Annotated in this window: 40 protein-coding genes; 15 read left to right on the forward strand and 25 right to left on the reverse strand. The window is 69.5% G+C overall.

Features of this window, described 5'->3' with window-relative positions; all coding sequences use genetic code 11:
* The 7 genes from EOINJALH_RS18270 to EOINJALH_RS18300 form a co-directional block, all read right to left on the reverse strand.
* Positions 1 to 2,606, reverse strand: a 2,606-nt coding sequence (locus EOINJALH_RS18270) for an MASE3 domain-containing protein (protein WP_144290083.1), incomplete at its 3' end; no start/stop codon positions are given.
* A 105-nt stretch (positions 2,607 to 2,711) separates the two neighbouring features.
* Positions 2,712 to 3,683, reverse strand: coding sequence for a helix-turn-helix domain-containing protein (locus tag EOINJALH_RS18275; RefSeq protein ID WP_158219808.1), 972 nt, complete (start codon positions 3,681 to 3,683; stop codon positions 2,712 to 2,714).
* A 128-nt stretch (positions 3,684 to 3,811) separates the two neighbouring features.
* A complete protein-coding gene (locus tag EOINJALH_RS18280; protein WP_088282679.1) occupies positions 3,812 to 5,512 on the reverse strand; it encodes an AMP-binding protein in 1,701 nt (566 codons plus the stop codon).
* A gap of 16 nt (positions 5,513 to 5,528) precedes the next feature.
* Positions 5,529 to 6,542: a YCF48-related protein gene (locus tag EOINJALH_RS18285; RefSeq protein WP_088282681.1), complete on the reverse strand. Its 1,014-nt coding sequence runs from the start codon at positions 6,540 to 6,542 to the stop codon at positions 5,529 to 5,531.
* Positions 6,543 to 6,549: 7 nt separating this feature from the next.
* A complete protein-coding gene (locus tag EOINJALH_RS18290) occupies positions 6,550 to 8,910 on the reverse strand; it encodes an RND family transporter (RefSeq protein WP_088282683.1) in 2,361 nt (786 codons plus the stop codon).
* 73 nt (positions 8,911 to 8,983) lie between these two features.
* Positions 8,984 to 10,942, reverse strand: coding sequence for a DUF1302 domain-containing protein (locus tag EOINJALH_RS18295; protein WP_088282685.1), 1,959 nt, complete (start codon positions 10,940 to 10,942; stop codon positions 8,984 to 8,986).
* A 26-nt stretch (positions 10,943 to 10,968) separates the two neighbouring features.
* The gene (locus EOINJALH_RS18300; RefSeq protein WP_234413915.1) at positions 10,969 to 12,381 is read right to left on the reverse strand and encodes a DUF1329 domain-containing protein; all 1,413 of its coding nucleotides are present in this window, start codon (positions 12,379 to 12,381) and stop codon (positions 10,969 to 10,971) included.
* 338 nt (positions 12,382 to 12,719) lie between these two features.
* Here EOINJALH_RS18300 and EOINJALH_RS18305 point away from each other — a divergent pair, with 338 nt between their 5' ends.
* Both EOINJALH_RS18305 and EOINJALH_RS18310 read left to right on the forward strand, forming a co-directional pair.
* On the forward strand, positions 12,720 to 13,130 hold the full coding sequence (locus tag EOINJALH_RS18305; RefSeq protein WP_088282687.1) for a hypothetical protein: 411 nt from the start codon (positions 12,720 to 12,722) through the stop codon (positions 13,128 to 13,130).
* Positions 13,131 to 13,285: 155 nt separating this feature from the next.
* Entirely contained in the window at positions 13,286 to 13,480 is a 195-nt protein-coding gene (locus EOINJALH_RS18310) for a hypothetical protein (protein WP_144290084.1), read from the forward strand.
* An 89-nt stretch (positions 13,481 to 13,569) separates the two neighbouring features.
* Here the strand turns inward: EOINJALH_RS18310 and EOINJALH_RS18315 are convergent, their stop codons facing one another.
* The 8 genes from EOINJALH_RS18315 to EOINJALH_RS18350 form a co-directional block, all read right to left on the reverse strand.
* Complete coding sequence (locus EOINJALH_RS18315) at positions 13,570 to 15,156, reverse strand: ABC transporter substrate-binding protein (protein WP_088282691.1); 1,587 nt, start codon at positions 15,154 to 15,156, stop codon at positions 13,570 to 13,572.
* An 88-nt stretch (positions 15,157 to 15,244) separates the two neighbouring features.
* Positions 15,245 to 16,747 carry an amidohydrolase family protein gene (locus tag EOINJALH_RS18320; protein WP_088282748.1) on the reverse strand — a complete coding sequence of 501 codons (1,503 nt, stop codon included), beginning with the start codon at positions 16,745 to 16,747 and terminating at the stop codon, positions 15,245 to 15,247.
* A 65-nt stretch (positions 16,748 to 16,812) separates the two neighbouring features.
* A complete protein-coding gene (locus EOINJALH_RS18325; RefSeq protein WP_088282693.1) occupies positions 16,813 to 18,483 on the reverse strand; it encodes a hypothetical protein in 1,671 nt (556 codons plus the stop codon).
* Positions 18,484 to 19,039: 556 nt separating this feature from the next.
* On the reverse strand, positions 19,040 to 20,032 hold the full coding sequence (locus tag EOINJALH_RS18330) for an ABC transporter ATP-binding protein (protein ID WP_088282695.1): 993 nt from the start codon (positions 20,030 to 20,032) through the stop codon (positions 19,040 to 19,042).
* Complete coding sequence (locus EOINJALH_RS18335; RefSeq protein ID WP_088282697.1) at positions 20,029 to 21,006, reverse strand: ABC transporter ATP-binding protein; 978 nt, start codon at positions 21,004 to 21,006, stop codon at positions 20,029 to 20,031. Before EOINJALH_RS18335 ends, EOINJALH_RS18330 begins: the two co-directional genes overlap by 4 nt.
* Before the next feature lie 13 nt (positions 21,007 to 21,019).
* A complete protein-coding gene (locus EOINJALH_RS18340; RefSeq protein WP_088282699.1) occupies positions 21,020 to 21,949 on the reverse strand; it encodes an ABC transporter permease in 930 nt (309 codons plus the stop codon).
* On the reverse strand, positions 21,915 to 22,874 hold the full coding sequence (locus EOINJALH_RS18345) for an ABC transporter permease (RefSeq protein WP_088282701.1): 960 nt from the start codon (positions 22,872 to 22,874) through the stop codon (positions 21,915 to 21,917). The genes EOINJALH_RS18340 and EOINJALH_RS18345 overlap by 35 nt, the downstream gene beginning before the upstream one ends.
* Before the next feature lie 24 nt (positions 22,875 to 22,898).
* Entirely contained in the window at positions 22,899 to 24,689 is a 1,791-nt protein-coding gene (locus EOINJALH_RS18350; protein ID WP_088282703.1) for a peptide ABC transporter substrate-binding protein, read from the reverse strand.
* Between the two features lie 130 nt (positions 24,690 to 24,819).
* Here EOINJALH_RS18350 and EOINJALH_RS18355 point away from each other — a divergent pair, with 130 nt between their 5' ends.
* The 6 genes from EOINJALH_RS18355 (at position 24,820) to EOINJALH_RS18380 (ending at position 30,020) form a co-directional block, all read left to right on the forward strand.
* Positions 24,820 to 25,680 (forward strand): N-formylglutamate amidohydrolase, encoded by an 861-nt coding sequence (locus tag EOINJALH_RS18355; RefSeq protein ID WP_088282705.1) that lies wholly within the window; start codon positions 24,820 to 24,822, stop codon positions 25,678 to 25,680.
* 166 nt (positions 25,681 to 25,846) lie between these two features.
* The gene (locus EOINJALH_RS18360; RefSeq protein WP_404872775.1) at positions 25,847 to 26,641 is read left to right on the forward strand and encodes a transporter substrate-binding domain-containing protein; all 795 of its coding nucleotides are present in this window, start codon (positions 25,847 to 25,849) and stop codon (positions 26,639 to 26,641) included.
* 10 nt (positions 26,642 to 26,651) lie between these two features.
* Entirely contained in the window at positions 26,652 to 27,329 is a 678-nt protein-coding gene (locus tag EOINJALH_RS18365; protein ID WP_199873418.1) for an amino acid ABC transporter permease, read from the forward strand.
* A 13-nt stretch (positions 27,330 to 27,342) separates the two neighbouring features.
* Positions 27,343 to 27,993 (forward strand): amino acid ABC transporter permease, encoded by a 651-nt coding sequence (locus tag EOINJALH_RS18370; protein ID WP_088282707.1) that lies wholly within the window; start codon positions 27,343 to 27,345, stop codon positions 27,991 to 27,993.
* Positions 27,983 to 28,723: an amino acid ABC transporter ATP-binding protein gene (locus EOINJALH_RS18375; protein WP_088282709.1), complete on the forward strand. Its 741-nt coding sequence runs from the start codon at positions 27,983 to 27,985 to the stop codon at positions 28,721 to 28,723. Before EOINJALH_RS18370 ends, EOINJALH_RS18375 begins: the two co-directional genes overlap by 11 nt.
* Before the next feature lie 535 nt (positions 28,724 to 29,258).
* Entirely contained in the window at positions 29,259 to 30,020 is a 762-nt protein-coding gene (locus tag EOINJALH_RS18380; protein ID WP_088282711.1) for a hypothetical protein, read from the forward strand.
* 85 nt (positions 30,021 to 30,105) lie between these two features.
* Here EOINJALH_RS18380 and xdhB read toward each other — a convergent pair whose 3' ends face one another.
* The 7 genes from xdhB to uraH form a co-directional block, all read right to left on the reverse strand.
* The gene (gene xdhB, locus EOINJALH_RS18385; RefSeq protein ID WP_088282713.1) at positions 30,106 to 32,454 is read right to left on the reverse strand and encodes a xanthine dehydrogenase molybdopterin binding subunit; all 2,349 of its coding nucleotides are present in this window, start codon (positions 32,452 to 32,454) and stop codon (positions 30,106 to 30,108) included.
* The gene (gene xdhA, locus EOINJALH_RS18390; RefSeq protein WP_088282715.1) at positions 32,451 to 33,938 is read right to left on the reverse strand and encodes a xanthine dehydrogenase small subunit; all 1,488 of its coding nucleotides are present in this window, start codon (positions 33,936 to 33,938) and stop codon (positions 32,451 to 32,453) included. The genes xdhB and xdhA overlap by 4 nt, the downstream gene beginning before the upstream one ends.
* Before the next feature lie 195 nt (positions 33,939 to 34,133).
* Complete coding sequence (locus EOINJALH_RS18395; protein WP_088282717.1) at positions 34,134 to 34,883, reverse strand: TerC family protein; 750 nt, start codon at positions 34,881 to 34,883, stop codon at positions 34,134 to 34,136.
* A 127-nt stretch (positions 34,884 to 35,010) separates the two neighbouring features.
* On the reverse strand, positions 35,011 to 36,516 hold the full coding sequence (locus EOINJALH_RS18400; protein ID WP_088282719.1) for a nucleobase:cation symporter-2 family protein: 1,506 nt from the start codon (positions 36,514 to 36,516) through the stop codon (positions 35,011 to 35,013).
* Between the two features lie 34 nt (positions 36,517 to 36,550).
* A complete protein-coding gene (locus tag EOINJALH_RS18405) occupies positions 36,551 to 37,753 on the reverse strand; it encodes a urate hydroxylase PuuD (RefSeq protein WP_088282721.1) in 1,203 nt (400 codons plus the stop codon).
* Positions 37,754 to 37,865: 112 nt separating this feature from the next.
* On the reverse strand, positions 37,866 to 38,807 hold the full coding sequence (locus tag EOINJALH_RS18410) for a tripartite tricarboxylate transporter substrate binding protein (RefSeq protein WP_088282723.1): 942 nt from the start codon (positions 38,805 to 38,807) through the stop codon (positions 37,866 to 37,868).
* 74 nt (positions 38,808 to 38,881) lie between these two features.
* A complete protein-coding gene (uraH, locus tag EOINJALH_RS18415) occupies positions 38,882 to 39,235 on the reverse strand; it encodes a hydroxyisourate hydrolase (protein WP_088282725.1) in 354 nt (117 codons plus the stop codon).
* A gap of 266 nt (positions 39,236 to 39,501) precedes the next feature.
* On the opposite strand from uraH, the gene EOINJALH_RS18420 reads away from it, so the two are divergent.
* From EOINJALH_RS18420 to EOINJALH_RS18450, 7 genes are all read left to right on the forward strand, one after another.
* Positions 39,502 to 40,224 (forward strand): GntR family transcriptional regulator, encoded by a 723-nt coding sequence (locus EOINJALH_RS18420; protein WP_234413918.1) that lies wholly within the window; start codon positions 39,502 to 39,504, stop codon positions 40,222 to 40,224.
* A complete protein-coding gene (gene puuE / locus EOINJALH_RS18425; RefSeq protein ID WP_088282729.1) occupies positions 40,221 to 41,183 on the forward strand; it encodes an allantoinase PuuE in 963 nt (320 codons plus the stop codon). Before EOINJALH_RS18420 ends, puuE begins: the two co-directional genes overlap by 4 nt.
* Before the next feature lie 2 nt (positions 41,184 to 41,185).
* On the forward strand, positions 41,186 to 42,952 hold the full coding sequence (uraD, locus tag EOINJALH_RS18430; protein WP_404872776.1) for a 2-oxo-4-hydroxy-4-carboxy-5-ureidoimidazoline decarboxylase: 1,767 nt from the start codon (positions 41,186 to 41,188) through the stop codon (positions 42,950 to 42,952).
* Positions 42,949 to 44,193: a M20/M25/M40 family metallo-hydrolase gene (locus tag EOINJALH_RS18435; RefSeq protein ID WP_088282733.1), complete on the forward strand. Its 1,245-nt coding sequence runs from the start codon at positions 42,949 to 42,951 to the stop codon at positions 44,191 to 44,193. The genes uraD and EOINJALH_RS18435 overlap by 4 nt, the downstream gene beginning before the upstream one ends.
* Before the next feature lie 173 nt (positions 44,194 to 44,366).
* The gene (locus EOINJALH_RS18440; RefSeq protein WP_088282735.1) at positions 44,367 to 45,425 is read left to right on the forward strand and encodes an ABC transporter substrate-binding protein; all 1,059 of its coding nucleotides are present in this window, start codon (positions 44,367 to 44,369) and stop codon (positions 45,423 to 45,425) included.
* A gap of 10 nt (positions 45,426 to 45,435) precedes the next feature.
* Entirely contained in the window at positions 45,436 to 46,260 is an 825-nt protein-coding gene (locus EOINJALH_RS18445) for an ABC transporter ATP-binding protein (protein ID WP_088282736.1), read from the forward strand.
* Positions 46,257 to 47,024 carry an ABC transporter permease gene (locus EOINJALH_RS18450; RefSeq protein ID WP_088282738.1) on the forward strand — a complete coding sequence of 256 codons (768 nt, stop codon included), beginning with the start codon at positions 46,257 to 46,259 and terminating at the stop codon, positions 47,022 to 47,024. The genes EOINJALH_RS18445 and EOINJALH_RS18450 overlap by 4 nt, the downstream gene beginning before the upstream one ends.
* 45 nt (positions 47,025 to 47,069) lie before the next feature.
* On the opposite strand, the gene EOINJALH_RS18455 is transcribed toward EOINJALH_RS18450, so the two are convergent.
* From EOINJALH_RS18455 to EOINJALH_RS18465, 3 genes are all read right to left on the reverse strand, one after another.
* Entirely contained in the window at positions 47,070 to 47,570 is a 501-nt protein-coding gene (locus tag EOINJALH_RS18455; RefSeq protein ID WP_088282740.1) for a hypothetical protein, read from the reverse strand.
* Positions 47,571 to 47,871: 301 nt separating this feature from the next.
* Complete coding sequence (locus EOINJALH_RS18460) at positions 47,872 to 48,543, reverse strand: glutathione S-transferase family protein (protein WP_088282742.1); 672 nt, start codon at positions 48,541 to 48,543, stop codon at positions 47,872 to 47,874.
* Positions 48,540 to 49,847 carry a TIGR03862 family flavoprotein gene (locus tag EOINJALH_RS18465; protein ID WP_088282744.1) on the reverse strand — a complete coding sequence of 436 codons (1,308 nt, stop codon included), beginning with the start codon at positions 49,845 to 49,847 and terminating at the stop codon, positions 48,540 to 48,542. Before EOINJALH_RS18465 ends, EOINJALH_RS18460 begins: the two co-directional genes overlap by 4 nt.
* Positions 49,848 to 49,857 lie beyond the last annotated feature (10 nt).

Below are 49,857 nucleotides of genomic sequence, written 5' to 3' on the forward strand. Positions count from 1 at the left end.
TTGTTGATGGTGTCGAGCAGGTGGTCGCCGGCGGCATCGATCTTGTCCAACCGATCGGCCTGCTCGGGGGCCACGCCCGAGCGCCGGATCAGGTGCGCCATGCCGATGATCGCGTTCAGCGGCGTGCGGATCTCGTGCGACATGTTGGCCAGGAAGGTGCTCTTGGCGACGGTGGACGATTCCGCGGCCTCCTTGGCCACGGCCAGTTCGCGCGTGCGCTCGTCGACCAGCGACTCGAGGTGCTGGCGATAACGCTCCAGCTCGGCGGCCGCCTCCTTCTGCTCGGTGACGTCGACGCAGAAGCCGATGTAGCCGATGAAGCGGCCCTGCGAGTCGCAGCGCGGATTGCCGTCGTCGCGCAGCCAGCGGTAGGCGCCGTCGGCGCGGCGCAGCCGGTACTCCATGCTGAAGGGCACCCGCCGTTCGAAGGCCTCGACGTAGGTCTGCATGCAGTGCGCGTGGTCGTCGGGGTGGACGCCCTCGGTCCAGCCGTTGCCGGTTTCCTGCTCGAGGCTGCGGCCGGTGAAGCGCAGCCAGGGCTCGTTGAAGTAGGTGCACTGGGCGTCGAGGCCCGAGGTCCAGATCAGCGCCGACCCGCCGTTGGCGAGGTTGCGGAAATGCTGTTCGCTTTCGCGGACCTGGAGTTCGGCCCGCTTGCGCTCGGTGATGTCGGACCAGATCGACGCGACGTACGAGCGGCCCGCGAAATCGAGCATGCGCATGCTGACCCGCACGTCGCGGACGCTGCCGTCGCGGTGGCGGTGGCGCGACTCGAACACCGCCGGCCCTGCCGCGGCCAGGGTGCGGCGCGCCGCGAGGTGGTCTTCGACGTCGCGCGAGGCCTGAATGTCGGCCAGGGTCATGGCGGCGAACGCCTCCCGCGTGTGGCCCAGGTTGCGGGCCGCGGCGTCGTTGAACTCGACGAAGCGCCCGGTCTCGGCGTCGATGAGGGCGATGGAATCGGCCGCCTGGCTGGCGATGGCCAGGAAGATGGCCTCGCGCTCGCGCAGCCTGCGCTGCACGGCGCGCTGCTCGACCACGCTGGCCAGCCGCGCCGCCACGGCGTCGAGCAGTTGCTGCTCTTCGGGCAGGAACACCGGCAGCTCGTCCGGCGCGCGCGCATAGCCCACGGTGATCGATCCCGCCTCCTCCCCCGCGAGGCGGATCACCGTGCGCTGCTGCCACGCGGTCTCGGTGTGGCCGGCGCTGGCGTAGGCGTCGCCCTGGACGACCACCCGCGCCGACGCCATGGCCGAGTGCTGCCAGGCCGCCGGCAGGTGGTCGGCCACCGCCTGCAACTGGGTGGCCAGCGGTTCGGTCAGGTCCTCGGTGAGCCGGAACACGCCGTACAGGCCGTCCAGCTCGCGGAGGCGCTGCTGCAACTGCTGCTGCATCGCGCGGCGTCCCGTGATGTCGTGCGCCACGGCCAGCACACCGACGAGCGTGCCGTCGGCGGCCACCATCGGCGTCTTGCTGATCTCGAAAAGGCCGCGGTAGCCGTCGGCCAGGAAGGTCATGCGCTCCTCGCGGGTGACGGACTGGCCCGAGGCCATCACCTCGCGGTCCTGGCGGCGGAACTCGTCGGCCAGCTCGGGGGGCACGAAATCGTGGTCGGTACGGCCGACGATGCGGGCTTCGGGCGCGCCGTAGCGGCGCTCGAAGGCCGCATTGCAGCCCAGGTAGACGCCATCGGCATCCTTCAGCCAGATGGGGTCGGGGACGGTGGCCACCAGGGCCTTCAGGCGCGAGCGCTCGAGGTCCAGCTCGCGGTAGGGCTGCTGCACCCCCGCGACGAAGAGCGCCCGATAGATCATCAGGTAGGCCAAGGCCTTGTAGACGTGGCCGAGCAGGTTGAAGACATCGGTCACGTCGGCATACAGCGTGAAGAACATCTCCGCCAGGCCCTGCACCCAGGCGGCGGTGCCCAGCCACTGCCACTCGCTGTTCTGCGATCGCCGGCCCCGCAGGTACAGCAGCACCGCGGCCACGGCATAGAGCGCCGCCAGCAGGTATTCGGCACCGATCTTGAACGGCGTCAGCCCGCGGCCGTCGACGAAGGTGTGCGGCAGCCACTCGGCACGCCACAGGCCGACCCACCAGATGCCGGCGGCCAGCGCCACCGATGCCGCCAGGGTGGCCGGCGCGGACCATCGCCGCGGCTGGGTGACGGCCACCAGCAGCAAGGCCATGGCGGCCACGAAGCGTCCGGCCAGCCAGAAGTTGATGGCCTTCTCCGGGCCGCTGGGCGTCACCCAGTCGGGCATGCCGACATACGACAGGGTGTGCGCCAGGTCGATCAGGCCGACGGCGAGGAAGGCCGCGGCCAGCGTCATGCGATGGCTGTTCTCGGCCTGCTGCCGCAGGTTCCAGGCCAATGCGAACACCATGCCCGACACCACGATCGCCAGCACCTCGAGCACGGTGTGCAGCGGCAGGTACTGCGCCGGCGACGCGAAGAAGCGGGTGGCCGGCAAGGCCTGGCCGAAGATCAGCACCACGGTCAATGCTGCCGCCCACGCCAGCTGCGGCTGCCTCATCCAGGTGGTGGCACCGACGGCATCGGTGCCTGTCGCGGGTGCGTTGCGTTGCGCTGACCGGTTGCCCATGCCCTTGGCCTTGGCGATTCGGCAATGACACTATCACGGAAACCCAGCCGCCACCGGGGCCCGCGGCCCCCCGGGTTCAGGTCGGGCGGTTCGTCCTGCGCTGGATCAATGCGAGGCCGACAGGCCGCGCGCGTGGCGCAGGGTCTCGGACGGCAGTTCGCCGAACATGTGGCGGTAGTCGGCCGCGAAACGCGACAGGTGCCAGAAGCCCCAGCGCGCGGCGCGGTCGGCCACGGGCTCGTCACCACCGCGGCGCAGGTCGCGGCGCACGCCATTGAGCCGCAGCGCGCGCAGGTAGGTGACCGGGCTCATCTGCAACACGTCCTGGAAGCTGTACTGCAGCGTGCGCCGCGAGACGTGGATGGCTTCGCACAGGTCGGGCACGGTGATGGGTTCTTCGGCGTGCGTGGACATGTAGCGCCGCGCCTCGCGCACCACGCGCTGGCGCGTGGCCGCCGTGGTGTCGCCGGCGCCTGCGGGGGCCATGCGGCGGCCAAAGCGGTGGATCAGCGCGTCGCACAGCGAATGCACCAGCGCCTTGCGCAGCGGCTCCTGCTCGAGCAGCTTGGGGCTGTCGGCGGCGGTGCCCAGGGTGGCCAGCAGCAGTTCGCGCAGCGCGGCGTTGTCGGCCTCGCTGCCGTCGATCAGGTCGTTGCGGTCGAGCGTGCCGACGAAGCCCACGCCATCCACGCGCTGCGAGTAGCCGTCGAGGAAATCGCGGTCGACACCGACGGCGACGATGTCGAAATTGCCGCGCGTGGCCAGTTCGAACTCGCCCCCGGCGATCAGCCCGAAGGCCTGGCGCTCGTCGAGCCGGCGGCCGCAGAACCAGCCCTGGTTGTGCGCGCCCACCGGCACGGCCAGCGTCAGTGTGCTTGGGCAGGGCGCACCACGCTGCAGCACGGCGTGCGAGGTGGATTCGCGGAACACCTGCACCGGGCCCAGCCACAGGTCTTGCAGGCGGCCGTCGAAGCGGCCGGGCGCAACCTGGTCGTATTGCTGGTCCCAGCGCGACAGGCTGGCCGCGTGGTCGTTGACGTCGTCGGACTGGATGGTCTGGTATTGGAAGGCCGTCATCGGCTGCTCCTGCGCTCCGCCTGCAAGCATGGCACACCGCAGGACCCGCAGCGTGCCGTCGAAGCTCAGGGTAAGCACGAATCACACCATCGCCGCCGACCATGCAAGCGCGCCGATGGTGCGTGCGATCAGGCGGTCTTCTGCTCCACCAGCCCCAAGTCGGCGATGCTCTGCTGGCGCATCAGGTACTTCTGCACCTTGCCGGTGATCGTCATCGGGAAGGCGTCGACGAAGCGGATGTGCCGCGGCACCTTGTAGTGCGCGATCTGGCCGCGGCAGAACTCGCGGATCTCGTCGGCGGTGGCGCGCTCGCCGCTGCGCAGGATGATCCAGGCGCACAGCTCCTCGCCGTACTTCAGGTCGGGCACGCCCACCACCTGCACGTCCTGCACCTTGGGGTGGCGGTACAGGAACTCCTCGATCTCGCGCGGGTAGACGTTCTCGCCGCCGCGGATGACCATGTCCTTCAGCCGCCCGACGATGTTGACGTAGCCCTCGGCGTCCATCGTGGCCAGGTCGCCGGTGTGCATCCAGCCGTCGGCATCCACCGCCTCGCGGGTCTTGGCCTCGTCGTTCCAGTAACCCTTCATCACCGAGTAGCCGCGGGTGCACAGCTCGCCGGTGGCGCCATGCGGCACGGTCTGGCCCTGGTAGTCGACCAGCTTCACCTCCAGGTGGGGCTGCACCCGGCCCACCGTGGACACGCGGCGCTCCAGCGGGTCGTCGACCGCGCTCTGGGTGGACACCGGCGAGGTCTCGGTCATGCCGTAGGCGATGGTCACCTCGCGCATGTTCATCTGCGCCTGCACGCGCTTCATCACCTCCACCGGGCAGGGCGAGCCGGCCATGATGCCGGTGCGCAGCGTGGCCAGGTCGAACTCGGCGAAGCGCGGGTGGTCGAGCTCGGCGATGAACATGGTGGGCACGCCGTACAGCGCGGTGCAGCGTTCGGCCTGCACCGTTTGCAGCACGGCCAGCGGGTCGAATGCTTCGGCGGGGTAGACCATGGTGGCGCCGTGCGTGAGGCAGCCCAGGTTGCCCATCACCATGCCGAAGCAGTGGTACAGCGGCACGGGGATGCACAGGCGATCGGCCTCGGTCAGGCGGATGGCCTCGCCGACGAAGAAGCCGTTGTTCAGGATGTTGCGGTGGGTGAGCGTGGCGCCCTTCGGGAAGCCGGTGGTGCCCGAGGTGAACTGGATGTTGATGGCGTCGTCGCAGGCCAGCACGGGGGCCAGTGCGGCCAGGCGGGCGCGGCTGGCGTCGGTGGCCCGGTCGGGCAGCTCGCTGAAGTTGAGCATGCCGTCGGTGGTGTCCTCGCCCAGGCGGATCACCCAGCGCAGGTGCGGCAGCGCGCGCGCGTGCAACTGGCCGAAGGGGCTGGCGGCCAGTTCGGGCGCCAGGTCGTTGACGATCTCGAGGTAGTTGCTGGTCTTCAGCGACGGCGCCAGCACCAGGGCCTTGCACTCGACCTTGTTGAGCGCGTACTCCAGCTCGGACCGCCGGTAGGCCGGGTTCACGTTGACCAGCACCAGCCCGGCCCGCGCGGTGGCCAGTTGCGTGAGCACCCACTCGGCGCAGTTGGGGGCCCAGATGCCGATGCGGTCGCCGGGGTCCAGGCCCAGCGCCAGCAGGCCGGCGGCCACGGCATCGGCCCGCCGGGCCAGCTCGCGCCAGGTCCAGCGCACGCCCTGGTGCGGCACCACCAGCGCCTCGCGCTCGCCGTGGCGCGCCACGGTGGCGTCGAGGGCCTGGCCGATGGTCAGGTCGATCAGCGGCGGCGTGGTCACGCCGCGGGCGTGCGAGAGGGTGGTGTCGGTCGAGCTCATCACGGGTCTCCCTGCGTCAGCGCGGCGCCGAGGCGGCCGCCGCAATCGGGTGGATCTGCACGCCGCCCTGGCCCAGCAGCACCACCTGGCCATCGGGGCCGGGCAGCACGCCGCCGAGGCCGGCACGGTCGTCGCGCACGGTGGATTCGAAACGGCGGCCGTCGGCGCTGTGCACGACGACCCCGCCCAGCCCGGCCAGCACCACCGCGCCATCGGGCAGTTGCACGCCGCCGCCCAGCGACTGGTCGGTGCCGGTGGGCACGCTGGCGAAGGTCTTGCCGCCATCGTCGCTGCGCAGCAGGTTGCCGCGCATGCCCCACACCAGCATCGCGCCGTCGGCCAGCGTGGTGCCGCCCCAGATCGAGCCCTTGTAGGGCAGCGCCACCTTCTGCCAGGTGCGCGCGTTGTCGTCGCTGCGGAACAGCAGGCCCGATTCGGCGGCGATCCACAGGCTGGCTGGCGCGCCGCCCGCGCCCGGCGGGCCGGCGAAGATGTGGTTGAGGTGGCGCTCGCCGTCCTCGCCCTCGGCGATCTCGAAGCGCTTCCAGGTCTTGCCGCCGTCGTCGGTGGTGGCGGCATAGCCATAGGCACCCACGGCCAGGCCTTCGGTGGCGCTGCGGAACCACACCGAGAACAGGATCTCGGGCCCGTCGAGCTGGCCCGATTGCAGGGTCCAGTGGTCGCCACCGTCGGTGGTGGCGATGACGATGCCGCCATGGCCCACCGCCCAGCCGCGGCGGGCATCGACGAAGTGCAGCGCGGTCAGCGTGGTCACCGTGGGCACGCTCTTGGCCTGCAGCCAGGTCTTGCCGCGGTCGTCCGACACCAGCACGTGGCCGTGCTCACCGACCACCACCAGCCGCGGGCCGATCCTGGCCCCGGCCAGCAGCAGGTTCTTCGACGCCAGCACGGCCAGCGTGGCATGTCCGGCCGGCACGGCGGCCGGCGCGCGCGCGCCGACGACGGCCCAGGCCAGCCCCGTCACCAGCGCGGCGGCGAGCAGGGACGCGATCACGATGGGTGCTCTCATGGCGTGCTCAGTGCGACAGGGTCGGCGCGCGCACCGGGCCGCGCCGCGGGATCAGCGTGTCGATCACCACCGCCAGGGCCGGCAGCAGGGTGATCGCCATGACCATGTTGATGGTGAACATGAAGGCCAGCAGCAGGCCCATGTCGGCCTGGAACTTCAGGTCGGAGAAGGCCCAGGTGGCCACGCCCACCGACAGCGTGATGGCGGTGAAGATGGTGGCGTTGCCCGTTTCCAGCAGCGCCGCCTTGAAGGCCGGCTCGATGGCCACGCCGTGCGCCAGGTGCAACTGCAGCCGGTTGTAGATGTAGAAGGCGTAGTCGACGCCGATGCCCACCGCCAGCACCATCACCGGCAGCGTGGCGACGGTGAGGCCGATGTCCAGCGTCTTCATGAACCAGTAGCCCAGGAAGGTGGCCACGGTGAGCGGCACGCAGCAGGCCACCATCGCCCGCCAGTCGCGGTAGGTGAACAGCACCAGCAACACGATGGTGCCGTACACGTACAGCATCATCGGCAGCTCGGTGCGCTCGAGCACCTCATTGGTGGCCGCCTGCACGCCGGCGTTGCCGCTGGCCAGGCGCACGGTGACGGTGTCGAACTTGTTGGCCTCGCGGTACTGCTTGGCGGCATCGATCACCGACTTCAGCGTCATGGCCTTGTGGTCGGTCAGGTACACATTGATCGGCAGCACCGTGCAGCGCGGGTCGTACAGGCCCGAGCCTTCGCCCACCAGACCGATGAAGCTGGCCATCGAGCGCTTGTCGCGCGGCAGCGCGGCCCACTTCAGGTTGCCTTCGTTGAAGCCCGAGGCGCCCACCTTCACCAGCCCCGGCAGCGAGGCCACGCTGGTGACGCCCTCCTGGTTGGCCATGTGCCAGGCGAAGCGGTCGATGTAGGTCATGCGTCCGAAGTCGTAGCAGCCTTCCTCGGGCACCTCGTTGACGATGGTGAGCACGTCCAGGCCCAGGCCGAAGCGCTCGACGATGGCCACCGCGTCGCGGTTGTAGCGGGCGTCCTCGCGCAGCTCGGGCGCGCCGGGCTTCAGGTAGCCGATGTGCCGGCCCTGGCTCTGCCACCAGGCCAGCGCGAACACCACCAGGCCGATGCCGACGACCACGAAGGCCACGCGCTTCTCGGCCACCCGGTCGAGCACCGCGATGACCTCCTCGCGACGTGCGCGCAGGGTGTCGATGCGCGGCACGTAGTCGTCGGCGAGCTTGAAGTACGAGGCCAGCACCGGCAGCATGATCAGGTTGGTGACGATCTTGTAGGCCACGCCGATGCTGGCGGTGATGGCCAGCTCGCGGATCATCGGGATCGGGATCAGCACCAGCGTGGCGAAGCCGACGAAGGCCGTCACCAGGGCCATGGTGCCGGGGATCAGCAGGCCGCTGAAGCTGGAGCGCGCGGCGTCGTAGCTGCTCTTGCCGGCGCACATCTCGCGCGAGATGTAGTTGACCTGCTGCACGCCGTGCGACACGCCGATGGCGAACACCAGGAAGGGCACCAGCACCGCCAGCGGGTCGAGGCCGTAGCCCAGCAGTTTGAGCGTGCCGAACTGCCACACCAGCGACACCAGCGAGCACACCAGCGTGACGAAGGTGAAGACCACCGAGCGGCAGTACCAGAACACGGCCAGCGCGGTGAGCACGAAGGCCAGCACGAAGAAGATCGCCACCGTCTTGGCGCCCTCGGCGATGTCGCTGATCTGCTTGGCGAAGCCGATGATCTGGATCTCGACGTCGGCATCCTCGAACTTGGCGCGGATCTCGGTCTCGAGGCGCTTGCCGAGTTCGATGTAGTCGGTGCGCGCCTTGGTCTGCGGGTCCATGTCGAGCAGGTCGGCGATGACCATCGCACCCGACCCGTCGGTGGCCACCAGGCTGCCGATGTAGCCGCCGGTGACGACGTTCTCGCGGATCTGCACGATGCGCTTGTCGTCGAGCTTCTCGGGCGTGACGTCGCCGCCGATCACGTCGCGGGCCTGGAAGCCCTCTTCGGTGATCTGCAGCACCCGGGTGTTGGGCGTCCACAGCGACGACACGGTGCGCCGGTCGACGCCGGGCATGTACAGCACGGCCTTGGTGACGTCGTTCAGCTTGCGCAGGAAGGGCACGTTCCAGATGTCGCCCTTGCGCGCATGCACCACCACCATCAGGCGGTTGGCGCCGAACAGCGTCTCGCGGTACTTGAAGAAGGTGTCGGTGTACTCGTGGCCGCTGGGCAACTGCTTGTCGAAGCCTGCGTCCATGTGCAGGCGCGCGGCGAACACGCCCATCACCACGGTGACGACGGCCAGCAGCGCCAACGTGGCGCCGCGGCGGCCGAAGATGAGGTTTTCGAGGCGCTGGACGAGTCGGGCGATCATGCGGTCGGCTGGGCAGCGCAGGGGGCGCCCTGGTCCGCGCCGACGGCGCGGACCAGGGCTGCCCGTTGCAGGGTCAGAAGGTGTAGGCCAGGCTGGCCGCGAAGAAGCTGCGGTCGCGCATCAGGTTACTGGTGCCGCCGCCCCAGAAGTGCGACACGCCGATCTGGCCCTTCCAGGTGCTGCTCTTGTCGAGCGTCACGCCCAGGAACAGCGACTTGCGGCCTTCGACGAACGGGATGGTGTTGGGCGAGATGCCGCGCACGTCGTGGACGAAGTCGATCTGCGGGATGACGTTCAGGCCCAGGAAGGCGTCCGGGTAGGTCAGCGCCACCTCGAGCACATAGCCCCACGAGGTCTTGTTGGGCACCCCGTAGCTCGGGAAGATCAGGTACGGGATGTTGGCCGTGTCGAGCTTCGGGTAGTGCGCCACCGCCACCTCGGCCAGCACGTAGCCTTCGGCCGCACCCAGGCTTTTCATGATGGCGCCGATCGGCGAGTTCACCTCGATGAAGTAGAAGCCGGTCAGGTGGGCCTGCCACTTCTTCTCTTCGACATAGCCGCGGGTGTAGGTGCGGCAGGTGGCCGGGTCGTGCGTCTTGCCGGGGCCGGCCGACACGGCGTCGCCGGTGCCGAGCAGGCAGCTCACGCCGTCCATCACGCTGTAGCCCATGGCCTTGCCCGGCGCCAGGCCGGTGAACGGGAAGGCGAAGGCCGTGGCCAGGCCCGCGGGCACCGGCACGGTGGGGTCGATGGCCACCGAGTCGCGCGGCCGGTACGAGATCTCGGCACCCACCGCCACCGGGCCGGCCTTGGTGTTGAGCGAGAAGCCGAACAGGTCCTTGTCCTGGCCGTACTCATTGAAGTACGACAGGCCCAGCAGGTTGCCCTGCGAGGTGGGCGTCACCAGCGACGAGTTCTTTGCGTCCGCCACGAAGGACGTGAACGGCAGCTTGTCGTGGTAACGCATGTAGTAGAAGGCCAGTTCCGCGTCGATGCTCTTGGGCTTCAGGCGCATCGCCAGGCCGTACTGGCCGCGGTCGGGCGGCTCGCGGTCGCTGCGTTCGATGGGCACCACGTTCTCTCCGGGGGAGATGCGCGCGCCGGCACCGTCGCCGCAGGTGCCGGGCGTGAACGAGGTGACGCCGCCGATCGCGCAGAGGCCGAAGGTCGACGGCGCGTAGGCCGGCCGCTGGCCCTTGCCCACCACGTCGGCGCCGGAGAAGAAGGTGCCCACCGGGTCGAACTGGAAGCCGTTCCAGCGGAACTGGTAGTAGCCCTCGAGGTTGACCAGCGAGCTCAGGCCGGTGTTGAAGTACAGCATCGGCGCCGGGCGGAAGATCTCCTTCAGCTGCGTGCCGGGCGTGTGGTACTTGCGCAGGTCGAGCGGGTTGATGCTGTTGACGCCGCCGAGGATGAATACGTCCTCGCCCCAGCTGACCACCTGGTTGCCCAGCTTGATGGTGGTGGGCGCGCCGCCGATGGACAGGTCTTTCGAGATCCACAGGTCGAGCAGCTGCACGTTGCGGGCCGCCAGGTCCTTGGCGTCCTGCGACAGCGGCGTGGTGCGGGTGTTGTCGACCTTGGTGTCGACCACCCAGGTGCCGCGGCCGAGGAACTTCCAGCCGTCGCCCCACTTCAGGCCCAGCTCGTGCGTGCCCTTCAGCGCCAGCGAGACGATGTCGCCCTTCTTGTAGTTGAGGTTGCCGTCGTCGCCATTGAGGAAGTTGAAGTCGGGGTTGGCCGCCGCGCCGCCACCGGCGCCGTGCAGGTTGGTGCCGATGGGGCCTTCGAATGGCACGTCGCCGCCATTGTCGTTGCCCAGGTTGGTGGCGAGCGGATTGCGCAGGCGCACCTGCAGGCCGTAGGACAGCGTGGTGTTGAAGTCACCGCGCAGGCCGCCTTCGGTCTCGAAGCTGATGGCCTGCGCGCCACCGGCGGCAGACACCAGGGCGGCGGCCAGGGCCACCCGCCGGATGGTGGCGCGAGGGGCCGTGCCGAGGGCCCTGCGGGCCAGGCTGGGATGCTGGGTCATGGTGGGTTCTCCTCCCGCGCGGTGGCTCAGCGGCCGCCGGCGCGACGCAGTTCATCGGCGTCGAAGCGCTTCGGGTCGATGCGACCCTCGCGTCCGGCGAGCCAGTCGACCTTGCCCTCCTGCGGCATGTTGTCGGCCATGTAGCGGCCGACGTTCAGGTCGTAGCTGATGTAGCCCTGGTACACGCAGGCCGGCAGCTCCCAGGCGCTGTACGGGTAGCTCTCCATCGAGCGCCAGATCTTGCCCTGCGCGTCGTACAGGTCCTGCACCACGGCCATCCAGGTGTCCTCGTCGAGGTAGATCACGCGCTTGGGGAACAGGTGGCGCATGCCGGACTTGACCGTGGCCTCGATCTTCCAGACGCGGTGCAGTTCGTAGCGGATCAGGTCGCGCTGCGGGTAGTCGGGCCCGAAGATGTCCTTGAACTTCTTGCTGGTGTCGTTGAACTTGAAGGTGTTGTACGGGATGTAGAGCTCCTGCTTGCCGACCACCTTCCAGTCGTAGCGGTCGAGCGGGCCCGAGAACATCGGGTACTGGTCGACCATCAGCAGGTTCTCGTAGCCCGGCACCGGGTTGTCGTAGCTGAAGGTGGGCGAGCGGCGCACGCGGCGCTGGCCGGGGAAGTACAGCCAGGCGTCGTTGGCCTTGTCGAGGAAATAGTGGATGAGGATCATCTCGCCCGCGCGCGCGGCCGGGGACACCACCTCATTGAGCAGCTTGTACTCGATGCCCTCGGATTCGGCCATCGACTTGGCCTTGGTCGAGCCGAAGGGCGTGAGCGTCCACTGGTCCTGCACCAGAGGCACGAAGTCGCCGCCCTTGGGCTGCGAGAAGATCGTCGCGTAACGCTCGATGCGGCCCTCGCCCGTCCAGTGCAGCTTGTGGTTCCACATCGCCTCGGCGCCGTTCTTCGGGATCGGGAACGGCACGCCGCCGGGCGTGGCCTTGGCCATGTCCCAGCCGTTGGGGGCCATCGCCGCGCCGGTGGCGTTGGCGCGCGAGCGCTCGTACACCGCATCGGGATAGCCGCAGGAGCGGCGCGACGGGTACACGTTCATCTTGTAGCCCTTGAGCTGCTTGATGAGCGCGAGCTGGCCTTCGGACAGCTTGTCCTTGTGCTTGTCGGCGCTGGCGGCGTCGATCGAGAACAACACCGCATCGGACGCGTAGGGGTCGGGCCGCGGCTGGCCGGGCTTCCAGCTGCCCGGCGCCTTCAGGTCGCCGCCCTTCCACTCGGGGATGCTGCCGTCCTTGTTGGCGGCGCGCTCGGCGCCCACCGGGGTGAGTTCCTTGCCGAGCTTGGCCGCCTCTTGTTCGGTGGCCGCGGGGGCGGCGCCGGCCAGGGCCATCAGCGCCGAGCCGGCCAGCACCGCCCGCGCCGATCCGGCGAGTGCGGACCGTGCCGCGTTGCACAAACCAGAAAGCCGCATGCGAGACATGGTGGGTCTCCTCCTCGTGACAAAGATCGGGCCCGCCCGCCTGCAGGCGGTGGATGGGCGATGGCGGATGGTCGATCGGGGCCGCAGGCCGCCGTTAGCCCGATCCGGCAATCCTGTCCGGCCACGGGCGGTACCCTGCGGAGGTCCATCGAACGACGGCCCGGCAACCCCGAGAAGTCGCTTGCCGAATCCGGATACTGGTGTTTCACTTGCGGGGTCGCGCGCCATGGCCAGGCGCCCGCCGGAATCATCACGCGCCGCAAGATGCATGCTGCAACACGGCTGCAACGAAGCGGCGGGACACTCCAGGCCTTGCCCGATTCCCCAGGAGACACCCGATGACCGATGCCGACGTCCCATCGAACGCCGCTGCCGCCGAGATCGGACCCCTGGTGGGCGCCGTCTACCAGACGGCCCCGCCGGCCGAGCGCCGCCGCCTGATCGAGCACCTGATGCGCCCGCTGGGCCTGTTGAGCATGGCCGCGGTGGCCGGCGGCGTGTTCACCGCCATCCGACTGCGCAGCGGCTGGGATTCGATGCAGGTGCGCCTGGACGACACGCTGAACATCGGCGCCACCGAGGTGTCGGCGCTGGCCGACATGGTGCAGCAGGTGGACGCTGAGGCATTGGACGGCCTGGCCCGCCTGCTGATGGCCAGCCCCGCCCTGGCCGGCACGACGGCGGCCGTGTTGCTGCTGCGCGCCCTGAAGGCCCGCCGGGGCGGACGCTCGGGGCAGGTCCTCGGCTGAGGTGCCGAGGCGTCACCGGCGTCCCCACATGCCGGCAATCGGCCATCGTACGAACTCTTTCGTCCGCTTTACCCTGCAGCAAAGGTTGCGGTCATCCCCGCCCGACGGGGCACGTTGATCACTCTGGCGGCGCGTGGTCCGCTCAGGAGAAGAACGTGAAGCGCATGTCCAGTCTGATCAAGCTCGCCACCCTCGCCGCCCTCGGCATCTCGCTCAGCGGCTGCATCGTGCTGCCGTGGGGCGGCCACCGCCATGGCGGCCATGGCGGGTATCGCCACCTGTCCGCGACGCAGGCGCAGCCGGCGATGGCCGAAGCGCCGCGCGGATCGTCCTACGCCCGCGGACAATGAGTCGGCAGCCGATCGTCGTCGGCTGATCCTCGGCGGATGATGCCGCATGGGCAGCGGTGCGCCGCGCAAGCGGCGCGCCCCAACAGCGTTCACTGCTTCTTCAGGTTCCAGTAAAGGTGGCCGTTGCTGACGAAGAAGCCACTCACCTGGCGCCCGGCGGCCAGCGGCACGTCCACCTCGCCCAGCGGTGCGTGGGTGCCGATCTCGAAGGCGCGGGTCTGGATCGCATCAGCCAGCTTCTTCTTGGCCGGCTCGTCGGTGGCGCGCAGGAACTGGTCGCGCAGCGCCATCAGCGCGTCGTCCTTGGCCCAGCCGAACCAGCCTGACTTCTCGCCGCGCGTGTCCATCGTCGGGTTGCTGATCGGGTTCCAGATGTCGTGGGCCTGCCAGCCGGTGATCAGCATGTTCCAGCCGCCCTTGTCCGGCGCGTCCTTCTTGGCGCGGCGGCCGACCAGGGTCTGCCAGTCCATCGCCTGCAGGTCAACCTTGAAGCCGGCCTGGCGCAGCAATTGGGCCGCCACGTCGGGCAGCTTCTGGATCGCCGCCAGGTCGGTGGGCTTCATCAGCACCACCGGCGTGCCGTCGTAACCCGATGCCTTGAGCAACTCCTGCGCCTTCTTCATGTTGCTCTTGCTCTGGATGTCGCTGCCCGCCGCGCTGCCGTATGGCGTGCCGCACATGAACATGCCCGGGCAAGTGCGGTAGAGCTCCTTCACGCCCACCTGCGCGCGCAGGAACGGCTCCTGCGCGAACGCGGCCAGTGCGGCCTGCCGCACCTTGGGATTGTCGAAGGGCTTGTGCAGGTGGTTGAACCGCGCCATGTACTGCAGGCCGAGGTTGGCCACCCTGGGGATCTGCAGCTTGGGGTCGGCCTTGACAGTCTCGTAGTGGTCGAACGACAGCTGCTCGATGATGTCGACCTCGCCCTTCTGCAGCGCGTTCACCTGCGCCTGCGCATCGCGCAGCGCCAGGTTCCATTCCACGCGGTCGACGTACACGCGCTTGCCGCCCGTCGTGCCCGACGGCGGCTCGCTGCGCGGCACGTACTTGGCGAACTTGGTGTACACGGCCTTGTCGCCGGGCTTGAATTCGTCCTTCTTGAAGACGTAGGGGCCCGAGCCGATGTGCTCTTCGATCTGCTTGAACGCATCGGTGTCGGCGATGCGCTTGGGCATGATGAAGGGCACGTTCGACGACGGCTTGCCCAGCGCCTCGAGCACGAAGCCGCAGGCCTCGCCCAGGAAGATGCGGAAGGTGTCGGGCGCCGGCGTGTCCATGCGCTGCACGAACTGCATCAGCGCCGAGCCCATGGCGTCGCGCTTGCCCCAGCGCTGCAGGCTGGCCACGACGTCCTCGCTGGTCACCGGCTTGCCGTCGTGGAACTCGAGGCCCTTGCGCAGCTTGAAGGTCCACAGGCGATGGTCGGCGCTTTCGGTCCAGCTCTCGACCATCTGCGGCTTGATCTGGTTCTTCTCGTCGGTGCCGAACAGCGTGTCGTAGACCATGTAGCCGTGGTTGCGGCTCATGTAGGCGGTGGTCCAGATCGGGTCGAGGATCGCCAGGTTGGAGTGCGGCACGATGCGCAGCACGTTGGCCTGCGCGATGGCGCCGGTGTGGACGAATGTGGCGCCGGCGGCCAGGGCGAGCGCGGCGAGGGTTCTGCGGTGGAATTTCATCGGGGAGACCTCGGGAAGATCGATGGTCGGCCCTCGGACATCCCAAAGGCCATGTGCACATTGTGGTCTCGCCGAATGGGTGCCCCGCTCAGGGTAGACGCGCAACGGCCGCCGTGCCCGCGCCCCGGCCGGTGCGCACGATGACCTGGCCCTGCCGCGCCCCGGCGTGCGCGCCCTGGCGCCAGGTGATGGCGCCGTTGACGATGACCACGTCGATGCCAGCGGCCACGCGCTGGGGGTCGTCGTAGCGGGCGGTGTCGAGCACGGTGTCGGGGTCGAACACCACCACGTCGGCGGGCCGGCCGACGGCCAGCGTGCCGCGGTCGTGCAGGCCGAAGTTGCGTGCGGTCAGGCCGGTCATCTTCCACACCGCGGTCTCGAGGGGGAACAGGCCCAGGTCGCGGCTGTAGTGCCCCAGCACCCGCGGGAAGGTGCCCCACAGCCGCGGGTGCGGCTTGTCGCCGATGGGGATGCCGTCCGAGCCGATCATCGTCTCGTCGAAAGCCAGGATGCGCTGCACGTCGCCCTCGTCCATCATGAAGTAGATGGCGCTGCCGGGCTGCAGGCGGCGCGCCGCCTCGTCGCGCGGCACGCCCCATTCGGCGGCGATGTCGGCCAGGTCGCGACCGGCGCATTCGGGGTGCGGCACGCTGGAGGCGATCAGCACGCGGCCGTCGATCAAGCCGCGGTCGGTGCGGATCATCGTCGACCCGGCGGTGTAGGGATAACAGTCCAAGGACACGCACTGGCACTGCATGGCCCGACGCACGTGGGCCAGCGTCTGCGCCGACTTGCCGAAGTTGTGCGGCAGCTGCACCTTGTGGTGCGACAGCACCACCGGCACGTCGAGCTCGCGGCCGATGCGCAGGGCCTCGTCCATCGCCGCCGTCATCGCGTCGGCCTCGTCGCGCAGGTGGGTGGCGTAGAGCGCCCCGGTGCCGGTGAGCGGGCGGCCGAGTTCGATGATCTCCTCGGTGCTGGCCGCCGCGGCCGGCGGATAGAAGGTGCCGGTGGACAGGCCCACCGCGCCGGCGTCCAGCGCCTCCTGCAGCAGGCCCTGCATCGCGGCGATCTCGCCGGCCGTGGCGCTGCGATCGAGATCGGCCACCGCCGTCACGCGCAGCGTGGTGTGGCCGACCAGCGGCACCACGTTGACCGACGCCGGCGTGCGCCGCAGCGCGTCGAGGAAGTCGGCAAAGGTCTCGAACGGCGCACGGGCGTCTGCGTCGAGCAGGTTCAGCGGCGCCGGCAGCGGCCCGCCCGCACGCAGGGGTGCAAGGCTGATGCCGCAGTTGCCGGTGACCACCGTGGTCACGCCCTGCGACACCTTGAACACCATCTCGGGCGTGGCCAGCAGCGCCTGGTCGTCGTGGGTGTGCGAATCGATGAAGCCGGGGGCCACGATGCGGCCGGTGGCATCCAGGGTCTGTCGCGCCGCGCGCCCGCGCAGGTCACCGAGGGCCGCGATGCGGCCATCGAGCAGGCCAACGTCGGCCTCGAAGCGTGGCGCCTTCGTGCCGTCGATGACGGTGCCGCCGGTGATCAGCAGGTCGAACACCGGGGCCGGTGCGGTGGCGAGGGGGTTCGTCATGTCGATGGGCACCACGGTGGACGGTTGGGCAGCAGGAACGGGTGCGATGCAGCGGCCGGGCCAGGTCAATCGGCGTCGCGCCGCCACACCGCGGCGAAGGCGCGCAGCTTGCCCCAGGCCGGGAGCTTCTCCTCGGACAGCGCATCGAGGAAGTCCGACAGGCGCTTGCTCTTGACCATGGTGTACACGGTGAGCGCCCCAGTGGCCACGAAGACCAGCGCGAACAGCGCCAGTCGCTGCGGCCACGGCGCGTCGGCCTCGGCCAGCAGGTTCATGCCGAGGAAGCCGGTGGTCACCGTGCCGATGAGGCCGAAGATCGTCACCACCGTCAACCGCACCACGGTGTTGGCCTGGCGGCGCAGGCTGTCGGCATCGAGGTAGGCGTTCATGTCGGCGATGCGTTCCTTGACCTCGCCGTACAGCGGGTCGAGTTCGAGGTGGTCGGCCGTCATGCGGAACAGCGCGCGGGCCTGCGCCTGCTCGGCCACCTCGTGGAACCAGTAGCGGTGGGTGAAGCGCAGGAAGCCCTCGAAGCTGGCGCGGATGCCGCGCTTGAAGCGCTTGACGGTGCTGGCATCGCGCACGTTCAATCGCTTCAGCGCCTCGACCAGCCGGTCGCTGAACATCAGCAGCGCCGCCTTCTGGAAGTGCGCGATCAGGAAGATCAGGAAATGCTCGTGGCGAAACTGCGCCAGCACGCCGCGCTCGGCGCAGCGGAAGAAATGCGCATCGGCACGGCCCACCACGACCATCGCGTGGCCGCAGCACAGGTAGCGCGTGTCGGGTGCAGATCCGCCAGGCGACCAGAAGCGGTCGAAGCAGTGGCGGGCCTCGAAGTCGGCCAGGTGCTGCTCGGCGTAGGGCAGGCCACTGCCGCCGCGGCCGCCGGTGACCAGCCCCAGGCGGACGAAATCGCTGCGCGACAACGCGCGCGGCTCGTCCAGCGCCAGGTAGGCCATCACAGGCATGCGGTGGTACTCGAGCTGCCGGTAACGAAGATGGTGAGCAGCATTGGTCGCGCTGCCCGGCGCCGCATGCTCGGCCCGCAGCGGCTCGAGCAACCAGGCCCAATGGGCGGCGATGCGCGGCGCGCGGTGCTCGGCCACATAGGCCAGGAAGGCCTCGCGGTCGTGTGCGTCCGAGCGCGCCAGCACCGTGCCGTCGGCGGCCAGCCACTCGGCGCCAGCCAGGCAGTGCACGGGCTGGCCTTGCGCGTCCCAGCCCGGGGGGTAGCCCCGGCCGAAGCGGTAAAGCAGTTCCTGCGCCTGGTCCAGCCGCAGGTCGTCGGCCTCAACCTCGACGTTGAGCAGCACCACGTCGACATCGAAGAAGAAGTACAGGTCCACATGCACCACGCGCAGCGTGATCGGCGCCTCGCCGACGCGGGTGACCACGCGCACCGCGGCCACGTCACGGCGGCGGAACACGCGCATCGGCGGACCACTGGCGTCGTCATCGGCGTGGCGGGCGGCACGCCCCTCGCCATAGAGGAAGCGCTGCACGTAGGGCAGGAAGGTGACGAACTCGTGGTAGTGCCGCTCGTGGAACTTGTCGGGGTCGCCGGTGTACTCGTCGACCTGTTCGCGCCAGGGCGAGGCCTCGCCCAGGTCGCGCAGCACGTGCCAGGGCGGGTGCCCGGCGCGGCCGGCCACGGGCATCACCCGCAGCGGCCACAGCAGCACCTGGCGCAGGTGACGGACCAGCGGGTTGGTGTCGATGGCTGGCGCGTCGGTCATGCGGCAGTGTAGGCAGGGCGACGAGCCATCCGACACGGGTCAAGCCCGCATCAGCGGTGCCTCGAGGTCCCGCCATGCAATTGCGGAGTCGCGCCATCGGCGCTCCTGGGCAGCGGACTGGTTGGGGCGCTCGTAGCGGACGTTCCGAACGGCTGCTCAGAGCAAACCCCTTCGACGTGGGCGCGAGGCCGAGGCCACCGGGTGGCCGGCTGACTCCGTGTCCCCCGCCCGCGGACGAACGCGTCCGCGGGCTCCTCCTTTACCTGCGTCATCCGGCCACCCGGCGCCCTCGGCCCGGATACAGCGGCGCACATCGACGCGCCATCGTTCGCGTCGGCACCTCGGTGGTGTTGGAGCGCCGTGACGGGTTGCCCTGTTCTGCGCAGGTAAAGGAGGAGCCGCTGGCCCCGTTCGGCCAGCGGCGGGGGACACGGAGCAGAACAGGGCAGCCAGGCGCGGCGCTCCCGCGCCACTCATCGAACGACGGCTGTTCAGCAGTGCAGCAACGGCCGCTGAGAGCCCAGAGCAGCGAGTCAGCGCGATCGACCCAGGTCGATCAGCTCCTCAGGTGGCACGCCACCTGATGCCCCTCGCCCACGATCTTCAGCAACGGCGACTGCACGTCGCACAGGCCCTTCTGGGCGATCGGGCAGCGGGTGTGGAAGTGGCAGCCGGGGGGCGGATGGATGGGGCTGGGCACGTCGCCCTGCAGCATGATGCGCTTGCGCTTGACCGTCGGGTCGGGGATGGGCACGGCCGACAGCAGCGCCTCGGTGTAGGGGTGGCGCGGCTCGGTGTACAGCGCGTTGGCCGGAGCGATCTCGACGATGCGGCCGAGGTACATCACCGCCACGCGGTCGCTGATGTGCTCGACCACCGACAGGTCGTGCGCGATGAAGATGTAGGTCAGGTCGAACTTGGCCTGAAGGTCTTCCAGCAGGTTGATCACCTGGGCCTGGATCGACACGTCGAGCGCCGACACCGCCTCGTCGCAGACGATGAGCTTGGGCGACACCGCCAGCGCGCGCGCGATGCCCACGCGCTGGCGCTGGCCGCCCGAGAACTCGTGCGGATAACGCTGCATGTGGTCAGCCCGCAGGCCCACTGTCTCGAGCAGGTCGACGATGCGGTCGTGGTACTCGGCAGGCGTCTTGGTCAGCTTGTGGATCGTCAGCGCCTCGCCGATGATCGAGGCCACCGTCATGCGCGGGTTGAGCGAGGCATAAGGGTCCTGGAAGATGATCTGCATGTGCCGCGCCATGCCACGCAGCGCGGTGCTGTCCATCGCGGTGACGTCCTGGCCCTCGAACACCACCCGACCCGAGGTGGGCTCGATGAGGCGCAGGATGCAGCGCCCGGTGGTGCTCTTGCCGCAGCCCGATTCGCCGACCACGCCCAGTGTTTCGCCGGCCTGCAGCGAGAAGCTGACGCCGTCGACCGCGTGCACCTTGTCGACCACGCGGCCCAGCAAGCCGCCCTTGATCGGGAAGTGCTTGACGAGGTCCTGCACCTCGAGCAGCGGCTGCCCCGGGGTCGACGGTGCGGTCATGCCGCCACATCCAGGATGCAGGCCACGCGGTGGCCGCCCGCCACCTCGCGCAGCGGTGGCGTGGCCGCCGTGCAGGCCGGGATGGCGTGCTTGCAGCGCGGCGCAAAGCGGCAACCCTCGCCCGGCGAGATGAGCTTGGGCACGGTGCCGGCGATGGTTTCGAGCCGCACCTTCTTGATGGCCGCGGTGTCGATGCGCGGGATGGAGCGGATCAGGCCCTGGGTGTAGGGGTGCCGCGGGTGGCCGAACAACTCTTCCACCGTCGCCTCCTCGACCACCTTGCCGGCGTACATGACCACCACGCGCTGTGCCACCTCGGCCACCACGCCCATCGCATGCGTGATCAGCATCACCGCCATGCCGAACTCGCTCTTCAGTTCGGACAGCAGGTCGAGGATCTGCGCCTGGATGGTGACGTCCAGCGCGGTGGTGGGCTCGTCGGCGATGAGCAGCTTGGGGCCGCAGGACAGCGCCATGGCGATCATCACGCGCTGGCGCATGCCGCCGGAGAATTGGTGCGGGTAGTCGTGGACGCGCCTTTCCGGCGTTGGGATCTTCACGCGCTTGAGCATCTCGATGGCGCGGTCGGTGGCGTCCTTCTTCGACAGGCCTTCGTGCAGCCGCAGCGCCTCGCCGATCTGGTCGCCGATGGTGTACACCGGGTTCAGCGAGGTCATCGGCTCCTGGAAGACGATGGCAATCTCCTTCATGCGGATCTTGCGCATCGCCTCGTCGGACAACTGCAGCAGGTCGCGGCCCTGCCACAGGATGCGCCCGCCGGCGAAGCGCCCGGGCGGCATCGCGATGAGCCGCATCACCGACATCGCGGTGACGGACTTGCCGCAGCCCGACTCGCCCACCACGCATAGGGTCTGGCCGGCGTCGACGCTCATGTCGACGCCGTCGACGGCATGCAGCCAGCCGTCGTCGGTCTTGAAATGGGTTTCGAGCCCCTGGATCTCCAGCAACGCCATGCCGATGTTCAGCCTAGAGCACGCGGCGCGGGTCGAGCGCGTCGCGCAGCCCGTCGCCGACGAAGTTGATCGTCAGCACGGCCAGGAAGATGGCCAGGCCGGGGAACAGCGCCCAGTGGGCGGCGATGTCGAGGTAGTCCTTGCTGTCGAACAGGATGCGGCCCCAGGTGGGGATGTCGGGCGGGAAGCCCAGGCCCAGGAACGACAGGGTGGATTCGGCAATGATGGCGGCGGCCACGTCGATGGTGCCGGCCACGATGACCGGGCCCAGCGCGTTGGGCAGGATGTGGCGCCACACCTGGCGGCTGGTGCTGGCGCCCAGCGCGCGCGCGGCCTCGACGAACTCCTTCTCGCGCAGGCTGAAGAACTGCGCCCGCACAAGGCGCGCCACCGGCATCCAGCGGAAGCCGCCGACCACCAGCACGATCATGATGAACACGCCCACCTCGGGGCCGAAGACCGACTTGAGCGAATCACGGAACAGGTAGATCAGCAGCAGCAGCAGCGGCAGCTGCGGCAGCGACAGGAACAGGTCGGTGAGCCACATCAGCGCAGCATCGACGCTGCCGCGCGAGATGCCGGCGATGGCCCCGATGGTGACGCCGACGAGGATGGCCATGGCCATCGCCGCCAGGCCCACGGCCAGCGAGATGCGGCCGCCGTAGAGCATGCGCGCGAGCAGGTCCTGGCCGAGGTCGTCGGTGCCCAGCGGGTGGGCCAGCGAGGGGCCCTGCAGCTTGGCGCTGAAGTCGATCTCGTTGATGGGCAGCTTCCACACCAGCGGCCCGAAGACCACCAGCAGCACCATGGTCAGCAGCACCACCAGGCTGGCCACTGCCATCTTGTGGCGGCGAAAGCGCCGCCAGGCCTCGCGGCCGGGCGACACGTGGCGCGCCGAGGCCAGTGCCTCAGCGGTAGGAGATGCGGGGATCGAGCCAGCCATAGAGCAGGTCAGCCACCAGGTTGAAGAAGATCACGAGGCACGAGAAGACGAAGGTCACCGCCATGATGACCGGCGTGTCGTTGCGCAGGATGGCATCGATCAGCAGCGAGCCGATGCCGGGGATGCGGAAGATCTGCTCGGTGACGATGGCCCCGCCGAAGACCTGCGGCATGGTCAGCGCCACCAGCGTGACCACCGGGATCATCGCGTTGCGCACCACGTGCTTCATCACCACCACGCGCTCGGCCAGGCCCTTGCTGCGCGCGGTGGTGACATGGTCGAGCCGCACCACGTCGAGCATGGACGAACGCACGTAGCGCGTCCAGCTGGCGCCCTGGAACAGGCCCAGCACCATCACCGGCATGATGGACTGGCGCAGGTGCTCCCACCACCACTGCCAGCCGGTGGCCGAGATGTCGGCGCGGTAGACGAAGGGCAGCCAGTCGAGCTTGATCGAGAACAGCAGGATCAGCAGGAGGCCGGTGAAGAAGGTGGGCAGCGAGAAGCCGACGAAGGCGAACAGGCTGGCCAGGCGGTCGAACAGCGAATAGGGCTTGACCGCGGAGTAGATGCCCACCGGCAGCGCGATGCACAGCGCCAGCAACTGCGACGCGCCGATGACCGCCAGCGTGACCGGCACGCGCTGCAGGATGAGGGTGTCGACATCGACGCGGCTGATGAACGAGAAGCCCCAGTCGCCCTGCAGCATGGCCGCCAGCCAGCGGAAGTAGCGCTGCCACACCGGGTCGTCGAGACCGAACTTGGCGCGCAGCGCCAGCTTCACCTCGGCCGGCACGTTGGGGTTGAGGGCGATCTCGCCGAACGGATCGCCCGGCGCCAGCGCCAGCACGGTGTACAGCACCACGCTGATGCCCAGCAGGCTGGGCACGGCAAGCAGCAGGCGCCGCAGGATGTAGGGACCCACGGCAGGTGGCCGGGTGGCGGGGCGTCAGGCTTCCTTGAACCAGCTGTGCAGGCCCGAGAAGTCGAGGTCCCAGCCCGACAGCGCCGACACCAGCTTGAGGCTCGCACCGCGCACGCGTGGCCGGCTGATCAGCGGGATGATCACGTTGTCCTTGATCGGCAGGTCGTTCAGGCGGATGAACAGGGCGGCGCGCTTGACCGGGTCGAGCTCGGATTCGGCGGCGACGTAGGTCTTCTCGTACTCGTCGCTGCTCCAGCGCGTGATGTTCCGGCCCAGCCACTTGTTGGCCTTGGTGGACGCTTCCTTGGCCAGGTACTGGTCCATGAAGCGCTCGGGGTCGGGCTGGGTCATCGTGGTGGTGTACATCTGCATGTCGCACCAGAACTTGCCGTAGGTGTCGGGGTTGCCGACGTCCGACGAGAAGAACACGCTGGCGGTGACCGACTTCAGCTCGAGATCGATGCCGGCCTTCTGGCAGGCCTGCTTGATAACGGCCTGCTCCTTCTGGCGCAGTGAGTTGACCGAGGTCTGGAAGACGAACTTGAGCTTCTTGCCGCCCTTCTCGCGCACGCCATCGGCGCCCTTCTTCCAGCCCGCCGCATCGAGCAGCTGGCCGGCCTTGTCGATGTTGAACTCGTACTTGGTGTTGGGCGAGCGGAACTTGGCCGGGTTGTTGAGGAAGTTGCTGGTGGCGATGCCGGTGCGACCGTAGATGTTCTCCTGGATGCCCTTGCGGTCGCACAGCATCGACATGGCCTCGCGCACCGCCGGGTCGGTGAAGGCGAAGTGCTTGGTCTTGAGGTGGGCGCGCTCGCCCTCGACCTCGGTCCAGGGGTCGAGCAGGTTGAGCTGGACGAACTCGATGTCGCCACTGGGGATGACGTGGGCGCGGCCCTTGCCGCCGGCCTCCATGCGCTTGAGCACCTCGTCCTCGACCTGCAGGTTCCAGGCGTAGTCGTACTCGCCGGTCTGCAGCACCGCGCGCGCGGCCGACGGCGCATCACCGCCGCCCTTGACCTCGATGGCGTCGAAGAAGGGCCGGTTGGCCATGTGGTAGTTCGGGTTGATCTCGCCGCGCACCATGTCGCCCGGCTTGAAGTCGACGAACTTGTAGGGCCCCGTGCCCACCGGCTTGAGGTTGTTGGGGGCCTCGCGCGACTTGGCGCCGAGGTAGGGCGCGAACAGGTGCTTCGGGATGATCATGCCGTCCGAGGCGACGAACGGCTGGGCCCAGAACGGCGTGGGCTTCGGGTAGGTGACGCGGAAGGTGTGCGAGTCGACCTTGGTGCAGACGACGTCCTGGTAGACCTTGCTGGTGATCGCGGCCGTGGCCGGGTCCTTGGCGAACTCCCAGGTGAAGATGCAGTCGTCGGCGGTGAAGGGCTGGCCGTCGTGCCAGGTGACGCCCTTCTTGAGCTTCCAGACCACCGACTTGCCGTCGGGCGTGAGGCCGCCGTTCTCGCGCGTGGGGATCTCGGCGGCGAGGATGGGCACGAGGTTGCCGTCGTTGTCCCAGCTGGCCAGCGGCTCGTAGAAGATGCGCGAGCCCTCCTGGTCCTTCGTGCCATTGGCGAAGTGCGGCTGCAGCAGCGTGGCGCCCTGCCAGAACAGCGCCTTCAGGGTACCGCCGCCACCGCGTTTGGTGGGCTTGTAGGCCGGCGTCGCCTGGGCCTGGGCCACGCCCGCGTGCATCAGCATCATCGACGCCATCGGCGCGCTCAGGCCCAGCGACACCATCTGCCCGATGAAGCTGCGCCGCGGCAGCGAGCCCTCGCGGACGTCCTCGATCAGTCGGCGAAGATCGTGTTCATGCATGGCGGTGATTCCTGTGTCGTGGGGTGACGGATGCCGGGGCATGCTAGTCCTTGCGACTGGGCGTCGGCATCCGGGTCCACCCCAGCATGGTGCGGGGCGGCTCGTCGAGGGCATCGCGCATACTCGCCCGATGGAAGAACATGTGCTGGTCGTGCATGGTCCGGCCCGGGCCGCGCGGCCGATCGTGCTGGATTCCCCGCATTCGGGGTACCACATGCCTAGCGACTTCCGTGCCGCGGTGCCCGACGACGCGCTGCGCGATGGCGAAGACTGCTTCATCGACGAGCTGTACCTGCCGGCCACCGCGCGCGGCATCCCGCTGCTGGCGGCGCAGTTCCCGCGCACCTACCTCGACCCCAACCGGCACGCCGGCGATGTCGACCTGGCGCTGCTAGACGGCGGCCATTGGCCCGACGCGCACCTGCCCAGCGGCAAGGCGCGCATCGGCAAGGCCCTGCTGTGGCGCACGCTGGACGACGGCACGCCGATCTACGACCGGCGCCTGTCGGTGGACGAGGTGCGCGGGCGCATCGAGCGCTGCCACCGCCCCTACCACGAGGCCCTGCGCCGGCTGATCGACGACACCCGCGCCGCGCACGGCGTGGTCTACCACCTCAACTGCCACTCGATGAACGCCGTCAGCGGCACCATGGGCGAGGGGGGCGCCGGCGTCGCACGCGCCGACATGGTGCTGGGCGACCGCGATGGCACCACTTGCGACCCCGCGTTCACCGAGTTCGTGCGCGGGGTGCTGGCCGATCTGGGCTACGACGTGAAGGTCAACGACCCGTTCAAGGGGGTGGAACTGGTGCGCGCCTACAGCCACCCCGCCGCCGGCCGCCACAGCCTGCAGGTGGAGGTGAACAAGCGCCTGTACATGGACGGCAACCGCGGGCCGAAGCACGCCGGCTTCGACCGCCTGCAGGGCCATCTGATGCAGTTGCTCGACGCCATCGCCGAACGCTTCGCGTCGGGCGCCACGCGCCGTTGAGGCGTGGCCGCCGCGGTCTGCGCGGCGGCTGGGTGGAGACCGCGGCCGGGGCCTCGCGCACCCGGGCAGGGCCGGCGTTGGCACCGATCGTGCAATGGGTGGTGCACCCCCCGTCCACCCCCCGCCACGCCGCGGCAACGCCGTCCGGCGCCCTCAGGAGAACCCCATGATGCAACGCCGTTCGTTCGGCCTCGGCACCGCCGTGTTGGGCCTCGCGATGCTCGCGCCGCTGGCCGCCCAGGCCCAGACCGCGCTGGACGACGTGATGGCCCGCAAGGTCATCAACATCGCCGTGCCGACCGACTTCCCGCCCTACGGCTTCGTGGGCACCGACCTGAAGCCGCAGGGCCTGGACGTCGACATGGCCGCACTGATCGCCGCGAAGCTGGGCGTCAAGCTCGAACTGGTGCCGGTGACCAGCGCCAACCGCATCCCCTACCTGCAGACCAAGAAGGCCGACCTGGTGATCTCCACACTCGGCAAGAACGCCGAGCGCGAGAAGGTGATCGACTTCACCGCGGCCTACTCGCCCTTCTTCCAGGCCGTGTTCGCCGCCAAGTCGGTGGCCATCAAGACCCCGGCCGACCTGGCAGGCAAGTCGATCGGCGTCACCCGTGGCGCCATCGAGGACATGGAACTCACCAAGCTGGCCCCGGCCAGCGCCGACGTCAAGCGCTTCGAGGACAACAACGCCACCGTCTCGGCCTTCGTCTCGGGTCAGGTGCAGGCCATCGCCACCGGCGCCTCGGTGGCCGGCAACCTGATGGCCCGCAACCCGCAACTGGCCACCGAGTACAAGTTCGTGCTGAAGGATTCGCCCAACTTCATCGGCGTGGGCAAGGGCGAGGACAAGCTGCGCGCCAAGGTCAACGAGGTCATCGCCGCGGCCAAGGCCAGTGGCGACCTGGACAAAATGGCCAACAAGTGGCTGGGCCGACCCGCTGGCGACTTGCCGAACTGAGCCTCGGCGAGTGATCGCGCTCGATTTCCCCGCCGTACTGGAACACTGGCCCGCGCTGCTGCGCGGCGCCGGCTTCACGCTGGGGCTGAGCGCCACCGCGGCGGTGGTGGGCGTGTCGGTGGGCGTGGCCTGCGGCTGGGCGCGGGCGCTGGGCCCGGCCTGGCTGCAGCGCCTGGTGGGCGTGTACGTCGAGCTGATCCGCAACACGCCGTTCATCGTGCAGCTGTTCTTCATCTACTTCGGGCTGCCCAGCCTGGGCGTGAAGCTGTCGCCCGAGGTGGCCTCGATCATCGCGATGGTGGTGAACCTGGGCGCCTACGCGGCCGAGATCGCCCGCGCCGGCATCGAGGGCACGCCGCGCGGGCAGTTCGAGGCCGCACGCAGCCTGGCCATGACCGAGTTCCAGGTGATCACCCGAGTGGTGCTGCCGCCGGCGCTGGCCCGGGTGTGGCCAGCGATGGTGAGCCAGATCGTCATCGTGATGCTGGGCTCGGCGGTGTGCGGGCAGATCTCTGCACAGGAGCTGAGCTATGCCGCCAACCTGATCCAGAGCCGCAACTTCCGCGCCTTCGAGGCCACCATCGTGGCCACCGCGATCTACCTGATGCTGTCCATCGGCGTGCGCCAGCTGCTGTTCTGGGCCGGGCCGCGCTGGATCTTCGGCCGCACGCCGCCGGCCGGACGCTGAAGCGGCACGTGCCATGGTCGACTTCTCGCTCTGGGACATCTTCCGCAACCTGCTGCTGGCCGCGCGCTGGACGGTGGGGCTGTCGCTCATCGCCTTCGCCGGCGGCGGCCTGGTGGGTGGTGCGCTGCTGCTGGCCCGACTGGCCCATTGGCCGGGGGCGCAGCGCGGCGTGGCGCTGTACGTGCAGGTGTTCCAGGGCACGCCGCTGCTGATGCAGCTGTTCCTGGCCTACTTCGGCCTGGCGCTGCTGGGCCTGAACGTGTCGGCCTGGGTGGCCGCGGGCGTGGCGCTCACGTTGTACAGCAGCGCCTTCCTCACCGAGATCTGGCGCGGCTGCGTCGCCGCCGTGCCCAGGGGCCAGTGGGAGGCCTCGGAGAGCCTGGCCATGAGCTTCGGCGAGACGCTGCGCCACGTGATCGGCCCGCAGGCCATGCGCATCGCCATCCCGCCCACGGTGGGCTTCCTGGTGCAGGTGATCAAGGGCACGGCGCTGGCCTCGGTGATCGGCTTCGTCGAGCTCACCAAGGCCGGCACGATGATCACCAACGCCACCTTCCGGCCCTTCACCGTGTACGCCTGCGTGGCGCTGCTGTACTTCGCGCTGTGCTGGCCGGTGTCGGCCTACAGCCGCAAGCTCGAAAGGACCCTCCGCCGTGGCCACTGAACCCATCGTCAGCATCCGCGGGCTGCGCAAGCGCTTCGGCGATAACGAAGTGCTCAAGGGCATCGATTTCGAGGTGGCCCGCGGCGAGGTGGTGGCCATCATCGGCAAGAGCGGCTCGGGCAAGAGCACGCTGCTGCGATGCATCAACGGCCTCGAGGCCTTCCAGCAGGGCGACCTGCAGGTGGACGGACAGCCGCTGAAGCACGGCAACGCCGCCGCGATGCGCGCGCTGCGCCAGCACGTGGGCATGATCTTCCAGAGCTTCAACCTGTTCCCGCACCTCAGCGTGGGCCGCAACGTGATGCTGGCGCCCACGCTGGTGAAGCAGCGCAACGGCGACGCCGCGGCCGTGCAGGCCCGCAAGCTGCTGGAGCGCGTGGGCCTGGCCGAGAAATTCGACGCCTGGCCCGACCAGCTCTCGGGCGGACAGCAGCAGCGGGTGGCCATCGCCCGCGCGCTGGCCATGGAGCCCAGCGTGATGCTGTGCGACGAGATCACCTCGGCGCTCGACCCCGAACTGGTGGGCGAGGTGCTGCGCGTCGTCGAGACGCTGGCCGACGAGGGCATGACGCTGCTGATGGTGACGCACGAGATGGGCTTCGCCCGCAAGGTGAGCGACCGCGTGGTGTTCATGCACGCCGGCCGCATCCACGAGATGGGCCCGCCCGAGCAGCTGTTCGGCGCGCCGCAGACGCCCGAGTTGAGGCAGTTCCTGTCGGCGCTGCACTGAACCGATGTCAAGGCGCCCGCTGGGGCGCCCACCGCCACCTGAACGGGCCATGTGTCGGCGGTAACCAGGTGTGTGGCCAACGTATCAGACGGCCCTGGGGCAGCAGCCCCGGCACCCCCGCGTGAAGTCCCCCAACCGGGCCGCGTGACCCCACCCGATCGGCCTGCCGAAGGGCACCCGGCGCGGCGCGCCGTTCAGCCTGGTTCAGCCCGAAGTGACCTTCGGCACGCGGTTCCGGCACCCCGCCGGCACCCCGCAGCCAGCCCTCGCCACCCCTCTGACGCCTCTGGCGAGGAGCCCTTTTCGGGGGGTCGGCACGCTGATACATCGCCTCGCCGGCTGGGCCAACTGGCACGCCTGCCCATTTTTCTGGCCCGCATGTTGCGACAAGAAAGGACATGGCGAGCTCCAGTCGCACCCAACGGTCCACCGATCCCTCAAGGATGCCCCCAGGACCTCCCAGGATGTAACTGAAGCCCGCCAGACACCGGACCGTCCCGGTCCCTTCTGTCCACTGATTCAACCGGAGCAACACATGGCCAACTCTCTCATCACCAAGCGCACCATCCTCAAGAACGGCGCCGACGATCCCATCACCCACGATGTCGGCGACGACAAGGGCGGCACCACCCCGTCCACGGGCACCACGCCGTCCACCGGCACCGTCGTCGACGACAAGGGCGGGCTCACGACCGGCTCGGACGACCCGGCGACCCACGACGTGGGCGACGACAAGGGCGGCCTCACCTCGGGGTCTGACGACCCGGCCACCCACGACGTCGGCGACGACAAGGGCGGCCTCACCTCGGGTTCCGACGATGGTCCCAACCACGACATGCTGGACGACAAGGGCCATCATGTCCTGAAGCTGTTCCAGAACTCGCAGAGCAAGCAGTTGATCTTCACTGACGACTCGGTCGAGGTCGAGCACTGGGGCAGCGAAGTGCACAAGTCCAGCATCGACCTGACGGTGACCGCGCCGGCGGCGTCGGCCAGCACCGTGGCGGTGTACCGCTTCCACGACGCCGCCTCCGACGTCTACTACTGGACGGCCGACGACAAGGTGAAGGATTCGCTGGTGCAGAACCACCCCGAGGTCGAGTTCCACGGCGAGGCCTTCCACGCTTACCGCGACGGCGCCTCGGGCGGCACCACCGCCATCGGCGTGGTCTGGGACCACAGCGCGCCGGGCCAGTACGGCAGCTTCACCTACGCGCCGGTGGACGACGCGGTGCGCCTGGCCGGCCAGAGCAGCGACGACGGCCTGGAATACATGGGCGTCGCCTTCTGGATCTGACCAGGTTGGTCAACGCCTGACGGCCTCGGCCGTCGGGCCACCACGGCCCCGGCGCAGCGATGCGCCGGGGCCGTGGTGCGTGGGCTCAGGCGCGCAGGGCCCGCGCGGCCAGCAGGATGCGTTCGGGCGTGGCCGGCGCCACCAGCGGCACCGGCCCGGCACCCGGCGCCACCGCGCCGACCGCATCCTTCAGCGCAAAGAACACGCTCAGCGCCAGCATCAGCGGCGGCTCGCCGGTGGCCTTGGTGTTGTAGGGCGTGGGCTTGACGTTGGCACCGTCGAACAGGTGCACGTGGAAGGCTTCGGGCACGTCGCTGGCCACCGGGATCTTGTAGGTGCTGGGGCCGTGGGTGAGCAGCCGGCCCTTGGTGTCCCAGAGGCACTCTTCCATCGTCAGCCAGCCCATGCCCTGGATGTAGCCGCCCTCGACCTGGCCGCGGTCGAGCGCCGGGTTGATGCTGCGGCCAACGTCGTGGACGATGTCGGCGCGGGTGAGCCACCATTCGCCGGTGAGCGTGTCGATCTCGACCTCGCTGACCGCAGCGCCATAGCAGTAGTAGTAGAAGGCGCGCCCGAAGAGCTTGGCCGGGTCGTAGCCGATCTCGGGCGTGCGGTAGTAGCCGGTCTGGCTCAGGCCGACGCGCGCCGCCCAGGCCTTGGAGGCCAGCGTGGCGAAGGGCAGTCGCTGGCCTTCGGGCCCATGGGCCGCGTCGTCGGCGAACGTCACCTGCGCGGCGCTGCAGCCCAGTTCGGTGGCGGCCACCGGCAGCAGGCGCTCGCGCAGCTGGCGGCAGGCCTCGCGCACGGCCGCGCCGTTGAGGTCGAAGCCCGACGAGGCCGCCGTGGCCGAGGCATTGGGCACCTTCATCGTGTCGGTGGCCGTGACGCGCACCCGCGCCATCGCCAGGCCCAGTTCGTCCGCCGTGAGCTGGGCGATCTTGGTGTTCAGGCCCTGGCCCATCTCGGTGCCGCCGTGGTTCACCGCCACCGAGCCGTCGTTGAAGATGTTCACCAGCGCGCCGGCCTGGTTCAGCAGCGTGGCGGTGAAGCTGATGCCGAACTTCAGCGGCGTGATGGCGATGCCGCGCTTGCGGCCGGTGTGACCCGCGTTCCATTGCGCGATCTCGGCGCGGCGGGCGCGGTAGCCGGCGCGCGCCTCCACCTCGGCCAGCACCTGGTCGCCGACCCAGTCCTCGATCTGCTGACCGTACTGGGTGGTCAGGGTGTCGGGGTCGTCGCTGGCGCGGTACAGGTTGGCCAGGCGCACGTCGAGCGGGTCCTTGCCCAGGTGGCGGGCCACCTCGTCGATCACCGTCTCGATGCCGAACATGCCCTGCGGGCCGCCGAAGCCGCGGAAGGCGGTGCTGCTCTGCGTGTGGGTGCGGCAGCGGTGGCCGACGACGCTGAGGTTCGGCAGGTGGTAGCAGTTGTCGATGTGCAGCAGCGCGCGGTCGTTCACCGGGCCGCTGTAGTCCATCGAGTAGCCGCAGCGCGAGGCCAGCATCACGTCCAGGCCGAGGATGCGGCCGGCGTCGTCGAAGCCCACGTCGTAGTCAACGCGGAAGTCGTGGCGCTTGCCGGTGATCATCATGTCGTCGTCGCGGTTGACGCGCAGCTTCACCGGCTTCTTCAGCAGATGCGCCGCCAGCGCCGCACTCTGCGAGAAGATGCTGGCGTTGCCTTCCTTGCCGCCGAAGGCGCCGCCCATGCGGCGGCAGATGACTTCCACGTCCTTGGTCTGCAGGTTCAGCGCGGCCGCGGCCTCCTTCTGGTTGCCCTCGGGGTGCTGGGTGCTGCTGTACAGCGTGAGCTGGCCGTCCTCGCGCGGGACGGCATAGGTGATGTGGCCTTCGAGGTAGAACTGCTCCTGCTGGCCGGTGCGGGTGCTGCCCTTCAAACGGTGGGGCGCCGCATCCAGCGCTGCGGCGGCGTCGCCGCGCTGGATGCGCTTGGACGGCATCACCCAGCTCTCGGCGGCCAGCGCGTCCTCGATGGTCAGGATGGCCGGCAGCGGCTCGATGCGCAACCTGGCCTTCTTCACCGCCTCGCGGGCATAGACCATCTCGCGCGCCACCACCACGGCCACCACCTGGCCGATGTAGTTGACCTCGTCGGGCGCCAGGAAGGGATCGTCGTGGACGATCGGGCCGCAGTTGTTCTCGCCCGGGATGTCCTCGGCGGTGAACACCGCCACCACGCCGTGCTCGCGCAGCAGCGCGGCCTTGTCGACGCCGTTGTGCGGGCCGACGAGCCTGCCATGGGCCACGGGCGACGTGACCAGCGCCGCGTAAAGCGTGCCGCGCAGTTCGGGCAGGTCGTCGGTGAAGGCGGCCTCGCCAGTGACGTGGAGCACGGCCGACTCGTGCGGCAGTTCCTGGCCCGACAGGGCGCCGCCGGGCTGCAGCAGGGTGTGGAGGGATTGCGGGGCGTTCATTGCACGGCTTCCTCTTCGTTGCCGATGAATCGCAGGACCAGATTGCGCGCCACCAGCGCGCGGTAGGCCCAGGTGGCGCGCAGCCCGTCGCGCGCCGGAAAGCTGTCGGCCACCGCCGCATCCAGCGCCGCGGCCGTCACCTGCCGCGGCTGCCGGCCTTCCAGCGCGTGCTCGAGCTTCGGCGCCCGCGCCGGGTAGGGCGTGACACCGTTGTAGGCCAGGCGCACGTCGCGCAGCACGCCGCCGTCGAGCCGGTAGCGGATGGCGCAGCAACTGGCCGAGATGTCCTGGTCGAAGCGCTTGCTCACCTTGTGCGCGCGGAACACCTCGCCGGGCTGCGGCCGTGGCAGCTCGATGGCCTCGATGAACTCGCCGGGCCGCAGCACGTGCTGCTTCAGGCCGGTGTAGAACTGGTCCATCGGCACGCGGCGGGTCTTGGTGCCCTGGCGCAGCGTGAGGGTGGCGCCCATCGCCATCAGGCAGGGCATGCTGTCGCCGATGGGCGAGCCGTTGGCGATGTTGCCGGCCAGCGTGGCGGTGCTGCGGATGGGCGGCGAGCCGAAGCGGCGCAGCACCTCGGCGAAATCGGGCAGCTCGGCCGCAACGAGGTGCATCACCCGCTCGAGCGGCACCGCGGCGCCGATGTGCCAGGCCGCAGGCGAGGTGCGCACCGTGCGCAGTTCGGCCACGCCGCCCAGGTAGACGATGACCTCGGGCCGCCAGAACTGCTTGTTGACCTTCAGGCCGATCTCGGTGCTGCCGGCCAGCAGCGTGGCCTCGGGGTGCTCGGCCAGCGCCTGGGCCACCTCGGCCACGGAGGACGGCGAAAGGAACAGGTGGCCCTTGCGGGTGCGCACCACCGGCTGCACCAGCAGTTCGCCGTCGAGGCTGTAGGTGGGTGCGGCGTCACGACGGATCTCGCGCAGCGCGTCAAGGTCGGCGCTGTCGTCGATCTTCAGTGCGGCGGGGTCGGCCTGCGCCGTGTCGGCGGCCTGCAGCGCGGCATCGACGATCGGCCGGTAGCCGGTGCAGCGGCACAGGTTGCCCTGCAGCGCGTCGTTGACCTGCTTGCGGCTGGGGCAGGGCTGGGTCTGCATCAGGCCAGCCAGGCTCATCACGATGCCCGGCGTGCAGAAGCCGCACTGGGTGCCGTGGCAGCCGACCATGGCCTGCTGCACCGGGTGCAGCGTGCCGTCGGGCCGGCGCAGGCTCTCGACCGTCTTGATGCTCTTGCCGTCCACCGAGGGCAGCAGTTGCAGGCAGCTGTTGACGGGGATGTAGTCCACCCCCTTGCCGTCGGCGTCGAGCTCGCCCACCAGCACCACGCAGGCGCCGCAGTCGCCCTCGGCGCAGCCTTCCTTGGTGCCGGTGCGGTGCTGGTGCTCGCGCAGAAAATCGAGCAGCGTGGTGGTGCGGCGCAGGCCCTGCGCCTCGACGATGCGGCCGTCGATCACGACGCGCACGGTGTTGCTGACCATCGACATGGTGGGAACCCGAAAATCGAAGCGCGGATTATCGCCGCGGCCCCTGCGGCGTCGCCGCTCGGAAACACCCACGCGGCAGCGCACCGCCCCCCTGCCGTCGACCACCGATCAAGGACTTGCACGCGGCAGTGCAAGCGAAGTCGCACCAGCCGGACGCCGAGGCGCCCCGAGGCGCCTGCCTCCGGCCGCCCGGGCTCAGTCGCCCGGGATGTGCGGCGGGTGCAGTTGCACCGGCTTGGCCGAGCGCTTGCGCATGCGGATGTTGAGCATCTCGACGCCGAGCGAGAAGGCCATGCCGAAGTACACGTAGCCCTTGGGCACATGGTGGCCGAAACCTTCGGCGACCAGCACGACGCCCACCACCACCAGGAACGACAGCGCCAGCATCTTGATGGTCGGGTGGTCGGACACGAAGCGGCCGATCGCACCGGCAAACACCATCATCAAGCCCACTGAGGCGATGACCGCCGCGATCATCACCTTCACGTCATCGACCATGCCCACCGCGGTGATGATCGAGTCGAGCGAGAACACCAGGTCGACGATCATGATCTGCAGGATCACGGCGCTGAACGTAGCCTTGACGGCACTCGAGGCATGTTCTTCCTCGCCTTCGAGCGACTGGTGGATCTCGCCGGTGCTCTTCCAGATCAGGAAGAGGCCACCCAGGATGAGGATCAGGTCTCGTCCCGAAATCTCCTGGCCCAGCACGGTGAACAGCGGCGCCACCAGCCCGACGATCCAGGCCAGCACCAGCAGCAGGCCGATGCGCATGAACATGGCCATGAACAGGCCGATCCGGCGGGCGAACTCGCGCTGCTCTTTCGGCAGCTTGTCGACCAGGATCGAGATGAAGATGATGTTGTCGATGCCCAGCACCAGCTCGAGCGCGGTGAGGGTGGCGAAGGCGATCCAGGCCTGGGGGTTGGTGAGCAGTTCGATCATGGGGCGCGATTGTGCTCATCCACCCTGACACCGCCAAGGCCGCGGCAAGGCTCCTCCCCGCGATGGCAGGGGCCATCGACGCGGGCCTGCGGCCGCTTGGCGGCGGCCGCGCCCGGCCGCACCTGGGTCAGTGCGCCTCGGCCACCCGGGCGGCTTCGATGGCGCCACGCTCGTCGCCGCGGGTGCCGTTGAAGAACAGGTTCAGCACCACCGCCGCCACCGCGGTGAGCAGGATGCCGCTTTCCAGCAGCGGGTGCAGGCCATGCGCCATGTGCTGCGTCCAGCGCGGTGCCACCAGCGGGATGAGGCCGAAGCCGATCGACAGCGCGACGATGTAGAGGTTGTTGCGGTTGTGCTTGTAGTCCACGGTGGACAGGATGCGGATGCCGGTGGCCGCCACCATGCCGAACATCACCAGCCCGGCGCCGCCGAGCACGAACTGCGGGATCGCCTCGACGAAGGCCGCCATCTTCGGCAGCATGCCCAGCACCAGCATGATCAGGCCACCGGCCACGCAGACCCAGCGGCTGCGCACACCGGTGACGCCCACCAGGCCCACGTTCTGCGAGAAGCTGGTGTACGGGAAGGTGTTGAAGATGCCGCCGATCAGCGTGCCCAGGCCGTCGGTGCGCAGGCCGGCGGCCAGTTCGGGCTGGCCGATCGGCTTGCCGGTGATGTCGGACAGCGCGAGGAACATGCCGGTGGATTCGATCATCACGACGATCATCACCAGCGTCATCGTCAGGATCATCAGCGGGTCGAAGGTGGGCGGGCCGAAGGCGAAGGGCGTGACGATGTCGAACCAGTGCGCCTTGCCCACCTTGTCGAAGCTCATCTTGCCCATCGCCATCGCGACCACGCAGCCCAGCACGATGCCCAGCAGCACCGAGATGTTGGCGAGGAAGCCCTTGGTGAACCTCACCAGCAGCAGGATGGCCAGCAGCACCAACCCGGCCACGGCCAGGTTGTCGAGCGCGCCGTAGCCGGCGTTGTTGACCATCGGGATCGGGCCCGGCAGGCGCATCGCCGGCGCCGAGGCACCGGTGAGGGCCGCCGACGCCGCGGCGGCAGCGGCCGCGGCCTTGGCGCCATCGACCATGGCCACCAGCTTGGGCACGTCCACGCTCTGGGCCAGCGGGGCCGGACCGCCCATGGCCCAGCCCACGCCCACGCGCATCAGGCTGATGCCGATGATCGCGATGATGGTGCCGGTGACCACCGGCGGAAAGTAGCGCAGCAGCTTGCTGACGATTGGCGCGATGACCATCGAAATGAGGCCCGCGCCGATGATGGCGCCGAAGATGGCGCGGGCGCCGTCGACCCCCGGCATGGCGTTGGCGAAGGCCACCATGGGCCCCACCGCGGCGAAGGTGACGCCCATCATCACCGGCAGCTTGATGCCGAACCAGCGCGTCATGCCCATCGACTGGATCAGCGTGACCAGGCCGCAGGCGAACAAGTCGGCCGAGATCAGCAGCGCCACCTGCTCGGGCGTGAGCTTGAGCGCGCGCCCGACGATCAGCGGCACGGCGATGGCGCCGGCGTACATCACCAGCACATGCTGCAGGCCCAGCGCGGCCAGGCGGCCTGTGGGCAGTTTCTCGTCCACCGGATGGACTGCCGTGGTGTTCATGGGTGTCTCCTCGTTGTTGCGGGCCCGGCCCGGCTCATTTCGTGGGGGCGCCGGCGGCAAACCAGCGGCCGAGCAGCGCGCGTTCGTCGTCGGTGATCTGGGTGGCGTTGTTCAGCGGCATGGTCTTCTGCACCACCGCCTGCTGGTTCATCGCCGGCGCATGCCGGGCGATCAGCTCGGGCGTGTGCAGCGCCACGCCCTTCTGCTGCAACTGCTCGTTGTGGCACATCACGCAGCGCTGCTGCACGATGGCCTGCACCTGGGCGAATGTCGCCGGCGCGGCAGCCTGGCGGTCGGCACCCAGCGAACCCCACGGCGCCAGCCACACGATCAGCACGAGCAGCGGCGCCACGCCCGCCGCCGCCCAGTGCCAGGGCTCGGGCTTGCCGGCCATGTGGGTCTTGTGGCGCGCCACGAAGAATTGCCGCACCAACGCGCCGGCCAGCATCACCAGCACCAGGATGACCCAGTTGTGGCGGTGGCCGTAGAGCTGGCCGTAGTGGTTGCTGAGCATCGCGAACAGCACCGGCAAGGTGAAGTAGGTGTTGTGCGTGCTGCGCTGCTTGCCGCGCTTGCCGTGCACCGGGTCGGTCGGCTGTTTGGCCTCCATCGCGGCGATCACCTTGCGCTGCCCCGGGATGATCCAGAAGAACACGTTGGCGCTCATCGCCGTGGCCATCATCGCGCCCACCAGCAGGAAGGCCGCGCGGCCGGCGAACAGCTGGCAGGCCAGCCACGACGCGAAGACGATGAACGCGAACACCAGCGCGCCGACCTTCTTGTCGGCCTCGGGCCCGGCCCCCAGCACGCGGCAGATGCCGTCGTACACCAGCCAGAACACCACCAGGAAGCCCAGCGCCGCCGCCACTGCGCCCTGAGCGCTCCAGGCGTAGACGCTCTTGTCCACCAGGAAGGTGGTGGCGTTCCACAGGTACAGCACCGTGAACAGCGCAAAGCCCGACAGCCAGGTGGAGTAGCTCTCCCAGTAGAACCAGTGCAGCTCGGTGTGGATCTTCCGGGGCGCCACCATGTACTTCTGCGGGTTGTAGAACCCGCCGCCGTGCACCGCCCACAACGCGCCGTCGACGCCCTTCTCGAGCAGGTCGGGCGACTTCGGGCGGATCAGGTGGTTGTCGAGCCAGACGAAGTAGAAGCTCGAGCCGACCCAGGCGATGGCGGTGATGACGTGCAGCCAGCGCAACAGCAGGTTGGCCCAGTCGAGAAGGTACGCTTCCATGCGCGGCTCCTTTGTGGGCTCACCACAGCGGGCGCTGTGAGCGGGGTTCGGAAGGTCGCGCTGCGGGCCGGCAGCGAAGCCGGCCCCTGGCCCACGGCGACCGTGTCGCGTGCTAAGGCTTGATGTCGGCGGCCTTCAGGGCGGGCGCCCAGTCGGCAATCTGCTTTTCGACCAGGTGGGCGAAGTCGGACGAGCTCATCTTCACGGTGGTGATGGCCAGTTCTTCGAAGCGCTTGACGATGGCCGGGTCGGCCACGATGGCGGCCAGCGCCGTGGCCAGCTTGTCGACCACGTCCTTGGGCAGGTTGGCCGGGCCGGAGACACCGAAGTAGTTCTCGGCCACCAGTTGCGGCAGGCCCAGTTCGACCACCGTGGGCACGTCGGGCAGCAGCGGCGAGCGCGTGCGCGTGGTGACGGCCAGCGCCTTGATCTGGCCTTGCTTGATCATCGGCACGAAGGCCGTCAGCACGTCGATGCCCACCGGGATGGTGCCGGCGATCAGGTCGGTGGCCATCGGCGCGCCACCGCGGTAAGGCACGTGCTGCATCTGGAACTTCATCGCGCTCTTGGCCATCTCGCCGACGATGTGGCCGATGGAGCCCGGGCCGCCGCTGCCGAAGGCCTGCACCTTGGGCAGGTCCTTCAGCGTGCCGATGCCAGCCTTGGGGTTGGCCATGATCGCCACCGGCGCCACGCCCAGCATCGCGATGTGGGTGAACTGCTTGACGGGGTCGTAGGGCAGCTTGGGCACCGTCCACGGGCCGATCGACAGCGGCGTGCTGTTCGACAGCATCAGCGTGTAGCCATCGGGTGCGGCACGCACCACCTCGGTGCCGCCGAGCGTGCCGCCGGCGCCAGGCTTGTTATCGACGATGACCGGCTGGCCCAGCGCCTTGGACAGCGGCTCGGAGATGGCCCGCGCGACGATGTCGCTGGCGCCACCCGCACCGAAGGTGACGACGATGCGGATCGGCTTCTCGGGCCAGGCGGCCCAGGCGGGGGCGGCCAGCAGGCCGGCGACGGCCAGGCCCAGGACGGTGCGGCGAACGGTCATGGAGGACTCCTCGGGACGATGGCGATGGCGATGGCGATGGCGATGGCGGACAGACGCAACCGGCGTGCCAGCGTTCAGCTGCCGCGATAGGTGGCGCAGCTCCAGGGGCTCGCGAGCAGCGGCACGTGGTAGTGCGACGAGAGGTCGGCGATGCCGAAGTCGAGCGGCACCTCGTCGAGGAAAGGGGGATCAGGCAATTCGACGCCGCGAGCGCGGAAGTAGGCCGCCACGCCGAAGACCAGGCGGTAGCGGCCCTTGGCGAAATCGGCACCGGTGAGCAGCGGGCCATCGCCGCGACCATCGGCATTGAGCGTCAGCGACCGGATCTGCACCGGGCCCGAGGCCTCGATGCGGTACAGCGCCACGGCCATGCCAGCGGCGGGGCAACCGTTCATCGTGTCGAGCACATGGGTGGTGAGGCCGGCCATCGTCTGCAGTTCTCCGCGGTGGGCGCCTGCCCAATCGCCGGCTGGGTGGCCGGAAAGGGGTTTGGCAGGCGCGATCAAAGTGTATACACTTTGGCATACACCGCATCTGCTCGTCAACCCTGACCATGCCGCGCACGCCGACCCGCACCAAAGCCGTCCGAGCGAAAACCGTGCCCGCCCGTCCGAAGGCCGGCGCGCCGGTCCGCCCTCCGCAACGCGGCGCGGCGGCGGTGCGGGCCGAGCCGGCCTCCCGCGATGCCGGGGCCGTGCTGCGCAAGGCCAGCGCCCCGGCCGACACGGCCGCCGGCCCGGCCGCCAGCACCACCACCCGCCGCATCGCCGAGGCCATCACCACCGCCATCGTCGAGCGCCGGCTGATGCCCGGCACCAAGCTCGCCGAGCAGCAGATCGCCGACATCTTCCAGGTCTCGCGCACGGTGGTGCGCCAGGCGCTGAACCAGCTCTCGCGCGACCGCCTCATCGTGCTCGAGCCGGCCCGTGGTGCCTTCGTGCGCCAGCCGTCCATCGAAGAGGCGCGCCAGGTGTTCGAGGTGCGCGCCCTCATCGAATCGGCGCTGGTGCGCGAGCTGTGCCGCGTCATCACCGACGAGCAGGTGCAGGTGCTGCGCGAGCACCTGCGCGCCGAGGCCGAGGCGGTGGCCCGCACCGACGTGCCCGGCCGCACCCGGCTGCTGGCCGACTTCCACGTGGTGCTGGCCCGCATGCTCGGCAACGAGGTGCTGGCCGAACTGCTCGACGACCTGCTGTCGCGCTCGTCGCTGGTGTCGCTGATGTACCAGTCGGCGCACTCGGCCGAGGCCTCGCAGTCCGAGCACGTGGCCATCGTCGACGCGCTGTCGCGGCGCGACGTGCGCGCGGCCACGCGGCTGATGGAAGGCCACCTCGGCAACGTCGAGCGCAACCTTCGCCTCGAACCCCGCCACACCGACCTGGCCGACGTGCTGCGGCCTACCCCCGAAACCACATGACCACTCCACCCTACCCCCGCGACCTGCGCGGCCACGGCCGCCACCCCCCGCACGCGCAATGGCCTGGCCAGGCCCGCATCGCCGTGCAGTTCGTCCTCAACTACGAAGAGGGCGGCGAGAACAGCGTGCTGCACGGCGACGCCGGCAGCGAGCAGTTCCTGTCCGAGATGTTCAACCCGCCGGCCTTCGCCGCGCGGCACCTGAGCATGGAGGGCATCTACGAGTACGGCTCGCGTGTCGGCGTGTGGCGCCTGCTGCGCGAGTTCGAGCGCCGCGGCCTGCCGCTCACGGTGTTCGGCGTGTCGATGGCGCTGGAACGCTGCCCCGAGGTCACGGCCGCTTTCATGGAACTGGGCCACGAGATCGCCTGCCACGGCTGGCGCTGGATCCACTACCAGGGCCTGGACGAGGCGGTCGAGCGCGAGCACATGGCGCGCGGCATGGCCATCATCGCCCGCCTCACCGGCGATGCGTCGCGCGCGCTGCACGGCGCCGGCTGGTACACCGGCCGCGACAGCCCCAACACCCGCCGGCTGGTGGCCGACTTCGGTGGCTTCGAGTACGACAGCGACTACTACGGCGACGACCTGCCCTTTTGGCTGCAGGTGAAAAAGACCGACGGCACCCTGGCACCGCAGCTGGTGGTGCCCTACACGCTGGACGCCAACGACATGCGCTTCGCGCTGCCGCAGGGCTACAGCCATGGCGACGAGTTCTTCCAGTACCTGCGCGACAGCTTCGATGTGCTCTATGCCGAAGGCGACGAGCACCCGGCCATGCTGTCCATCGGCATGCACTGCCGCCTGCTCGGCCGGCCCGGCCGCATGCGCGCGCTGCAGCGCTTCCTCGACCACGTCCAGTCGCACGACCGGGTGTGGGTGACGCGGCGCATCGACATCGCCCGCCACTGGCGGACCACCCACCCCTTCGACGCCGCCACGGCCCACATCTGGCGATGACCATGCTGACCCTTGCTCAACTCAACACCGCGCCGCTCGACGAGGCCTGCGCCTGGCTCGACGGCACCTACGAACACTCGCCCTGGATCGCCCGCGAGGCGCTGGCCAGGCGCCCCTTTGCCACGCTGGCCGCGCTGAAGCACGCCATGGTGCAGGTGGTGCGCGACGCCGGCCGCGAGCGGCAGATCGCGCTGATCCGCGCCCACCCAGAACTCGCCGGCAAGGCCATGGTGAGCAAGACGCTCACCGCCGAATCGACGAACGAACAGGGCAAGGCCGGCCTGACCGACTGCACGCCCGACGAGTTCGCGCGCATCCAGCGGATGAACGCCGACTACAACGCGAAGTTCGGCTGGCCCTTCATCCTGGCCGTGCGCGGCCCGCGCGGCACGGGCCTGGACCGCCACCAGATCATGGCCACCTTCGAGCGCCGGCTGCAGGGCCATCCTGACTTCGAGCTGGCCGAGTGCCTGCGCAACATCCACCGCATCGCCGAGATCCGGCTGGCCGACAAGTTCGGCGAGACGCCCACGCTCGGCGAGCAGGTGTGGGACTGGGCCGAGGCGATGGCGGTGCACAGCGACCCCGGCTTCAAGGAAGCCGGCGAGCTCACAGTGACCTACCTCACCGAGGCGCACCGTGCCTGCGCCGCGCTGCTGCAGGGCTGGATGCGCGAGTGCGGCTTCGACGAGGTGCGGCTGGACGCGGTGGGCAACGTCGTCGGTGTCTACCACGGCAGCGACGCGTCCTCGAAGCGCCTGCTCACCGGCAGCCACTACGACACCGTGCGCAACGGCGGCAGGTACGACGGCCGCCTGGGCATCCTGGTGCCGATGGCCTGCGTGCGCGAGCTGTCGCGCGCCGGCCGGCGCCTGCCCTTCGGCTTCGAGGTCGTCGGCTTCGCCGAGGAGGAAGGCCAGCGCTACAAGGCCACCTTCCTGGGCTCGGGCGCGCTGGTCGGACAGTTCGACCCGGCCTGGCTGGACCAGACCGATGCCGACGGCGTCTCGATGCGCGACGCGATGCGCGCCGCCGGCCTGCCGGCGACGATGGACGCGATCGCCGGCGAACGGCGCGATCCCTCGCGCTACCTCGGCTTCGTCGAGGTGCACATCGAGCAGGGCCCGGTGCTCGACGCCATGGACCTGCCGCTGGGCGTGGTCCGCTCGATCAATGGCAGCGTGCGCTACCTCGGCGAGGTCGCCGGCCAGGCCAGCCACGCCGGCACCACGCCGATGGGCCAGCGGCGCGACGCCGCGCTGGCGGTGGCCGAACTGGCGCTGTTCGTCGAGCGGCGTGCGGCCGCCGTGCCCGACGTGGTCGGCACCGTCGGCATGCTGGAGGTGCCGGCCGGCTCGATCAATGTGGTGCCGGGACGATGCCGCTTCAGCCTCGACCTGCGCGCCACCACCGACACAGCTCGCGATGCCCTGGCCAAGGACGTGTGCGCCGAGCTGCAGGCCATCTGCGCACGGCGCGGCGTGGCCCACACGCTGGAGGAAACCCTTCGTGCCGCCGCCGCCCCCAGCGCACCCGACTGGCAGCAGCGCTGGGAGGCCGCGGTGCAGTCGCTGGGCCTGCCGGTGTTCCGCATGCCCAGCGGCGCCGGCCACGACGCGATGAAGCTGCACGAGGCCATGCCGCAGGCGATGCTGTTCGTCCGCGGCGGCAACTCGGGCATGAGCCACAACCCGCTGGAGACCATCACCGCGCACGATGCGCAACTGGTGGTCCAGGCCTTCTCCCACCTCCTCGAGCACCTCGCATGACCGCAGCCTCTGCCACCGACTTCAACGCCCTCGACGCCTGGGTCGATGCCCACTTCGACGAGGAGGTGCGCTTCCTGCAGGCGCTGGTGCAGGTGCCCACCGACACGCCGCCCGGCAACAACGCGCCACACGCCGAGCGCACCGCCGAGTTGCTGGCCGACATGGGCCTGACAGCGGAAAAGCACGCCGTGCCGGCGGCCGAGGTGCAGGCGTACGGCCTGCAGTCGATCACCAACCTGATCGTGCGCCAGCGCTTTGGCGAGGGCGGCCGCACCATCGCACTCAACGCGCATGGCGACGTGGTGCCGCCGGGCGACGGCTGGACGCACGCTCCGTACGGCGGCGAGGTCGTCGACGGCAAGCTCTACGGCCGTGCCTCGGCAGTGAGCAAGGGCGACTTTGCGAGCTTCACCTTCGCGCTGCGCGCACTTGCGGCAGTGGCGCCGCCGGCAAAGGGCGCGGTCGAGTTGCACTTCACCTACGACGAGGAGTTCGGCGGCGAACTTGGCCCCGGCTGGCTGCTGGCCAAGGGCCTGACCAAACCCGACCTGCTGATCGCCGCCGGCTTCAGCTACCAGGTGGTCACGGCCCACAACGGCTGCCTGCAGATGGAGGTGACCTTGCACGGCCTGGCGTCGCACGCGGCCTACCCACACACCGGCGTCGATGCATTGCAGGCGGCCAACCAGCTGCTCACCGCGCTGTACGCACACAACGACGTGCTGCGCACCAGGCTGTCGAAGGTGGAAGGCATCACCCACCCCTACCTCAACGTCGGCCGCATCGAAGGCGGCAGCAACACCAACGTCGTGCCCGGCAAGGTGGTGCTCAAGCTCGATCGCCGCATGATCCCCGAGGAGAACTCCGCCGCGGTCGAGGCCGAGGTGCGCGGCCTGATCGAGGCCACCGTGGCGACCTGCCCGGGCGTGCGCGTCGAGATCAGGCGCCTGCTGCTGGCCGAATCGCTGAAGCCCGACAACCGCAACGCACCGCTGGTGGCCGCGCTGCAGCGCCACGGCCAGGCGGTGTTCGGCGAGCCGATCCCCACCAGCGGCACGCCGCTGTACACCGATGTGCGCCTGTACGGCGCACACGGCGTGCCGGCGGTGATCTACGGCGCCGGCCCGCGCACCGTGCTGGAGTCGAACGCCAAGCGCGCCGACGAGCACCTGGTGCTGGACGACCTGCGCCGCGCCACGAAGGTCATTGCGCGGGCCTTGAGCGAACTGCTGGCGGGCTGATCCGCCCTGCTCCGGTGCATGACGGGGCGCGGCATCGGGTCTGCCGGGTCGCGGCGCCCCAAAGCAGTGCCGGCCGTGCCGCGGCTTATCATCAGATCGCGGTCCGGCAAGCACGGTTCTTGCTGACTGCGGAATCCAGAACCCCAACTCGAAACCAGTCGTCGGAGCCCCTCATGTCGTCGTTCAGCGCCCTCACCCGCCGTGCCTGCCTGGCCGTGGCCGCCTTCGCCACGCTCGCCGCCGCCCTGCCCGCCCACGCGCAGGACACCGCCATCAAGTTCCAGCTCGACTGGCGCTTCGAGGGCCCCAGCGCCTTCTTCCTGCTGCCGGTGAGCAAGGGCCTGTTCAAGGCCGAGAAGCTGAATGTCACGGTCGACGCCGGCAATGGCTCGGGCAACGCCGTCAACCGCGTCGCGTCGGGCACCTACGACATGGGCTTTGCCGACCTGGCCGCGCTGATGGAGTTCCACGCCAACAACCCCACCGCGCCGAACAAGCCGGTGGCGGTGATGATGGTCTACAACAACACGCCCGCGGCCGTGTTCTCGCTGAAGAAGACCGGCATCAAGACCCCGGGCGACCTGGCCGGCAAGAAGCTCGGCGCGCCGGTGTTCGACGCCGGCCGCCGCGCCTTCCCGATCTTCCAGAAGGCCAATGGCATCGGCGCCGTCAACTGGGTCAGCATGGACCCGCCGCTGCGCGAGACCATGCTCGCCAAGGGCGATGTCGACGCCATCACCGGCTTCTACTTCACCAGCCTGCTCAACCTCGAGGCGCGCGGCATCAAGCCCGACGAGATCGCGGTGCAGATGTTCCCGGCCCATGGCGTCAAGCTCTACGGCAACGCCATCATCGCCAGCGAAGAATTCCTGAAGAAGAACCCCGAGGCGGTGAAGGCCTTCCTGCGCGCCTTCACCAAGGGCGCCAAGGCCGTGATCGCCGACCCCGTGGCCGCCACCGCGGTGGTGAAGGAGCGTGACGGCATCGTCAACGCCGCACTGGAAGAGCGCCGGCTGCGGCTGGCCATCGAATCGTCGATCGCCACCGCCGACGCCAAGGCCGAAGGCTTCGGCGACGTCAAGGGCCCGCGCCTGGCACTGATGGCCAGCCAGGTGGCCGATGCCTTCGCCACCAAGACCCGCGTCAACCCCGACGCCGTCTGGAACGGCAGCTTCCTGCCCTCGGCCGCCGACCGCGACATCTTCGGCGCCAAGGCCGCGGCGAAGAAGTGACGGGGTCGAAGTGACCCCCTTCGTCGACTTCCGCAACGTCTGGCTGGCCTACAACGAGGATCTGCTCGCGCAGGGCCACTTCGCGGTCGAGGACATCTCGCTGGCCGTCGGCGAGGGCGAGTTCATCGCCATCGTCGGGCCCTCGGGCTGCGGCAAGTCGACCTTCATGAAGCTGGCCACCGGCCTGAAGCGCCCGAGCAAGGGCTCGATCGCCATCGGCGGCCAGCCGGTGACCGGGCCGTTGAAGATCACCGGCATGGCCTTCCAGGCGCCCAGCCTGCTGCCCTGGCGCACCACGGTGCAGAACGTGATGCTGCCGCTGGAGATCGTCGAGCCCTACCGCTCCAGTTTCAAGGCCAAGCGCGCCGAGTACGAGGCCAAGGCCCGCGCGCTGCTGCAGAGCGTGGGCCTGGGCGGCTACGAAGACAAGTTCCCCTGGCAGCTGTCGGGCGGCATGCAGCAGCGCGCCAGCATCTGCCGGGCGCTGGTGCACGAGCCGAAGATGCTGCTGCTCGACGAGCCCTTCGGCGCGCTCGATGCCTTCACCCGCGAAGAACTGTGGTGCACGCTGCGCGACCTGCAGGCGGCGCAGAAGTTCAACGTCATCCTGGTCACGCACGACCTGCGCGAGAGCGTGTTCCTGGCCGACACGGTGTACGTGATGAGCCGCAGCCCGGGCCGCATGGTGGTGCGCCGATCGATCGAGCTGCCGCGCCCGCGCGACCTCGAGCTGACCTACACGCCCGAGTTCACCGACATCGTGCACGAGCTGCGTGGCCACATCGGCGCGGTGCGCAACACCATGGGCCGCCCTGCCACCGGGGCAACGGCATGAAGCAGAAACAGCTCGAGACCTGGGCGCCCTGGGCGCTGCTGGTGCTGTTCATCGCCGTCTGGCAGCTGGTCTGCACGGTGTTCAACGTCAGCGAGTTCATCTTTCCCAGCCCGGCGCGCATCTGGTCGCAGTTCCTCGAATTCAAGGGCGAGATCGCCAAGCACGCCTGGCGCACCTACTGGGTGACGATGGTCGGCTTCGGCATCGCCATCGTCGTGGGCGTGCTGCTGGGCTTCCTGATCGGCAGCTCGCGCCTGGCCTACGCCGCCATCTACCCGCTGATGACCGGCTTCAACGCGTTGCCCAAGGCGGCCTTCGTGCCGATCCTGGTGGTGTGGTTCGGCATCGGCGTGGGGCCGGCGGTGCTCACCGCCTTCCTGATCTCGTTCTTCCCAATCACGGTGAACATCGCCACCGGGCTGGCCACGCTGGAGCCCGAGCTGGAAGACGTGCTGCGCGTGCTGGGCGCCAAGCGCTGGGACGTGCTGGTGAAGGTGGGGCTGCCACGCTCGATGCCCTACTTCTTCGGCTCGCTGAAGGTGGCCATCACGCTGGCCTTCGTGGGCACCACGGTGTCGGAGATGACGGCCAGCAACGAGGGCATCGGCTACCTGCTGGTGTCGGCCGGCTCGTCGATGCAGATGGGCCTGGCCTTCGCCGGCCTGGTGGTGGTGGGCGCGATGGCGATGGGCATGTACGAGTTCTTCTCGGTGCTCGAGAAGCGCATCACCGGCTGGGCGCATCGGGGCTCGAACGCCACCTGAGCCCGGCCGGCCCAGGCGATGCCCGCGCCGGCGGGCCGCCGCGCGTCAGGCCAGTTCGCCGGTGAAGCTGGAGTCGGCCACCTTGGCCGGCGTCACGGCCACAAGGTAATCGCGGCCGGCCTGGGCCCCGCGCAGGGCGGTGACGAGCTGCTGCGCCTGCACCGTCGCCTGGGCCAGCGCGGCGGCGTCGGGGGCGCGTTCGATGCGGATGGCCACCGATTCACCCACCGGCCCCACCAGGTCGATCAGGCGCCGCACGGCCAGGCGGCGGTGGTCGGCCAGGCGGGCCTGGGCCTTCGTCACCGGCGCGGGCACCGCGGGCGTGACCACGCTGGCCAGCACGTCGCGCATCTGCTGGTCGACGAAGGCACCGTAGTCGCGCAGTCGCTTCTCCTGGCTTTCCAGGGCCTTGGCGATCACCTGCCGGGCGTAGGCGGCGTCGCGCATGAAGGCCATCACGTCCAGTGACCAGCCAAATTCGCGGCGCATCGGCACCACCATGCGGACGACGGTGTCCAGGACCAAGGATTGCGGCGTGCGGTTCATGCTCTTCCCTTTCGACAGGCTCTGTGGCCGATGTGTCAGGCGCTGAAGGAACCGACCGTCACACGACGGCACAAGTCACTACACACGCTTACAACGCCACGATGCTAGCGCCGAACCTGTGGGGATTCCTGGACTCGAGGTGGGGAAATGCCGCCATCCCCCTCAGGCGGGGGGGTAGGAATGGCACAGCGCCTGGACCGGGGTCAAGGCGACCGGCCTGCGGAGCCCTCGGCACCACGGTGCCCCGGGACGAACCGCACGTCGACTGGTGCTCGGCCGGCGACGCCACCACCGCACCCGGTCAGCTGGCGTAGTCGTAGGGGCCGCCGCGCTCCAGGGCTCGCCGGTAGGCCGGACGCGCATGGATGCGCTGCAGGAAGGCCATCAGCCGGGGGCGCGACGCGTCCAGCCCGGCGCGGGCGGCGGCAGCCTCGAGCGGGAAGCTCATCATGATGTCGGCCGCGCTGAAGTCAGCGCCCGCAAACCAGCCGTACTCGGCCAGTTCGTTCTCCATGAAGTCGAGCTGGCGCTTCAGGTTGGGCCACACCACCACGTCCTGCGCCTTGGCGCAGATGCCCTTGACCACCGGCCGCACCAGGAAGGGCATCGGCGCCTCGGCGATCTTGTCGAACACCAGCTTCATCAGCAGCGGCGGCATCGCCGAGCCCTCGGCGAAGTGCAGCCAGTAGCGGTAGCGCAGGTGCGCCGGCGTGCCCAGGGCCGGCGCCAGGCGGCCCTCGCCGTGGCGCTCGATCAGGTACTCGACGATGGCACCGGTCTCGGCCACCGTCACCTTGTCGTCGGTGATCACCGGCGACTTGCCCAGCGGGTGCGCCGCCAGCAGCTCGGGCGGCGCCAGATGGGTCTGCGGATCGCGCGCGTACTGCTTGATGCGGTAGGGCACACCCAGCTCTTCCAGCAGCCACAGCACGCGCTGCGAGCGCGAATGGTTCAGGTGGTGGACGGTGATCATGGCCCGATTCTGGCGCCATCGGCGGCCTGCTGGCGCCACCAGTCGAGCACGCCGCGGCCCGCTGCGCGGCCGCCGGCCAGACAGGCGGTGAGCAGGTAGCCGCCGGTGGGCGCCTCCCAATCCACCATCTCGCCGACGCAGAACACGCCGGGGCAGGCGCGCAGCATGCACCGCGCGTCCATCGCCTCGAAACGCACGCCACCGGCGGTGCTGATGGCCTCGGCCACCGGGCGCGGCGCGGTCAGCACCAGCGGCCAGGCCTTCAGTTCGGCGGCCAGCCCGGCCGCGTCCTGGGCCACGCGCCGGGCCAGTTCGTCGGCCGACCAGCGCTCGCGCAGCAGCGCGGCCTTGACACCATCGAGCCCAGCCTGCTCGCGCAGGTGGTTGGGCAGCGAGCGCGTGCCGCGGCCCTTGGCCAGCGCGGCCGACAGCCGCGCCAGGTCGCGCCCCGGCACCAGGTCGAGGTGGATGGTGGCGCTGCCCTGCGCCTCGATCGTGTCGCGGATCAGCGCCGAGGCGGCGTACACCAGGCTGCCCTCGATGCCGCCGGCGGTGACGACGAACTCGCCCGGCCGGTCGAAACGCTGGCCCATCGCGTCGACCGCCATCAGCCGCACCGACTTCACCGGCGTGCCGGCAAAGCGCTGGGCGAAGTACGGGCTCCAGCCGACATCGAAGCCGCAGTTCGACGGCCGCAGCGGCGCCACGGCCACGCCCAGCGCGGCCAGGCCGGGCCACCAGGCACCATCGGAACCGAGCTGCGGCCAGCTGGCGCCGCCCAGCGCCAGCACCACCGCGTCGGCCTGCACGGCCTGCTCGCCGGACGGCGCATCGAAGCGCAGCGCGGCGGGCAGGGCCGAGCGGCTCTCGCCCGGTGCCCAGCCCAGCCAGCGGTGGCGCATGTGCAGGCGCAGGCCCGCTGCGCGCAGCCGGTGCAGCCAGGCGCGCAGCAGCGGCGCGGCCTTCATCTCGGCCGGGAAGACGCGGCCGGAACTGCCGACGAAGGTGTCGATGCCCAGGCCCGCCGCCCACTCACGCAGGTCGGTCGGGTTCAGCGCATCGAGCCAGGGCGCGACGTCGTCGCGCCGATCGCCATAGCGCCCGATGAACGCGTCCATCGGCTCGCTGTGCGTGAGGTTCAGCCCGCCCTTGCCGGCGAGCAGGAACTTGCGGCCGACCGAGGGCATGGCGTCGTAGAGATCAACCGAGGCGCCACCCTGCAGCAGGGCCTCGGCCGCCATCAGCCCGGCGGGGCCGCCACCGATGATGGCCACGCGGGGGGTCACGGGTGCTTGAACAAGCACGGGAGGGAGG

The organism is Ideonella sp. A 288 (assembly GCF_002198735.1).
Taxonomy (GTDB): Bacteria; Pseudomonadota; Gammaproteobacteria; order Burkholderiales; family Burkholderiaceae_C; genus Pseudaquabacterium.

Coding starts and splice junctions, on each gene's coding strand:
- EOINJALH_RS18275 (WP_158219808.1), bottom strand. CDS start 3,683: ATGACGGCCTTCCAATACCAGACCATCCAGTCCGACGACGTCAACGAC.
- EOINJALH_RS18280 (WP_088282679.1), bottom strand. CDS start 5,512: ATGAGCTCGACCGACACCACCCTCTCGCACGCCCGCGGCGTGACCACG.
- EOINJALH_RS18285 (WP_088282681.1), bottom strand. CDS start 6,542: ATGAGAGCACCCATCGTGATCGCGTCCCTGCTCGCCGCCGCGCTGGTG.
- EOINJALH_RS18290 (WP_088282683.1), bottom strand. CDS start 8,910: ATGATCGCCCGACTCGTCCAGCGCCTCGAAAACCTCATCTTCGGCCGC.
- EOINJALH_RS18295 (WP_088282685.1), bottom strand. CDS start 10,942: ATGACCCAGCATCCCAGCCTGGCCCGCAGGGCCCTCGGCACGGCCCCT.
- EOINJALH_RS18300 (WP_234413915.1), bottom strand. CDS start 12,381: ATGTCTCGCATGCGGCTTTCTGGTTTGTGCAACGCGGCACGGTCCGCA.
- EOINJALH_RS18305 (WP_088282687.1), top strand. CDS start 12,720: ATGACCGATGCCGACGTCCCATCGAACGCCGCTGCCGCCGAGATCGGA.
- EOINJALH_RS18315 (WP_088282691.1), bottom strand. CDS start 15,156: ATGAAATTCCACCGCAGAACCCTCGCCGCGCTCGCCCTGGCCGCCGGC.
- EOINJALH_RS18320 (WP_088282748.1), bottom strand. CDS start 16,747: ATGACGAACCCCCTCGCCACCGCACCGGCCCCGGTGTTCGACCTGCTG.
- EOINJALH_RS18325 (WP_088282693.1), bottom strand. CDS start 18,483: ATGACCGACGCGCCAGCCATCGACACCAACCCGCTGGTCCGTCACCTG.
- EOINJALH_RS18330 (WP_088282695.1), bottom strand. CDS start 20,032: ATGACCGCACCGTCGACCCCGGGGCAGCCGCTGCTCGAGGTGCAGGAC.
- EOINJALH_RS18335 (WP_088282697.1), bottom strand. CDS start 21,006: ATGGCGTTGCTGGAGATCCAGGGGCTCGAAACCCATTTCAAGACCGAC.
- EOINJALH_RS18340 (WP_088282699.1), bottom strand. CDS start 21,949: ATGGCTGGCTCGATCCCCGCATCTCCTACCGCTGAGGCACTGGCCTCG.
- EOINJALH_RS18350 (WP_088282703.1), bottom strand. CDS start 24,689: ATGCATGAACACGATCTTCGCCGACTGATCGAGGACGTCCGCGAGGGC.
- EOINJALH_RS18355 (WP_088282705.1), top strand. CDS start 24,820: ATGGAAGAACATGTGCTGGTCGTGCATGGTCCGGCCCGGGCCGCGCGG.
- EOINJALH_RS18360 (WP_404872775.1), top strand. CDS start 25,847: ATGATGCAACGCCGTTCGTTCGGCCTCGGCACCGCCGTGTTGGGCCTC.
- EOINJALH_RS18370 (WP_088282707.1), top strand. CDS start 27,343: ATGGTCGACTTCTCGCTCTGGGACATCTTCCGCAACCTGCTGCTGGCC.
- EOINJALH_RS18380 (WP_088282711.1), top strand. CDS start 29,259: ATGGCCAACTCTCTCATCACCAAGCGCACCATCCTCAAGAACGGCGCC.
- xdhB (WP_088282713.1), bottom strand. CDS start 32,454: ATGAACGCCCCGCAATCCCTCCACACCCTGCTGCAGCCCGGCGGCGCC.
- xdhA (WP_088282715.1), bottom strand. CDS start 33,938: ATGTCGATGGTCAGCAACACCGTGCGCGTCGTGATCGACGGCCGCATC.
- EOINJALH_RS18395 (WP_088282717.1), bottom strand. CDS start 34,883: ATGATCGAACTGCTCACCAACCCCCAGGCCTGGATCGCCTTCGCCACC.
- EOINJALH_RS18400 (WP_088282719.1), bottom strand. CDS start 36,516: ATGAACACCACGGCAGTCCATCCGGTGGACGAGAAACTGCCCACAGGC.
- EOINJALH_RS18405 (WP_088282721.1), bottom strand. CDS start 37,753: ATGGAAGCGTACCTTCTCGACTGGGCCAACCTGCTGTTGCGCTGGCTG.
- EOINJALH_RS18410 (WP_088282723.1), bottom strand. CDS start 38,807: ATGACCGTTCGCCGCACCGTCCTGGGCCTGGCCGTCGCCGGCCTGCTG.
- uraH (WP_088282725.1), bottom strand. CDS start 39,235: ATGGCCGGCCTCACCACCCATGTGCTCGACACGATGAACGGTTGCCCC.
- puuE (WP_088282729.1), top strand. CDS start 40,221: ATGACCACTCCACCCTACCCCCGCGACCTGCGCGGCCACGGCCGCCAC.
- uraD (WP_404872776.1), top strand. CDS start 41,186: ATGCTGACCCTTGCTCAACTCAACACCGCGCCGCTCGACGAGGCCTGC.
- EOINJALH_RS18435 (WP_088282733.1), top strand. CDS start 42,949: ATGACCGCAGCCTCTGCCACCGACTTCAACGCCCTCGACGCCTGGGTC.
- EOINJALH_RS18440 (WP_088282735.1), top strand. CDS start 44,367: ATGTCGTCGTTCAGCGCCCTCACCCGCCGTGCCTGCCTGGCCGTGGCC.
- EOINJALH_RS18450 (WP_088282738.1), top strand. CDS start 46,257: ATGAAGCAGAAACAGCTCGAGACCTGGGCGCCCTGGGCGCTGCTGGTG.
- EOINJALH_RS18455 (WP_088282740.1), bottom strand. CDS start 47,570: ATGAACCGCACGCCGCAATCCTTGGTCCTGGACACCGTCGTCCGCATG.
- EOINJALH_RS18460 (WP_088282742.1), bottom strand. CDS start 48,543: ATGATCACCGTCCACCACCTGAACCATTCGCGCTCGCAGCGCGTGCTG.